Annotated in this window: 50 protein-coding genes and 1 pseudogene (2 of these 51 running past the window's edge); 23 read left to right on the top strand and 28 right to left on the bottom strand. The window is 69.3% G+C overall.

The window, feature by feature from the left end; all coding sequences use genetic code 11:
- Positions 1 to 622: the 3' portion of an endo alpha-1,4 polygalactosaminidase gene (locus tag SLUN_RS34845; protein ID WP_108153902.1), read on the top strand. It extends 173 nt beyond the left edge of the window; 622 of the gene's 795 nt are visible here — the last part of the coding sequence; its start codon lies beyond the left edge, outside the window; it ends in the stop codon at positions 620 to 622.
- 33 nt (positions 623 to 655) lie between these two features.
- Here SLUN_RS34845 and SLUN_RS34840 read toward each other — a convergent pair whose 3' ends face one another.
- The 4 genes from SLUN_RS34840 to SLUN_RS34825 all read right to left on the bottom strand — a co-directional run bounded on the left by SLUN_RS34840 (position 656) and on the right by SLUN_RS34825 (position 4,534).
- The gene (locus SLUN_RS34840; protein ID WP_108153901.1) at positions 656 to 1,072 is read right to left on the bottom strand and encodes an ATP-binding protein; all 417 of its coding nucleotides are present in this window, start codon (positions 1,070 to 1,072) and stop codon (positions 656 to 658) included.
- Positions 1,073 to 1,250: 178 nt separating this feature from the next.
- Complete coding sequence (glgC, locus tag SLUN_RS34835) at positions 1,251 to 2,468, bottom strand: glucose-1-phosphate adenylyltransferase (protein ID WP_108153900.1); 1,218 nt, start codon at positions 2,466 to 2,468, stop codon at positions 1,251 to 1,253.
- 35 nt (positions 2,469 to 2,503) lie between these two features.
- Positions 2,504 to 3,667: a glycogen synthase gene (glgA, locus tag SLUN_RS34830; protein WP_108153899.1), complete on the bottom strand. Its 1,164-nt coding sequence runs from the start codon at positions 3,665 to 3,667 to the stop codon at positions 2,504 to 2,506.
- Between the two features lie 159 nt (positions 3,668 to 3,826).
- Positions 3,827 to 4,534, bottom strand: coding sequence for a (2Fe-2S)-binding protein (locus SLUN_RS34825; RefSeq protein ID WP_108153898.1), 708 nt, complete (start codon positions 4,532 to 4,534; stop codon positions 3,827 to 3,829).
- Positions 4,535 to 4,844: 310 nt separating this feature from the next.
- Here SLUN_RS34825 and SLUN_RS34820 point away from each other — a divergent pair, with 310 nt between their 5' ends.
- Positions 4,845 to 5,978 carry a DMT family transporter gene (locus SLUN_RS34820; RefSeq protein ID WP_159100398.1) on the top strand — a complete coding sequence of 378 codons (1,134 nt, stop codon included), beginning with the start codon at positions 4,845 to 4,847 and terminating at the stop codon, positions 5,976 to 5,978.
- Here SLUN_RS34820 and SLUN_RS34815 read toward each other — a convergent pair.
- Together SLUN_RS34815 and SLUN_RS34810 are read right to left on the bottom strand one after the other, a co-directional pair.
- Positions 5,859 to 7,151, bottom strand: coding sequence for a transglycosylase family protein (locus SLUN_RS34815; protein ID WP_108153897.1), 1,293 nt, complete (start codon positions 7,149 to 7,151; stop codon positions 5,859 to 5,861). The genes SLUN_RS34820 and SLUN_RS34815 overlap by 120 nt on opposite strands.
- A gap of 78 nt (positions 7,152 to 7,229) precedes the next feature.
- Positions 7,230 to 8,504 (bottom strand): ROK family transcriptional regulator, encoded by a 1,275-nt coding sequence (locus tag SLUN_RS34810; RefSeq protein ID WP_108153896.1) that lies wholly within the window; start codon positions 8,502 to 8,504, stop codon positions 7,230 to 7,232.
- Positions 8,505 to 8,646: 142 nt separating this feature from the next.
- Here SLUN_RS34810 and SLUN_RS34805 point away from each other — a divergent pair, with 142 nt between their 5' ends.
- The 7 genes from SLUN_RS34805 (at position 8,647) to SLUN_RS39715 (ending at position 15,863) form a co-directional block, all read left to right on the top strand.
- Positions 8,647 to 9,960, top strand: a complete 1,314-nt coding sequence (locus tag SLUN_RS34805) for an extracellular solute-binding protein (RefSeq protein ID WP_108153895.1) — start codon at positions 8,647 to 8,649, stop codon at positions 9,958 to 9,960.
- 10 nt (positions 9,961 to 9,970) lie between these two features.
- Positions 9,971 to 10,978 carry a carbohydrate ABC transporter permease gene (locus SLUN_RS34800; RefSeq protein ID WP_108153894.1) on the top strand — a complete coding sequence of 336 codons (1,008 nt, stop codon included), beginning with the start codon at positions 9,971 to 9,973 and terminating at the stop codon, positions 10,976 to 10,978.
- A complete protein-coding gene (locus SLUN_RS34795; RefSeq protein ID WP_108153893.1) occupies positions 10,971 to 11,894 on the top strand; it encodes a carbohydrate ABC transporter permease in 924 nt (307 codons plus the stop codon). The genes SLUN_RS34800 and SLUN_RS34795 overlap by 8 nt, the downstream gene beginning before the upstream one ends.
- 29 nt (positions 11,895 to 11,923) lie before the next feature.
- On the top strand, positions 11,924 to 13,279 hold the full coding sequence (locus SLUN_RS34790) for a GH1 family beta-glucosidase (protein WP_108153892.1): 1,356 nt from the start codon (positions 11,924 to 11,926) through the stop codon (positions 13,277 to 13,279).
- Between the two features lie 329 nt (positions 13,280 to 13,608).
- Positions 13,609 to 14,142: a hypothetical protein gene (locus tag SLUN_RS34780; protein ID WP_159100397.1), complete on the top strand. Its 534-nt coding sequence runs from the start codon at positions 13,609 to 13,611 to the stop codon at positions 14,140 to 14,142.
- A gap of 13 nt (positions 14,143 to 14,155) precedes the next feature.
- Positions 14,156 to 15,175 carry a COG1361 family protein gene (locus tag SLUN_RS34775; RefSeq protein ID WP_371413928.1) on the top strand — a complete coding sequence of 340 codons (1,020 nt, stop codon included), beginning with the start codon at positions 14,156 to 14,158 and terminating at the stop codon, positions 15,173 to 15,175.
- A gap of 229 nt (positions 15,176 to 15,404) precedes the next feature.
- Positions 15,405 to 15,863 carry a hypothetical protein gene (locus tag SLUN_RS39715; RefSeq protein ID WP_159100396.1) on the top strand — a complete coding sequence of 153 codons (459 nt, stop codon included), beginning with the start codon at positions 15,405 to 15,407 and terminating at the stop codon, positions 15,861 to 15,863.
- A gap of 29 nt (positions 15,864 to 15,892) precedes the next feature.
- Here the strand turns inward: SLUN_RS39715 and SLUN_RS34765 are convergent, their stop codons facing one another.
- The 8 genes and pseudogenes from SLUN_RS34765 to SLUN_RS34730 form a co-directional block, all read right to left on the bottom strand.
- Complete coding sequence (locus tag SLUN_RS34765) at positions 15,893 to 16,984, bottom strand: FG-GAP repeat domain-containing protein (protein ID WP_159100395.1); 1,092 nt, start codon at positions 16,982 to 16,984, stop codon at positions 15,893 to 15,895.
- 625 nt (positions 16,985 to 17,609) lie between these two features.
- Positions 17,610 to 17,732: pseudogene (locus SLUN_RS41755) on the bottom strand (AraC family transcriptional regulator); the annotation flags it as partial.
- 141 nt (positions 17,733 to 17,873) lie between these two features.
- Complete coding sequence (locus SLUN_RS34755) at positions 17,874 to 18,788, bottom strand: PfkB family carbohydrate kinase (RefSeq protein WP_108153887.1); 915 nt, start codon at positions 18,786 to 18,788, stop codon at positions 17,874 to 17,876.
- Positions 18,785 to 19,777: a zinc-dependent alcohol dehydrogenase family protein gene (locus tag SLUN_RS34750; protein WP_108153886.1), complete on the bottom strand. Its 993-nt coding sequence runs from the start codon at positions 19,775 to 19,777 to the stop codon at positions 18,785 to 18,787. The genes SLUN_RS34755 and SLUN_RS34750 overlap by 4 nt, the downstream gene beginning before the upstream one ends.
- On the bottom strand, positions 19,774 to 20,670 hold the full coding sequence (locus tag SLUN_RS34745) for a carbohydrate ABC transporter permease (protein ID WP_108153885.1): 897 nt from the start codon (positions 20,668 to 20,670) through the stop codon (positions 19,774 to 19,776). The genes SLUN_RS34750 and SLUN_RS34745 overlap by 4 nt, the downstream gene beginning before the upstream one ends.
- Positions 20,667 to 21,578, bottom strand: a complete 912-nt coding sequence (locus SLUN_RS34740) for a carbohydrate ABC transporter permease (RefSeq protein WP_108155104.1) — start codon at positions 21,576 to 21,578, stop codon at positions 20,667 to 20,669. The genes SLUN_RS34745 and SLUN_RS34740 overlap by 4 nt, the downstream gene beginning before the upstream one ends.
- Positions 21,579 to 21,643: 65 nt before the next feature.
- Positions 21,644 to 23,005 (bottom strand): ABC transporter substrate-binding protein, encoded by a 1,362-nt coding sequence (locus SLUN_RS34735; RefSeq protein WP_108153884.1) that lies wholly within the window; start codon positions 23,003 to 23,005, stop codon positions 21,644 to 21,646.
- A 104-nt stretch (positions 23,006 to 23,109) separates the two neighbouring features.
- Entirely contained in the window at positions 23,110 to 23,871 is a 762-nt protein-coding gene (locus SLUN_RS34730; RefSeq protein WP_108153883.1) for a DeoR/GlpR family DNA-binding transcription regulator, read from the bottom strand.
- 391 nt (positions 23,872 to 24,262) lie between these two features.
- Here SLUN_RS34730 and gnd point away from each other — a divergent pair, with 391 nt between their 5' ends.
- Positions 24,263 to 25,705, top strand: a complete 1,443-nt coding sequence (gene gnd / locus SLUN_RS34725; protein ID WP_108153882.1) for an NADP-dependent phosphogluconate dehydrogenase — start codon at positions 24,263 to 24,265, stop codon at positions 25,703 to 25,705.
- Between the two features lie 286 nt (positions 25,706 to 25,991).
- On the opposite strand, the gene SLUN_RS34715 is transcribed toward gnd, so the two are convergent.
- From SLUN_RS34715 to SLUN_RS34685, 7 genes are all read right to left on the bottom strand, one after another.
- Entirely contained in the window at positions 25,992 to 26,624 is a 633-nt protein-coding gene (locus SLUN_RS34715) for an aspartate/glutamate racemase family protein (protein WP_108153881.1), read from the bottom strand.
- 74 nt (positions 26,625 to 26,698) lie between these two features.
- Positions 26,699 to 27,043, bottom strand: a complete 345-nt coding sequence (locus tag SLUN_RS34710) for a GNAT family N-acetyltransferase (protein WP_108153880.1) — start codon at positions 27,041 to 27,043, stop codon at positions 26,699 to 26,701.
- A gap of 31 nt (positions 27,044 to 27,074) precedes the next feature.
- Positions 27,075 to 27,491 (bottom strand): aspartate 1-decarboxylase, encoded by a 417-nt coding sequence (gene panD, locus SLUN_RS34705; RefSeq protein WP_108153879.1) that lies wholly within the window; start codon positions 27,489 to 27,491, stop codon positions 27,075 to 27,077.
- 363 nt (positions 27,492 to 27,854) lie between these two features.
- A complete protein-coding gene (locus SLUN_RS34700) occupies positions 27,855 to 28,268 on the bottom strand; it encodes a hypothetical protein (protein ID WP_108153878.1) in 414 nt (137 codons plus the stop codon).
- A gap of 46 nt (positions 28,269 to 28,314) precedes the next feature.
- Positions 28,315 to 28,845, bottom strand: coding sequence for a protease inhibitor I42 family protein (locus SLUN_RS34695; RefSeq protein WP_108153877.1), 531 nt, complete (start codon positions 28,843 to 28,845; stop codon positions 28,315 to 28,317).
- On the bottom strand, positions 28,817 to 30,400 hold the full coding sequence (locus SLUN_RS34690; RefSeq protein ID WP_108153876.1) for a peptidoglycan-binding protein: 1,584 nt from the start codon (positions 30,398 to 30,400) through the stop codon (positions 28,817 to 28,819). The genes SLUN_RS34695 and SLUN_RS34690 overlap by 29 nt, the downstream gene beginning before the upstream one ends.
- 11 nt (positions 30,401 to 30,411) lie before the next feature.
- Positions 30,412 to 30,783 (bottom strand): hypothetical protein, encoded by a 372-nt coding sequence (locus SLUN_RS34685; protein WP_108153875.1) that lies wholly within the window; start codon positions 30,781 to 30,783, stop codon positions 30,412 to 30,414.
- Between the two features lie 656 nt (positions 30,784 to 31,439).
- On the opposite strand from SLUN_RS34685, the gene folE reads away from it, so the two are divergent.
- The 4 genes from folE to SLUN_RS34665 all read left to right on the top strand — a co-directional run bounded on the left by folE (position 31,440) and on the right by SLUN_RS34665 (position 34,392).
- A complete protein-coding gene (gene folE / locus SLUN_RS34680; protein WP_108153874.1) occupies positions 31,440 to 31,973 on the top strand; it encodes a GTP cyclohydrolase I in 534 nt (177 codons plus the stop codon).
- Between the two features lie 119 nt (positions 31,974 to 32,092).
- The gene (locus SLUN_RS34675) at positions 32,093 to 33,397 is read left to right on the top strand and encodes an MFS transporter (RefSeq protein ID WP_306610730.1); all 1,305 of its coding nucleotides are present in this window, start codon (positions 32,093 to 32,095) and stop codon (positions 33,395 to 33,397) included.
- A 71-nt stretch (positions 33,398 to 33,468) separates the two neighbouring features.
- Complete coding sequence (locus SLUN_RS34670) at positions 33,469 to 34,137, top strand: NUDIX hydrolase (RefSeq protein WP_108153873.1); 669 nt, start codon at positions 33,469 to 33,471, stop codon at positions 34,135 to 34,137.
- Positions 34,138 to 34,176: 39 nt separating this feature from the next.
- A complete protein-coding gene (locus SLUN_RS34665; protein ID WP_159100394.1) occupies positions 34,177 to 34,392 on the top strand; it encodes a hypothetical protein in 216 nt (71 codons plus the stop codon).
- 63 nt (positions 34,393 to 34,455) lie between these two features.
- Here SLUN_RS34665 and SLUN_RS34660 read toward each other — a convergent pair whose 3' ends face one another.
- The 7 genes from SLUN_RS34660 to SLUN_RS34635 form a co-directional block, all read right to left on the bottom strand.
- Positions 34,456 to 35,706, bottom strand: a complete 1,251-nt coding sequence (locus SLUN_RS34660; protein WP_217505933.1) for an MFS transporter — start codon at positions 35,704 to 35,706, stop codon at positions 34,456 to 34,458.
- Positions 35,707 to 35,756: 50 nt separating this feature from the next.
- A complete protein-coding gene (locus SLUN_RS34655) occupies positions 35,757 to 36,908 on the bottom strand; it encodes a PLP-dependent cysteine synthase family protein (RefSeq protein WP_108153870.1) in 1,152 nt (383 codons plus the stop codon).
- A 131-nt stretch (positions 36,909 to 37,039) separates the two neighbouring features.
- Complete coding sequence (locus SLUN_RS39710; protein WP_159100393.1) at positions 37,040 to 37,408, bottom strand: hypothetical protein; 369 nt, start codon at positions 37,406 to 37,408, stop codon at positions 37,040 to 37,042.
- Between the two features lie 271 nt (positions 37,409 to 37,679).
- On the bottom strand, positions 37,680 to 38,105 hold the full coding sequence (locus SLUN_RS34650; RefSeq protein ID WP_108153869.1) for a hypothetical protein: 426 nt from the start codon (positions 38,103 to 38,105) through the stop codon (positions 37,680 to 37,682).
- Between the two features lie 294 nt (positions 38,106 to 38,399).
- A complete protein-coding gene (locus tag SLUN_RS34645) occupies positions 38,400 to 39,917 on the bottom strand; it encodes a fatty acid desaturase (RefSeq protein ID WP_108153868.1) in 1,518 nt (505 codons plus the stop codon).
- 42 nt (positions 39,918 to 39,959) lie between these two features.
- Positions 39,960 to 40,499: a hypothetical protein gene (locus SLUN_RS34640; protein ID WP_108153867.1), complete on the bottom strand. Its 540-nt coding sequence runs from the start codon at positions 40,497 to 40,499 to the stop codon at positions 39,960 to 39,962.
- Between the two features lie 32 nt (positions 40,500 to 40,531).
- Entirely contained in the window at positions 40,532 to 42,703 is a 2,172-nt protein-coding gene (locus tag SLUN_RS34635; protein WP_159100392.1) for an ATP-grasp domain-containing protein, read from the bottom strand.
- 1,106 nt (positions 42,704 to 43,809) lie between these two features.
- Here SLUN_RS34635 and SLUN_RS34630 point away from each other — a divergent pair.
- The 9 genes from SLUN_RS34630 to SLUN_RS34590 all read left to right on the top strand — a co-directional run.
- A complete protein-coding gene (locus SLUN_RS34630) occupies positions 43,810 to 45,288 on the top strand; it encodes a sugar transferase (protein ID WP_108153865.1) in 1,479 nt (492 codons plus the stop codon).
- An 82-nt stretch (positions 45,289 to 45,370) separates the two neighbouring features.
- Complete coding sequence (locus SLUN_RS34625) at positions 45,371 to 46,687, top strand: nucleotide sugar dehydrogenase (protein WP_108153864.1); 1,317 nt, start codon at positions 45,371 to 45,373, stop codon at positions 46,685 to 46,687.
- Positions 46,677 to 47,942, top strand: a complete 1,266-nt coding sequence (locus SLUN_RS34620) for a glycosyltransferase family 4 protein (RefSeq protein WP_108153863.1) — start codon at positions 46,677 to 46,679, stop codon at positions 47,940 to 47,942. Before SLUN_RS34625 ends, SLUN_RS34620 begins: the two co-directional genes overlap by 11 nt.
- Positions 47,939 to 49,306, top strand: coding sequence for a Wzz/FepE/Etk N-terminal domain-containing protein (locus tag SLUN_RS34615; protein WP_108153862.1), 1,368 nt, complete (start codon positions 47,939 to 47,941; stop codon positions 49,304 to 49,306). The genes SLUN_RS34620 and SLUN_RS34615 overlap by 4 nt, the downstream gene beginning before the upstream one ends.
- Entirely contained in the window at positions 49,303 to 50,832 is a 1,530-nt protein-coding gene (locus SLUN_RS34610; protein WP_108153861.1) for a Wzz/FepE/Etk N-terminal domain-containing protein, read from the top strand. The genes SLUN_RS34615 and SLUN_RS34610 overlap by 4 nt, the downstream gene beginning before the upstream one ends.
- A 3-nt stretch (positions 50,833 to 50,835) precedes the next feature.
- A complete protein-coding gene (gene asnB, locus SLUN_RS34605; RefSeq protein ID WP_108153860.1) occupies positions 50,836 to 52,764 on the top strand; it encodes an asparagine synthase (glutamine-hydrolyzing) in 1,929 nt (642 codons plus the stop codon).
- A 25-nt stretch (positions 52,765 to 52,789) separates the two neighbouring features.
- Positions 52,790 to 54,985 carry a bi-domain-containing oxidoreductase gene (locus SLUN_RS34600; protein WP_108153859.1) on the top strand — a complete coding sequence of 732 codons (2,196 nt, stop codon included), beginning with the start codon at positions 52,790 to 52,792 and terminating at the stop codon, positions 54,983 to 54,985.
- Positions 54,982 to 56,958 carry an alginate lyase family protein gene (locus SLUN_RS34595; protein ID WP_108153858.1) on the top strand — a complete coding sequence of 659 codons (1,977 nt, stop codon included), beginning with the start codon at positions 54,982 to 54,984 and terminating at the stop codon, positions 56,956 to 56,958. Before SLUN_RS34600 ends, SLUN_RS34595 begins: the two co-directional genes overlap by 4 nt.
- Positions 56,959 to 56,966: 8 nt before the next feature.
- A protein-coding gene (locus SLUN_RS34590) for a right-handed parallel beta-helix repeat-containing protein (RefSeq protein ID WP_108153857.1) crosses the window boundary here: on the top strand, positions 56,967 to 57,671 show its start. It continues 816 nt past the right edge of the window; only the first 705 of its 1,521 coding nucleotides appear in the window; it begins with the start codon at positions 56,967 to 56,969; its stop codon lies beyond the right edge, outside the window.

Here is a 57,671-nt window from a genome sequence, read left to right as displayed (position 1 = left end):
GGTCTATGACATCGACGGCTTCGAGAACGACGCGGCCACCGTCCGCCGGCTCCACCGCAGCGGCCGCAAGGTCATCTGCTACATCAACGCGGGTGCGTGGGAGTCCTTCCGCCCCGACCACAGGAAGTTCCCCGCCGCAGTCCTGGGCGGCGAGAACGGATGGGCGGGCGAGCGCTGGCTGGACATCCGCCGTCTCGACATCCTGCGCCCGCTGATGGCGAAGCGCATCGACATCTGCCGGGCGCGCGGCTTCGACGCGGTGGAGCCGGATCTGCTGGACGCCTATCTCAACGAGACCGGCTTTCCGCTGACCGCGGCACACCAGCTCGCGTACAACCGCATGATCGCGCGCCTCGCGCACGACCGCGGCCTGTCGGTGGGGCTGAAGAACGATCTCCCTCAAGTGCCGCAGCTGGTGGGGGACTTCGACTTCGCCGTGAACGAGGAGTGCGCACAGTACGGCGACTGCGCGGCGCTGACGCCCTTCGTCGAGGCCGGCAAGGCGGTCTTCCATGTCGAGTACGCGCTGCCGGTCGACACGTTCTGCAAGCGGGCACGGCAGTTGGGGTTCAGCTCCATGCGCAAGAAGCTCGATCTGGGGGTGTGGCGCCAGCCCTGCTGAGCCGCCCGGCCTGAGGGTCCTACGCGCGGTCCATCAGGACGCGGCGAGCACGGCCTGTACGGTCTTGCCGCCGCCGGGACCGCCGCGTACGGCGAAGTGCTGCGCGAGCTCACGCACCATCGCGATGCCCCGTCCGCCCTCGTCCGTCTCCTGCGCCGAACAGAGCCGCGGAGGTATCGGACTGCTGTCCTCCACCTCGACGGTGACCAGACCGGTGCCGACGCGCAGCCGCAGCCGGCAGGCACTGCGGCCGTGCCGGGTGGCGTTGGTGACCAGCTCGGACACGACGAGCGTCGCATCCTCCACCTGGCCCCCGGACACCTCCTCGCCGCACCCGCTGGTGAGGAACGCGGTCGTCAGATGCCGCGCCCAGCGGGCGGAAGTCTCCGCCTGCGGCAGGGTGTACGTCGCGCGTGCGGCCCGCCGGGGGACGTGCCTCTGCGCACGCATGGAATCACTCCACTCCTTCATTCTGCGGCCACATCTCTGTGCCGCGGAATCCGGCCAGGAAAACCGAGTGGGGCAGCCTTTGGCGGCGTCCGCGCAACGACAGGCGCCTCACCCCTGTGATGCCCGATGGGCACGATCGGTAATCAGCCGCCCGCCCCTTTTCGTTGCTCCGGGAGCCTCAGAGCACCGGCTGTCCCTTGCCCAGCGCGATGACCCCGTTCTTCGAAACGGTGTAAAGCTCCTGGTCGCGCTCGGGGTTGACGCCGATCGTCGCCCCGGGCGGGACGTCCACGTTCTTGTCCAGGATCGAGCCGCGCACGACCGCGCCCCGACCGATACGCACGTTGTCGTGGAGCACCGAGCCCTGCACCACCGCTCCCTCGCCCACCATGACACCGGGCGAGAGCACGGAACGGGTGACCTGGCCGCGGACGACACAGCCGGGGCTGATGATCGACTCGCTCGCGATGCCCGCGCCGATGAAGCGGGCGGGCGGCAGCTGGCCGGGGTGGGTGTAGATGGGCCAGCGGCGGTTGTCGAGGTCGAAGACGGGACGGTCCGGGATCAGATCCATATGGGCTTCGTAGTACGTGTCGATGGTGCCCACATCACGCCAATAGCCGTGCTGCCGCGCGCTCTCGCCGGGCACATGGTTCTCATCGAAGTCGTAGAGCTGGGCCACACCACGCTCGGTGAGCATGGGCAGTATCGAGCCGCCCATGTCATGGACCGAGCGCTCGTCCTCCGCGTCCCGGTAGAGCGCGTCGACGAGGACCTTGGTGGAGAAGAGGTAGTTGCCCATCGAGGCGAAGACCCGGCCGGGGTCGCCGGGCAGTCCCGGCGGGTCGGTGGGCTTCTCCAGGAAGCGCTCCACCCGCGCTCCGTCGGAGGCGGGCGTGATGATCCCGAAGGAGGACGCTTCGGCACGCGGCACCTTGATCCCGGCGACGGTGACGCCCGCGCCGCTCTCGATGTGCCGCTGCAGCATCTGCCGCGGATCCATCCGGTAGACGTGGTCCGCGCCGAACACCGCGATGTAGTCCGGCTGTTCGTCATTGACGAGGTTGAGGGACTGCAGGATGGCGTCCGCGCTGCCCAGATACCAGCGCCGGCCGAGCCGCTGCTGAGCAGGCACGGGCGTGACGTAGTTGCCGAGCAGGCTCGACATCCGCCAGGTGGTGGTCACATGGCGGTCCAGCGAGTGCGATTTGTACTGGGTGAGCACACAGATACGCAGGATGTCGCCGTTCACGAGGCTGGAGAGCACGAAGTCGACGAGGCGGTACATACCGCCGAAGGTCACCGCCGGTTTGGCGCGGTCGGCGGTGAGCGGCATCAGCCGCTTGCCCTCCCCGCCTGCCAGTACGATCCCGAGCACCGAAGGTCCACCGCGCATCGCGCCCCCTCTCTGCGTGCCAGGCCTGCTGCGGCCTATGGCTGCTTGAGCAACTCCTCGTACAACTCGTACGTGCGCCGGGCCACTTGGTCCCAGCCGAACTCCCGCACGGCACGCTCCCGTCCGGCTGCGCCCATCCTTGCGGCCTCTCCGGCGTCGTCGAGGACCCGGTTGACCGACTGGGTGAGACCCGACTCGAAGTCCTCGGGGTGATCCGCGTCGTAGGGCACGAGCAGGCCCGTGCGTCCGTCGTCCACCACCTCTGGGATGCCGCCGACCGCCGAGGCGACGACGGCCGTGCCGCAGGCCATGGCCTCCAGATTGACAATGCCCAGCGGCTCGTACACCGAGGGGCAGACGAACACCGCGGCGTGGCTGAGGAGCTGGATGACCTGGGGCCGCGGCAGCATCTCGGGGATCCAGTGCACCCCGTCCCGGTCCCGCTCCAACTCCTCGACCAGCTCCTGGAATTCACGCCCGATCTCCGGGGTGTCGGGCGCGCCCGCGCAGAGCACCAGCTGGGCTTCGGGGTCGAAGGAGCGGGCCGCGCGCAGCAGATGGGGGACGCCCTTCTGGCGGGTGACGCGGCCCACGAACAGGACGAAGGGACGGTCGGGGTCGAGACCGATCCGTTCCAGTGCGGACGTCTCGTGGTCGGGGCGGTACATACGGGTGTCGATGCCGTTGTGGATGACATGCACCCGGTCCGGATCGAGGGCGGGATAGCAGGCGAGGATGTCGGCGCGCATTCGGCGGGAGACGGCGATCACCGCGTCGGCGGCCTCGATGGCCGTGCGCTCGGCCCAGCTGGAGAGAGCGTAGCCGCCGCCCAGCTGCTCGGCCTTCCAGGGGCGCAGCGGCTCCAGGGAGTGGGCGGTCATCACATGCGGGACGCCATAGAGGAGTTTGGCGAGATGGCCCGCGAGACTGGCGTACCAGGTGTGGGAGTGGACGAGTTCGCGGCCCTCGAGCTCGGCCGCCATCGCGAGGTCCACGGAGAAGGTGCGCAGCGCGTCGTTCGCGCCCTCGAGTCCGGCGAGCGCCTGGTGCCGCAGTACGCCTTCGGCAGCGCCCTCGCCCCAGCAGTGCACCTCGAGTTCGGCCAGCGCCCTTAACTCCCGGGCGAGGAACTCGACGTGGACCCCGGCGCCCCCGTAGACGTCCGGGGGGTACTCGCGCGTGAGCAGTCCCACCTTCACCGAGATTCACCTCGCCAAGGCGGTCGGTTCAGCCCCAATGGCCTGTTTTCTGGCCAGGGGTCCGGCCCGCGGCGGAGCCGCAGTTGGGGACAGCGTCCCCCGGGAAGACACAGCACCCCATGATGGTCACCTACATCCGGCGTGCGGGGAAGACCACGGTCAGGACCGCTGTGCGGAGATCCCAGGCGGACGGTCGAAGACGCAGTCGCCGCACAGCCCGCCGCCCGGGGCGCGGTAGTACAGACAGCAGCTGCGGCGCCGCATCGCCGGGCCGTGGACCGTGCCGGACAGATCCGGGTGCTCAAAAAGTTCGGCAGCGAGCGCCGAGGTCCGCTCGCCCACCTCTGGCCGGCCGCTCCGCACCGCCCAGGCGTGGAGTGCGCGTACGGCACCGGCGAGAGCCGAGCCCGCATTGCCCCACAGCAGCTGCGGGGAGATCCGTACCTCGCTCCGCAGAGCGTCCGCCAGCGGTACGAGATGGCCGTACTGGACCGTCTCGCGGAGCGAGTCGGCGGTGGCGGGCAGCGTGCGCCCGGCGGTCAGCCGCAGATCGTCGGGCGAGGAGCGGTCCGGGTCCCAGTGCAGCCGCTCCGGGTCGAGGTCGGGGAGCTGCCCATGGAGCGCGGCGGCGCCGAGCGCGACCGACCAGAGCCTGGCGGCGAGCCCGAGGTGGGCGATGGAGGCGGCGACCCGGCGCTCGGGGGTGCCTGGGCCCTGTCCGAGGCGGGATGCGACCGTGTCGATACGTGCCGTGAGCGGCGCCGTACCGCCCGCGTACAGCCGCGCCAGCGGGAGCTGCCCCTCGCCCGGCGTCCCGGTCCGCAGGGCGAAGAAGCCGCCGACGGAGCCCAGCTCCTCCAGATCCATGCCCGCGTTCCCGCTTCCTGTCGTCACCCTTGAGAGGTGTTTCGCCCGCCGTGCGGCCGGCCCCGCACCGGGCCACCGTAGCCACGGCTCGCGGGAGGCGGCGCCGCCGGGGACACTGGGTGCAGAACGCCGTATGCGTCCATACGGTTGATTACGGCCCGAACCTGGACCGGTCGGCTCCACCCCTGCCGACTTGGCGCGCCCGCCGAGAGGGGGACTACGGACCTACGCCCGTACTACGTCGGCAGTACGTCCAAGTGCCTGCTCAAGGACGACGACGTGACCGCCGGAGAGGGACAGTGTGGTGTCTATGAGTTCCCTCGCGCTGGCCGTGGTTCTGTCACTGGTCTCCGCGGTCGCCTACGCGGCCGGGGCGATCATGCAGGAGCACGTCGCGGCTTCCACCCCCGACCGCCCCTACGCCCCGCTCCATCACGGCCTGTGGTGGGCCGCCGTCGCGCTCAACAGCGTCGGCGCCGTGCTGCATGTGCTGGCGCTCGCGTTCGGCCCGCTGAGCCTGGTCCAGCCGCTCGGCGCGCTGACGATCGTCTTCGCGCTGCCGATGGCGGCGCTGTTCGTACGGCGCAGGGTCGGCACCATGGCCTGGCGCGGCGCGATCATGGCGACGGCCGGTCTTGCGGGGCTTCTGGCACTGACCGGAACCGCCGACTCCCACTCGCTGAACGGCGGGGAGCGCAGCGTGCTCGCGGCGGCGACCCTCGGCGGTGTGGCGCTGGTCTTCCTGGTCGCCCAGACCGTGAACCGGCCGATCATCCGGAGCGTGCTGCTGGCCGCCGCGGCGGGAGTGGCCTTCGGTATCGCGTCGGTGTTCACCAAGACCGTCGCGGTGGACTGGACGTGGAGCGCGCCGGTCGCGCAGTGGCCGAGCCTGCTGGTGATCGCCACGCTCGCGATCGGTGGTCTGCTGCTCTCGCAGGCTTCCTACCGCGGCGCGGGCCTGGCGGCACCGCTGGCCACGGTCACGGTCATCAACCCGGTGGTCGCGGCGGCCGTCGGTCTCTCGCTGTTCGGCGAGACCTTCCGGTACGGCGTGACGGGCACCGTGCTGGCGCTGGGCTTCGGGATCGTGGCGGCGGGCGGCCTGATCCTGCTGACGACGGAGCGGCTGGCCGCGGCCCGTGGCGGGCCGGAGGTCCGTGACTCAGAAGCATCAGAAGCAGCGGCAGAGGGCCGGCGACCCGAACCGCATGTGCGCCGCTCGGATTCCCCGGTCGCCGGCTCGGATGCCGCGGCCCACAGCGCAGATGCCCCCGAGCGCGGCTCAGATCTCCCGGAGCGCGGCTCAGATCTCCTGGTCCGCGGCTCAGACCGAGACGCCGCCCGACCTGAGGTAGCGGAGCGGGTCGACATCGGACCCGTACCCCGGACCCGTACGAATCTCGAAGTGGAGATGCGGTCCCGATGTGTTGCCGGTGGACCCTGAGCGGGCGATCCGCTGACCGCTGCCGACCTGCTGGCCCGAGCGCACGGTGAGCGCCGACAGATGCGCGTACTGGCTGTACATGCCGTCGGCGTGCCGGATGACGACCTGATAGCCGTACGCCCCGGCCCAGCCGGCCGAGACGACCCGGCCCGAGGCCACGGCCTTCACTGAGGTACCGGTGGCCACGGGGAAGTCGACGCCGGTGTGGTAGCCGCTGGCCCAGGAGGAACCGGCCTTGCCGTAGGCGGTGCCGGGGCTCGCTTCGACGGGGGCGCCGAGTCCGCTCCTGTGCGCGGGCTTGGCTGCCCCGGCCTGCTTGGGTGCCTGCTTCTTGGGCGCCTTGGGGGCTTGCTTGGGCGTTTGCTTCGGCGCCGGCCTGGGCGTCGGCGTGGGTGCTTGCTCGGGAGCCCGCTGTTTCGGCTGGGCCTTCGGCTTCTGCTTGGCAGGCGCGGCGGAGCCCGGCGGGTCGGGCCTCGGGTCGGGCTTGGGAGCCTCGACGCGCAGAATCAGCCGCTGGCCCGGATGGATGAGGTCGGGGTCGGTGCCGACGACGGTGCGGTTCTGCGCGTACAGCCGCTGCCAGCCGCCCGTGACCTGCTCGGAATCCGCGATCTTCGAGAGCGAGTCACCTCCGGCGACCGTGTAGCCCTCGCGGTGCGTGGGCACCGTGGTCGGCGTGGCCTTCTGGGGAGCCGACTTCTTGGGAGCGGCCTTCTTCGGCGTGGCCTGCATTTCGCTCTTGCGCTCGCTCTGCGGCTCTAATCGCCTGACCGGCGCGATCTCGGGGGCGTCACCGCCGCGGGTGAGACCGGCCTTGCCGGAGCAGACGGGCCAGGCCTGCGGGCCCTGTCCCTTCAGTACCTTCTCGGCGATGGCTATCTGCTGGTCCTTGCTCGCCAGATCGGCGCGCGGGGCGTAGTGCCTGCCGCCGTACGCCTCCCAGGTGGACTGGCTGAACTGGAGACCGCCGTAATAACCGTTGCCGGTGTTGATCCGCCAGTTGTTGGTGGACTCGCAGGCCGCGACCTTCTCCCAGACGTCGACGGCGGCCGCGTGCGCGGTGCCCGCGCCGACGAGCGGCAGAGCCATACCGGCGCCGCCCGCGGTCACGGTGAGAGAGGCGCGGTTGATGCGGCTCGGCTGGTATCGGCGGTGTCGCCCCGTTGCGGCCATGCTCTGACTCCCCCACTGTCATCCAGGTCACATCACAAGCGGTCAACCTAGGCGCACAGCACGGACGATGACAAGGGTTCAGCTCCGGCGCACCGGCGCACGGACCGTTGCCCGGGGTTTGCTGCCGCCGCGTGCCAGGAAGTCGGCTAGGGGCAGTGTCGCCGCGCCGAGGGTGACCGCGTCCGGGCCCAGCCGGCCCAGTTCGATGGTGGTGCGGGCGGCGGCGTGGCGCAGCGCGTACTCCTCCGCGTACCGGCGCACTTCGGGGAGCAGATGGGGGCCGAGCAGCAGCCCGGCCCAGCCGCCGAGCAGGATCCGTTCCGGCCGGAACAGGTTGATCAGATCGGCGACCGCCGCCCCCAGGTACTCGGCGGTGTCGTCGAGAAGGGAGAGCGCCACCGGGTCGGGCCCGGGCCCGTCCGGGCCGGGGAAGGCCGCGGCCAGCAGGGCGGCCAGCGCGGTCTCGTCGTCGGCGTCGGCTGGGAGCGGTCCTCCCGCCTCCTGCCAGCGCTCGCGCAGCGCTTCCGCACCCGCGTACGCCTCCAGGCAGCCGAGGGAGCCGCAGCGGCAGCGGCGCCCCCTGATCCGTACGGTGGTGTGTCCCCATTCGAGTGCGCTGCTGCGGGCCTCCTCGTCGGCCGTGGCGCCGTGGACGACGCAGGCGCCGACGCCCGAGCCGATGAGCGCGACGGCGGCCTCGCGGGCACCGCGGCCGCCGCCGAACCACATCTCGGCCTGGCCGAGGGTCTTGGCGCCGTTGTCGATGAACAGCGGTACCTCGGGGGGCAGTTCGACGGCGTCCCGGAGCAGTTTCTCGAAGGGTACGGCGGTCCAGCCGATGGTCTGGCCGTGCACGATCGCGCCGTCGGGGCCGCCCTGTTCGATGATTCCGGGGACGCCGATACCGATGCCGAGCAGGCTCGTCGCGTCGGCGTCCGCGTCCCGCAGGACGTCGGCGACGCCGGTACGGACATGGGCGACGACGCGCTCGACGTCGTAGCCGTGCTGGGCCAGCAGGTGTTCGGTGCGGGCGAGTTCGGTGAGCGAGAGGTCGAAGAGCTCGACGCGTACGCGGGTCTCGCCGATGTCGATGCCGATCAGCAGTCCGCAGCCGGGGGTGACGCGCAGCAGGGTGCGCGGCCGGCCGCCGTCGGAGTCGACCACGCCGGCTTCCTCGAGGGCTCCTTCGCCGACCAGTTCGCTCACGACGTTGCTGATAGAACCTGAACTCAGCCCGGTGGCCGGCCCGAGCTCCTGACGGCTCAAAGGGCCGTCGAAATACAACCGTTGCAGTACCCGGGCGCGGTTACCGCGCCGCAGGTCACGCACTGTCCGTCTGCCGCGCTCCGCCATGGTGCTCCTTCCGTGAACGCAACATACCCCGGCCGCAGACCTTGACGCGACCTTCCCTCACCTCTTAAATCACGGCATGAATTAAGCCAGGGAGACCGTTCGGGAACCGAACGCAGCCACCCCCGGGAAGGGGCCACCTCTCATGCGCACCATCAGAGCCGCAGCAGCCGTCACCGTCGTCACCGCACTCGCCGCCGTCACCGGCTGCGGCGGTGGCACCTCCAGCGATGGAGGCGGCAGCAACGAATCACCCAAAACGCTCACGTACTGGGCCTCCAACCAGGGCCCCAGCATCGAGGCCGACAAGAAGATCCTCACCCCCGAACTGAAGAAGTTCGAGAAGCAGACCGGCATCAAGGTCAAGCTCGAGGTCATCCCCTGGTCCGATCTGCTCAACCGCATTCTGGCCGCCACCACGTCCGGCCAGGGCCCCGATGTCCTCAACATAGGAAACACCTGGTCGGCCTCCCTCCAGGCGACCGGCGCGCTGCTGCCCTGGGACCAGAAGAACTTCGACGCGATCGGCGGCCGCGACCGCTTCGTGGACTCGGCGGTCGCCTCGGCCGGGGCCGAGGGCAAGGACCCCGCGGCCGTACCGCTGTACTCCCTCGCGTACGCCCTCTACTACAACAAGCAGATGTTCGCCGATGCGGGCATCACGCAGCCTCCGGCCACCTGGGACCAACTGGTCGCGGACGGCAAGAAGATCTCCAAGAACGGCAAGTGGGCGCTCGGCGCCGAGGGCGGCAACCTCGCCAACAACATCCACCAGGTCTTCGTCCTCGGAAAGCAGCACGGCGCGGACTTCTTCGACTCCGCCGGCAAGCCGACCTTCACCTCCGCCGGCGCCGTCGCCGCGGTGAAGCAGTACGTCCACTTCATGGCCAAGGACAAGATCGTCGCTCCGGGCAACGCGGAGTACGCCCAGAACCAGTCCCTCCAGGACTTCGCCAACGGCAGGACGGCCATGGTGCTGTGGCAGGCCGCCGCCTCGACGTTCGCCGCGCAGGGCATGAAGCCCGCGGACTGGGGCGTGGCCCCCGTACCGGTCCCGGCCGGCGCTCCCGGTACCGGCCAGAACACCAACTCCATGGTCGCCGGCATCAACATGGCCGTCTTCAAGAACACCAGGAACAGCGACGGCGCCAAGGAGTTCGTGAAGTTCATGACGAGCGACGCGGAGCAGAAGCTGCTCAACAAGACGTACGGATCGATCCCGCCCGTCAAGGCCGCGCAGCAGGACCCGGCGTTCTCCGCCCCCGATCTGAAGGTCCTGCGCGACACGCTCGCCACCAGCGCCGCGCCCCTCCCCCAGGTGCCGACGGAGTCGCAGTTCGAGACGACTGTGGGCACCGCCGTCAAGGACCTGTGGGCGGACGCCGCGGCCGGACGCCCGGTGACGACCGAGTCCGTCAGGGCACACCTGGCCAAGGCCCAGCAACTGATGCAGCAGTGAGGCACTCCGGATGACCGCCACCGTGACTCCCGGCCGGACGGACCGGGCGGACAGCGGCGAGATGCTGGGCAAGGGGGATGCGCGCAGGCGACTGCCGCGCATCCCGGACCGGACCCGCCGCGGCGGCCTGCCCTATCTCCTGCTCCTGCCGGCCGTCGTACTCGAACTGCTCATCCATCTCATCCCGATGGTCATCGGGATCGTGATGAGCTTCCGCCGGCTGACCCAGTTCTACATCCGCAACTGGGGCGAGGCCCCCTGGACGGCGCTCGACAACTACAAGGTCGCCGTCGACTTCGACGCGCCGATCGGTCAGGCGCTGCTCCACTCCTTCTTCGTCACCTGCCTGTTCACCGTCCTCACCGTCGGCCTGTGCTGGCTGTTCGGTGTCTCCGCGGCGATCATGATGCAGGACAGCTTCCGCGGCCGAGGCTTCCTGCGGGCGGTGTTCCTCACCCCGTACGCACTGCCCGTGTACGCCGCCGTCATTACCTGGGCCTTCATGTTCCAGAGGGACAACGGCCTGATCAATCACGTGCTGCACGACCAGCTCGGCCTGACCGACCAGCCGTCCTTCTGGCTGATCGGCGACAACAGCTTCATCGCACTGGTCGTCGTGGCGGTCTGGAAGTCCTGGCCCTTCGCCTTCCTCATCGTGATGGCGGGGCTCCAGAACATCCCGCGCGAGCTGTACGAGGCGGCGTCGATCGACGGCGCCGGTGTCTGGCAGCAGATCCGCAAGATCACCCTGCCGTCGCTGCGCCCGGTCAACCAGGTGCTGGTGCTGGTGCTGTTCCTGTGGACGTTCAACGACTTCAACACGCCGTATGTGCTGTTCGGCAGGGCCGCACCCGAGGCCGCCGACCTGATCTCGATCCATATCTACCAGTCGTCGTTCGTCACCTGGAACTTCGGCTCGGGATCCGCGATGTCCGTCCTGCTGCTGCTGTTCCTGCTCGTGGTGACGGCCGTCTATCTGCTGCTCACGACCCGTGGAAGGAGGGGCGCCGATGCGTAGGGCCTCTCGTTTGGATCTTGCCGCCCTGATCCAAACGAAAGACCCTAGGTCAGGGCCCAGGCCGCCCAGGTCCCCGAGCGCGCCGCCGCAGTCCTTCCTCTGGACGCGCCGCGTCGTCCTGTCCTTCCTCGCGGCCTTCGCGCTGCTGCCCGTGTATGTGATGGTCAGCAGCTCGCTCAAGCCGCTCCAGGACGTGTCGGGGAAGTTCCAGTGGATCCCGTCGGGGCTCACCATCCGCCCGTACTTCGACATCTGGGACACCGTCCCGCTCGCCCGCTACTTCCTCAACTCGCTGATCGTGGCGGGGGCGGCGACCGTCCTGTCGGTGGTGATCGCGGTGTTCGCCGCGTACGCCGTGAGCCGCTACCGGTTCCGGGGCAAGCGGGTCTTCACCGTCACCGTGCTGTCGACGCAGATGTTCCCCGGCATCCTCTTCCTGCTCCCGCTGTTCCTGATCTTCGTCAATATCGGGAACAGCACCGGCATCGCCCTGTACGGCTCGCGCGGCGGACTGATCCTCACCTATCTGACGTTCTCGCTCCCCTTCTCGATCTGGATGCTGATCGGCTACTTCGACTCCATCCCGCGGGATCTGGACGAGGCCGCCATGGTGGACGGCTGCGGACCGCTCGGCGCGCTCTTCCGGGTCGTCGTGCCGGCCGCGGTGCCCGGCATCGTCGCGGTGGCCGTCTACGCCTTCATGACGGCGTGGGGAGAGGTGCTCTTCGCCTCCGTGATGACGAACGACACCACCCGCACGCTCGCCGTCGGGCTCCAGGGCTACGCCACCCAGAACGACGTCTACTGGAACCAGGTCATGGCCGCCTCGCTCGTCGTCAGCGTGCCCGTGGTCGCCGGGTTCCTCCTGCTCCAGCGCTATCTCGTCGCCGGCCTCACCGCGGGCGCAGTCAAGTGACGCATGTGTCCCCAGCAGAAAGGCTGTCCGTGAACGACCTCAACGCCCTCCCGGCCGACTTCACTTGGGGTGTCGCCACCGCCGCGTACCAGATCGAGGGAGCCGTGGCGGAGGACGGCCGCTCCCCGTCGATCTGGGACACCTTCTCCCACACCCCGGGCGCCGTGGCGGGCGGCGACACCGGCGATGTGGCCTGCGACCACTATCACCGCTGGCCCGAGGACATCGGGCTGATGAAGCAACTGGGCGTCGACGCCTACCGGTTCTCGATCGCCTGGCCGCGGATCGTGCCCGGCGGTGACGGCCCGGCGAACAGGGCGGGCCTCGACTTCTACGACCGGCTGGTCGACGGTCTCCTCACCGCGGGCATCACCCCTTATCCGACGCTCTACCACTGGGACCTGCCGCAGGCGCTCCAGGACCGGGGCGGCTGGCCGGCCCGCGAGACCGCCGAGCACTTCGCCACGTACGCCTCCGTCGTCGCCGAGCGGCTCGGCGACCGGGTCAAGGACTGGGCGACCCTCAACGAGCCACTGTGCTCGGCGTGGATCGGCCACCTGGAAGGGAAGATGGCGCCTGGCCTGACCGATCTGCGGGCCGCGGTGCACGCCTCGTACCATCTGCACCTCGGTCACGGTCTCGCGGTGCAGGCGATCCGCGCGGCCTCACCGGACGCGCGCGTAGGGATCGTCAACAACCTCAGCCCGATCGAGGCGGCGAGCGAGCGCGAGGAGGACCGGGCCGCCGCGGTACGGGCGGACGGCCACACCAACCGCTGGTGGCTGGACCCGATCCACGGCCGCGGCTATCCGCAGGACATGCTGGAGCTGTACGGCGTCGAACTGCCCGAACACGCAGGTGACTTGGCGACGATCGCGGCGCCGCTGGACTGGCTGGGCCTGAACTACTACTTCCGCCAGATCGTCACCGCCGACCCGACGGGCTCCGTCCCGTACGCCAAGCAGATCTATCTGCCGGGCGCCCGGCACACCGCCATGGACTGGGAGGTGCACGCGGAGGGCCTGGAGAAGCTGCTGCTGCGGCTGACCGGGGAGTACGGCGCGCAGCGCATCCACGTCACCGAGAACGGCTCGGCCTACCCGGACGTCGTACGGGCCGACGGCACAGTCGACGACCCCGAGCGCGTCCGGTACCTGGAGGAGCATCTGGCAGCCTGCGGACGGGCGGCGCGCCAGGGTGCGCCGGTCGCCGGCTACTTCGCGTGGTCGCTGCTGGACAACTTCGAGTGGGCGTACGGCTACGACAAGCGGTTCGGCCTGGTGCATGTGGACTACGCGACGCAGCGCCGCACGATCAAGGGCAGCGGGCACCGGTACGCGGACATCATCCGCTCGGCATCACGCAGGGCACGCAGGGCGGCGTGATCTGGCGCCTGCGCACTTGTAATGCGTAGTTCTCGGGTGCGAATCCCGAAGACGGCTCAGTGAAGGCTCAGGTCAGCTGCGCGCTGACCTGGCCTTTCCACTGCGCGCGGTCCGGCACCGATGCATCCATCCTCTGCGCGGGGCATCCGAGCGGACACGTCCTCGCGGACCCGTGCGCCGACGTGCCCAAGGTCGGCCAGGAGCATCACCACGAGCGGCACGCCCCTTTCCGTTACTCCTGTGTGGTGAAGTTGATGTTCCCTCAGTTTAATTCTCGCATGGGTGCATATAAATCCGGATGATTGTCTACGGATTCGAGGAGTGGGGAAATGCGCGTTCGAAATACGGTGATCGCCGCTGCGGCGGCGATCACTGTTGTCGCAGTGACGCTGACGCCCGCAACCGCGGCCGACACCAGCACCACCTTCACAGTCACTGCCACGGCAGGTTTGGCAGTCAGCGCGCCGGAAAATGCGGCCCTCTCCTCGGCGGCTCCCGGCGGCCAAGCTGTCGGCGCCCTGGGCAACATGTCGGTGAACGACCAACGTTCCGAAACGGGCACTACCTGGATTGCCAGGGTGACTCTGAGTACCGCTTTCACCACGGGCGCCGGCGCACCTTCCCAGACGATTTCAGCTGCCAATGTCGTGTATGACCCTCGGACGGCGATCAACCCGGTCAATGGCCCGTTCACCCCCGGAACTCCGGGAGACCTTGATTCGACGCCGGCCCTTGTGGCGTTCTCCCGGGACAGCGGTGACGGCGCCAACTCCGTCACCTGGAATCCCGAGGTGACCGTCAATGTGCCGGCGGGCAATGTGTCCGGTGATTACACCGGCACCATCAGACATTCGGTGGCATGAGCATTTGACCGACGTGCGCACGAGAAGAATCAGATCAGTCTGGATCGCGAGCACGGCACTGACCGTGCTGGTGAGCACATTCACGGGCACGCCGACGCATGCCTCGGCTTCCTCCTCTGAGCCACCCGATCCTGGATACCTCGGTTTCCGTCTCCTCGAAGCCCCAGTCGCCCGGGTCGATGACCCGCGTGCGCTGAAGTACATCGTCGACCACCTGAGGCCGGGAACCACCATCGAGCGCCGGTTCGAGGTTGCCAACAAGACCTCGGCACCGCACGAAGTGAAGCTGTACGCGGCTGCAGCGAGCATCGAAGGAAACAGATTCACCTTCGGGGACGGGCACAAGCCCAACGAACTGACCGAATGGACCAGCGTCGAACCCGCCAAGCTGACGCTTGATCCGCAGGAGAAGGTCAATGCGAAGGTCATGATCAAGGTACCCGAGGCAGCGGCGCCGGGAGAGCGGTACTCGGTCGTCTGGGCCGAAAGCGCAACTCCGCCGGATGCCACACACAACATCGGCAGTGTCACGCGCGTCGGAGTGCGTGTGTATCTGGACATCAGCAACAGCGGAGAATACGCCAGCTTTGACATCGAAAAACTCATCGCCGTCCGCAGCAAGAAGGGCCGGCCGAGCGTCATCGCGCGCGTTCGCAATACCGGGAAGCGGGCACTGGATCTGAGGGGGAAGCTCGACCTCTCCGATGGCCCCGGAGGGTTGAGCGCGGGCGCGTACCCCGTCACTGAGGGCACGACGCTGCCCCCAGGCGGAACGGGTACGGTCAGCGTCGACTTGGACCGGCGTCTGCCCGCGGGTCCGTGGACGGCGCGGCTTCGCCTGGAAAGCGGAACGGTGACGCGCAGCCTCGCTGCACCGCTGACATTTCCCGAACCGGGCAACGCGGTCATCGCGTGGATTGCCGATCCGTCAGGCCACAAATTCTGGTACAGCCTGGCGGGCGGGCTGGCTCTCTGCGGCGCTACGGCGGCTCTCGTCACGTATCGGCGCCGCCGGGGCGCCGCCGATCGGTGACACCCTCGGGGGAAAGGGCGAGTCGGCTGGTCCGGGCGCCGCGCAGCAGATATGAATCCCCCAGGTCTCCAGGTTCTCGTCAACAGCCATGGACGTCCAGGCGTAGAGAGGAGTGTCGGTGGGATTCCAATCCCGCTCATGGCCCCGACTCGGCGTGCGGGTCTGGGCCGCGGTGGTGTGCGTGAGCCTTTTGGCTTTGCCCCCTGTGGAGTCGGCTCGGGCGCAACCCATGACGGCTGCCGTCGTATTCGCGATTCCCCGAGCCGTTCTGGCCCCTGCGGTCACCGCTCCGGGGTCGGCCAATATGGGGGCGGTGCAGCCCGGACAAACGACGAGTGTGCAACTCGGGCAGGTGAGAGTCACCAACGGTGGTGCTCGTAACTGGACCGCGACGGTGTCGGCGAGCGACTTCACCACCGGAGGGGGCACGGGCGGCGAGACGATTTCGAAAGACAGGCTGTCGTACTGGTCCGGTCCGATGGTCTCGAAAACGGGCCAAGGCACCTGGCCCCCCGGTCAGCCCACCTCAGCCAACGCGCAGAGCCTGAACGTAGCGCGCGTGGCTTTCTCCTACACGGGCTCCATGGGCAACACTTCGGTGATCTTTCAGCCGACGCTGGTGATGTCGGTGCCTGCCTCCGCGGTGGTAGGCACCTACACCGGTACGGTGACGCACTCGGTCGCCTGACGGCTGGACTGCCGGGGCGCCGTCCGGTCCTACGGCGTCGTGGTGTTGAGCAGGACCGACACCGAATCTCCGCCCAGGTTGGCGGTCGTCACGTCAGGGCGTGTGTCCTCGTTGAACTCCCCTACCGCCACGCCGAAGGGTGTGGAGTCGACATCGAAGTCCGCCTTGGTGTCGAACGTGCCGTCCCCGTTTCCCGGCAGCACCGAGACTGTGTCGTACTGACCGGAGGCATTCCCCGTCACGAGGTCGAGGGCCGAATCGCCGTCAAGGTCCGCGACCGCCAGCGAGAACGGTGCAATCCCCGTCGTGTAATCGACTTTGGTGTCCAATGTCCCGTCACCATTGCCCAGCAACACCGACACCGAGGCGGCATCCAGATTGGCAACCGCCACGTCTACGTTGCCATCCTCATCGAAGTCGCCCACCACAGCCTGGTTGGGCACGGCTCCTGTTCCGTAGTCGACTTTGGTGTCGAAGGTGCCGTCACCGTTGCCCAGCAACACCGACACGGTGTCCGCACCGAAGTTGGACACGACCAGGTCGATGTTGTCGTCCTCGTCGAAGTCGGTTGCCGCAACGCCGTACGGATAGAGGCCCGTTCCGTAGTCGACTTTGGTGTCGAAGGTGCCGTCTCCATTGCCCAGCAGCACCGACACCGCTTCCGAGTCGAGATTGGTGACGGCCAGGTCGGCGTTGCCGTCCTCGTCGAAGTCGTCCGTCGCGACCTTGTAGGGCCATGTGGCGGTGCCGAAGTCGACTTTGGTGTCGAAGGTGCCGTCACCATTGCCCAGCAGCACCGACACCGTGTTGTCGAGCGTGTTCGCCGACACCAGGTCGATGTCGCCGTCCTCGTTGAAGTCACCGAGCTGGATCCCGTCCGGGTAGTCCCCGACGGCGTAGGCGACTTTGGTGTCGAAGGTGCCGTCCCCGTTGCCCAGCAGCACCGACAGCGTGTCGTCGTCCGAATCGACCGTCGCCTGATCGTCGAAGCCGTCTTCGTTGAAGTCGGCTACCAGCAGGTCCGTGGGAGTAGCCCCGGTCGCATAGTCGACATGGGTGGCGAAGTCCGGTGCGGCCGCCCATGCGGTGCCCTGCACAATGAACAGCGCCATCACCGCCATCAGGACGGTTACCGCGAGTCTCGCGCTCCCCCGAGCCATGGTGTTCGGACGTTTCTTTGGCATGATGCCTCCTCGGCGTCATAGATCGGTTTTCTCTCTGACGGCCTGGGGGGAATGTTTGCGGCGGCGTTCCGGCGCAGGCAATTCGCGCTCAGGTCAGAGCTCATGTGTTTCGGCCGCTGATGGTCATTCAGCCGGCGCAGCAGAAGTCGGGGCGCGAGGAGATCGCCGGCGGACAGCGGTGCCGACGGTAGCTCATCAATCCCGCTTTCTGGGGACAGCACCGGGGCAGCTGCGCAGGGTCACTCAAAGGCATCAGCGACAGTGAATGGAACCACTCATACGGTCCTGCCTCATTGGCGGACCGTCAATGGGCAAGTGGCTGAAGCGGAGCCTATTTTGAAGCAGAGTCATTCCGCGAGGGTTGCGAAACTCCCTCCGGCGCGCGCCGGAGCCGCCGCTCCGCTGGCGAAGAGAGTGACCGTGGGACGGCTTGACCAGCCCTCCACGGTAGGTCATATATGAGCGACAGAACGACTATGCGAATAGGTTCGCCGTGGATGACGGGAAAGGGAACAAACCAGAGGGAGTTACAGCATTGCCTGCCCAACGTTCCTGGTATGCACGGAAGTTCACTCCGCCTACGGGGACGGGAGCCTGAGGCGGCGGCGATGCGCTGGTCCAGGAGCCGACGCAGCGGCGTCGTGCCGGTGGCCGCCGCGAAGTGGCGGGCGAAGGAACGCACGGCGGAGGCTTCGCGACGGTGGTGACGACCAAGGAGGTCGTGGCCGCCGTGGCCTGAGCCCGTCGGGCATCGGGGAGCCCGGGACGCCACCCGCACCGTCACGCGCGCCCGTCCCGCCGGACGGATCCGGCAGGACGGGCGCGGTCAGGCGTGGGCCGGTGCCGAGGGCTCCGTGCCGGTCTGGGTGACCACGGACGCGGCCACCTGGGAGGCGTAGGCCAGCATGCGCTCGGCCCGGTCCGGGGCGAGTGCGCGCTCCCAGGCTCCGGTGGTGGAGAGCCAGGCGAGGACGCCCGACATGAAGGCGTCTCCGGCGCCGATCGTGTTGACCACATCGGCCGGTACGGCCGCGACGGACACAGGCGGGGCGTCGGGGGTGTAGGCCGTACTGCCCCGGGCTCCGCGTGTCATGACGACGAGCCGTCCCTCCGCCGCCAGGCTCCGGCAGCTCTCGTCCGGGTCCCTGTCCGGCCAGAGGAGGGCCAGGTCCTCGTCGCTGGCCTTGATCACATGGGCGAGCGCGCACAGTTCACGCAGGAGTCCGAGGCCGCGGCCGGGGTCGATCGTGCGGTCCTCGCGCACATTGGGGTCGACCACGAGGAGGGAGGTGCTGGCGGCGGCCTGAGCGGTCGCCGCGACGGACTGCGCCGCCGGTTCGACGACCGCCGCCAGGCCTCCCGCGTACACCGCGCCGAAGCGGCCGACGTCGGCCGACCTGTCCGGGAGCCGGAAGGTCGCGGTGGACTGGAGATGGAAGTGGTAGCCGGTCCCCTCGGTACCGGGATCGGCCACCGCCAGCGCCGTGGGGAGTTCGGACCGCGCACAGAGGCCGATATCCACCCCCGCTGCCACCAGCCGCGCCTCGATGCTCCGCGCGAAGCCGTCGCCGCCGAGCGCTCCGGCGAAGGCGACCGGCCTGCCGAGGCGGGCCAGGCCGACCGCGACGTTGGCGGGCGCGCCGCCGGGCTGCGCGCGCCTGACCTCCGGATCCCCCGGCACGGGGACGAGGTCGACGAGCGCCTCGCCGAGCACCAGGATCCCGTCGTGTCCGCTGCTCACGGCTGCACCACGATCTTGCGGCCGATGCCCGCCTTGAACCGGTCGATGGCCTCGGGGTACTGCTCCAGCGGCAGCCGGTCGCTGATGAACACGGACGGATCGAGCACCCCGCTCGCGAAGAGCGCGGCGGCCCTCTCGTAGCTGTGCAGCACCGCCATGGAGCCGGTGATGGTGATCTCCTGGTTGTAGATGCGGTACGGCTCGATCACCGCCGTGGTCGCGTAGTCGGCGACCCCGAACTGCAGGAACGTGCCTCCCTTCGCGACCCGGCCGAGACCGTCCTGGATGGCCGCGGCGTTTCCGGTCGCGTCGATGACGAAGTCCCAGCCGCGCTGCTGGTCCAGTTCATCCGCGCCGGCTGCCGAGCGGGAGCAGCCGAGCAGAGAAGCGGTAGCGAGGCGGGCCGGGTTGACGTCGAGTACGTCCACGCTCGCGGCGCCGGTGCGCTTCGCGAGCTCCAGCATCATCAGGCCCATCGTGCCGGAGCCGTAGATCAGCACCTGGGCGCCGAGGGTGCTGCTGTTCAGCACGTCGTATCCGCGGACCGCGCAGGACAGCGGCTCGATCAGAGCCGCGTCCTTGACGTCGATGTGGTCGGGCAGGCGCACGCAGTTGGCGACGGGCGCGACGGCGAACTCCGCCGCGCCGCCGGGGACGGTGACGCCTATGGCCGCCCACCGGTCGCAGAGGTTGCCGCGTCCGGACCGGCAGTAGCGGCATTCGTGGCAGTGCAGGGACGGATCGACGGCGACCTTGTCGCCCACGGCGAGCTCGGTGACCTCGCTGCCGATGCCGACGACCTCCCCCGCGAACTCGTGACCGGGAAGGATCGGCAGGGTGGGCGCGAACTCGCCCTGCAGAATGTGCAGATCGGTGCCGCACAGACCGCACGAGGCCACGGCGACGACGACGTCGCGAGGTCCCGGAGTGGGGTCGGGGACCGTCGTCACGGAGACTTTGCCGGGGGCTTCGACGATCGCTGCCCTCATTTAACAGCTCCAAGGGAGAGGCCCTGGACGAGCTTGTCCTGGGCGGCGTAGCCGGCGGCGAGCACCGGCAGGGACACGACGACGGACGCTGCGCACAGCTGGGCGAGGAACAGGCCCTGGCTGGTGACGACGCCGATCAGGTAGACGGGTGCGGTCTGGGCGACGACGCCGGTGAGCACGCGGGCGAAGAGCAGCTCGTTCCAGCTGAAGATGAAGCAGATCAGGGCGGTGGCCGCGATCCCGGGAGCGGCGATGGGCGCCACCACACGGGCCAGGACGGTGTGCAGCCGCGCGCCGTCCACCTGGGCAGCCTCGATGATCGAGACCGGCACGTCCGCGAGGAAGGACTGCATCATCCACACCGCGATCGGCAGATTCATCGAGGTGTAGAGGAGGACGAGGAGCCAGATGTTGTCCAGCATCCCGGTGTTCTTCGCGAACAGGTAGATGGGCAGCAGACCGGCGACGACCGGGAGCATCTTGGTGGACAGGAAGAAGAACATCACGTCCGTCCACTTGCGAACGCGCCGGATGGAGAGCGCGTACGCGGCCGGCAGTGCCAGCACGAGCACCAGCAGCGTCGAGAAGACGGAAGCGGAGAGGGAGTTGATCAGGGAGGGCCACGGGGTGGGCCCGCCGCCCGCGCCGAAGAACTCGCGGTAGCTGTCGAGGGTCAGCGACGCGGCGAGGGAGGGCGGATTGGTCGCCGCGTCCGGCTCCGCGTGCAGCGAGGTGAGGAGCATCCACATGGCGGGCAGACAGAAACCGAGCCCTGCCACCCAGGCCACGAGACCCAGTGCGGCGGAGCGTCGCCTGGCCTTGCGTGCCGCGGGCGGCAGCACCGGCCGGGGGGTGGCCTTCGGCGGGGGTGCGGTGACGGTGGGAGCGCTCATGCGCGGTTCGCCTCCTCACGGAAGAGGGACGAGACCACCCGGAGTGCGAACGTCGCGATGATCATGGTGCCGATCACGACGACAACACCCACGGCGGACGCCAGTCCGTACTCGTGAGCCTGGTAGAAGGTCTGGTAGATCGTGTACGGGAGGTTGGCGGTACCCAGTCCTCCGCCGGTGATCGTGAACACCGCGTCGAAGTTCTGCACGATGTACACGGAGCCGAGCAGTACGCCCAGTTCGAGGTACCGGCGCAGATGCGGGAGGGTCAGATAGCGGAACGTCTGCCAGCTGCTCGCACCGTCGAGGCGCGCGGCCTCCATCATCTCCGCGGGCCGGCTCTGCAGTCCCGCGAGCAGGATGAGCATCATGAACGGCGTCCACTGCCACACCAGGGAGGCCTCGACGGCGAGCAGCGGCATGTCGGAGATCCAGTCCGGCTGCACCGGGCTCGTATCGCCGAACAGCTCGCCCACCCAGGTCAGGGCCCCGTTGAGGAGCCCGTACTCCGGGTTGTAGAGCGCGTGCTTCCACAGCAGCGCGGCCGAGACCGGGACGATCAGGAAGGGAGTGATCAGCAGGGTGCGCACCATGCCGCGGCCGAAGAAGGTGCGGTCGAGGAGCAGGGCGAGCACCAGGCCGAGCACCACGCTGGCGATGACGACGCTCGCGGTGAGCAGGACCGTGGTGAAGACCGATTCACGCAGTTCCGGGTCGGTGACCACGGAGCTGTAGTTGGACAGCCCGGCGAAGCTGCGCGCGTCGGGGTCGAGGGAGTTCCAGTCGAAGAGCGAGATCACCAGGGTTGCGACGAACGGCAGTTGGGTGACCGCGATCAGGAAGACCAGGGCCGGCAGGAGCGGAGCCCGGGTGGCCCAGGCCCGCACTCCCCCCTTCCGCTGCTTGATCTGCGGCGTACGCTTCGACCGGACCTGTGGGGGCGGGGGCGGCGGCTGTGTCGTGACGGATGTGCTCACTGGTACTCCTTGCCGACCTTCTCGGCCAGCTTCTGGGACTTGGCCAGGGCCTGGTCGACGGTCTGGTGGCCGGCGATGGCCGCGCTGATCTCCTGCGAGACCTTGGTGCCCAGGTCGGTGAACTCGGGGATGCCGACGAACTGGATCCCGGCCGCGGGGCGCGGCTGGGTGCCGGGGTTCTCCGGGTTGGCGCTTGCGATGGCCTTCTCGGTGATGTCGGCGAAGGCACCTGCGGCCTTGCGGTACTCCGGGTTGGCGTAGAGGGAGGCCCGCTTGCCCGCGGGCACATTGGCCCAGCCGCTCGTCCTGCCGACCAGCGACTCGTACTCCTTGCTCGACGCCCAGGAGATGAACTTCCACGCGCTGTCGGTCTTCTTGGAGGCCTTCTGCATGCCCCACGCCCAGGTGTAGAGCCAGCCGGAGCTCTGGGTCTTGTCGACGGGCGCCGGTACGTATCCGATCTTGCCCTTCACCGGGGATCCCGAGGCCTCCAGAGAGCCCGCTCCGGCGGTGGCGTCGTACCACATCGCGGTCTTGCCCTGGGTCATGTTGTTGAGGCACTCGGCGTACCCGGACTGGGGCGCGCCCAACTCACCGTGCTTGCGCACGAGATCGACATAGAACTGGGTGGCCTTCTTGAACTCCGGCGAGGTGAGCTTCGCCTCCCAGTCCTGGGTGAACCAGGTGCCGCCCATGGTGTTGACGACGGTGGTGAGCGGGGCGATGACCTCGCCCCAGCCGGGCAGCCCGCGCAGGCAGATGCCCTTCATCCCCTTCTCGGCGCCGTCCGCCTTGGCCGCGAGATCGGCCACCTGCTGCCAGGTGGGCTGGGCCGGCATCGTCAGCCCCTTGCCGGCCAGCACGTCCTTGCGGTACATCAGGAAGGACGACTCGCCGTAGAAGGGCTCGGCGTAGAGCTTGCCGTCCTTGGCGGTGAGCGAATCCCGCAGCGGCTTGAGAATGTCGTCCTGGTCGAAGGCGGTGTCCTTCTTCGCGTACTCGTCGAGCCCGTGCAGCCAGCCGTTCTTGGCGTAGAACGGCACTTCGAAGTTGCTGATGGTGGCGACGTCGTACTGGCCCGCCTGGTTGGAGAAGTCCTGACTGATCTTGTCGCGGACGTCGTTCTCCGGGAGCACGGTGAAGTTGACCTTGATGCCGGTCTCCTTGGTGAAGTTGGCCGCGGTCAGCTTCTGCAGCTCGACCATCTGCGGGTTGTTCACCATGAGTACATTCACCGCCTCACCCCCTCCGGAGGAGGAGGATGCGCCGGCTCCGCTGCACCCCGCGAGAAGTGCCATGGCGGCCGTGCCCGCGCCCGCGCTGAGGCGGATTCCACGTCGTCGTCGCTGGAGGGACATGATTTCTCCTGATCAGTTGTAGCGGCTCAGTTGTAGCGGCTCGGTGTTCGGGGCATGGCCGGCCTGCCCCGGGCCATGAGCGGGGGGTGCTGGAGCGGGCGCGGTCAGACGCGGATGACGTGGGGGCCGAGGAGGGAGTAGCGCTGGGCTTCGGCCGAGGGGAGTCCGGAGTCGGTGACGATGGCCTCGAAGTCGGCGACATCGGCGAACCGGCAGAAGCTCACCGCGCCGAACTTCGTATGGACGCCGGCGAACACCCGGCGGCGTGCGCTGCGCATGGCCCGCGCCTTGACCTCGCTGACCGCCGGGTCCGGCGTGGTCAGTCCGTACTCGCGGGAGATGCCGTTCGCGCCGACGTACGCCAGATCGATGACGAAGTCGGCGAGCATCCGGGTGGCCCAGTGGTCGACCGTGGCCATGGTGGCGCCTCGGACGCGGCCGCCGAGCAGCAGCACGGAGATCTTCTCGGCGTCCGCGAGCACGGTCGCCACCGCCAGGGACGCGGTGACCACGGTCAGCGGCCGGTCCTGCGGCAGTGCTTCCGCGACGAGCTGCGGGGTGAAGCCCTCGTCGACGAAGACGGTCTCGGCGTCACCGAGCAGATCGGCGGCGGCCGCCGCGATCCGCGACTTCTCCGGCACATGGCGCGTGGTCCGCACGGCGAGTGTGGTCTCGAAGCCGGCGCTCTCGACGGGGTACGCCCCGCCGTGCGTACGCCGCACCAGGCCGTGCTCCTCCAGCGCGTGCAGATCGCGCCTGATGGTCTCCTTGGCCACCTGGAACCGGTCGGCCAGCCCGTTGACGTCGACCGAACCGTCCCGTCGGGCCGTCTCGAGAATTCCGCGTCGGCGTTCCTCGGTGTCCACGACACACTTCCCTGCTTCTGCTCTGTGCTCCGTCTGTGCGGCGAGCCCGGCGTCCGTTCGGGCTCATGCGTCGTTTGTACAAGCAAGCAAGCCCGCTTGACCAGGCTCTTCGCGACATCCGCTGCGCCCGTATGTGCCCGTTTCACCGATGCCGTTGGTGCTGGTGGTGCTGCCGTACGGGCTCGTCGTGGCGTACGGCACTGCCCGCTTGGCGCATATGCGGCGTCCGAACTCCGCCCGCGGACGGACACGAGGTGCGTGAGGCGCAATGCTGGAGGCCAGGAATGCGGAAGACTCCGGAGGGCTTGAAGATCAATGAATGGCTTGATCCGCCCGTACGTATCCGTAGGGGCGGACATGGATTTTCCGACGGACATCCAGGAGCACACGTATGAGTGGAACAGCCCAGATCGGCGTCACCGGGCTCGCGGTGATGGGCCGCAACCTCGCCCGTAACTTCGCCCGTAACGGCTTCACGGTCGCGGTGCACAACCGCACCGCGGCCAGGACGCGTGCGCTGGTCGAGGAGTTCGGCGACGAAGGTACGTTCGTCGCGGCCGAGTCGGCGGAGGAGTTCGTCGCGGCCCTGGAGCGTCCCCGCCGCCTGGTCATCATGGTGAAGGCGGGCGAGCCCACGGACGCCGTGATCGAGGAGTTCGCGCCGCTGCTGGAGGAGGGCGACGTCATCATCGACGGCGGCAACGCCCACTTCGCCGACACCCGGCGGCGCGAGAAGGAGCTGCGGGAGCGCGGCATCCACTTCGTCGGCAGCGGCATCTCCGGTGGCGAGGAGGGCGCGCTGCACGGGCCGAGCATCATGCCGGGCGGTTCCGCGGAGTCGTACGAGTCACTCGGACCGCTGCTGGAGCGGATCGCCGCGAAGGCGCCCGACGGCGCGCCCACCGTCGCGCACATCGGCCCCGACGGCGCGGGCCACTTCGTGAAGATGGTGCACAACGGCATCGAGTACGCGGACATGCAGCTGATCGCCGAGGCGTACCACCTGCTGCGCGCGGTCGCCGGCTACTCCCCCGCCAAGATCGCCGAGACCTTCCGCACCTGGAACACCGGACGGCTCGACTCGTATCTGATCGAGATCACGGCGGAGGTGCTCGCTCATACGGACGCGGCGACCGGAAAGCCCTTTGTCGACATCGTGACCGATCAGGCCGAGCAGAAGGGCACGGGCCGCTGGACCGTGCAGATCGCGCTCGATCTGGGCGTACCGGTCTCGGGTATCGCGGAGGCGGTCTTCGCCCGCTCGCTGTCGGGGCACGCGGCGCTGCGCGACGCCTCGCGCGCTCTGCCGGGTCCCAAGGCCGAGCCGCTGGGCGAGCAGGAGGCAGCGCGCTTCGCCGAGCAGGTCGAGCAGGCGCTCTACGCGTCCAAGATCGTGTCGTACACCCAGGGTTTCCACCAGATCCAGGCGGGCAGCGACGAGTACGACTGGGACATCGACCTCGGCTCGGTGGCCGCGATCTGGCGGGCCGGGTGCATCATCCGGGCGGCGTTCCTGAACCGGATCCGCGGGGCCTACGACGCGCAGGGCGATCTGCCGAGTCTGCTGTCGGACAAGCAGTTCGCCGAGGAGATCGGCGCGGCCCAGGACGACTGGCGCGAGGTCGTCGCGACAGCCGCACGTCAGGGCGTCCCGACACCGGGCTTCTCCGCGGCGCTCGCGTACTACGACGCGCTGCGTGCGGAGCGGCTGCCCGCGGCGCTGACCCAGGGCCAGCGCGACTTCTTCGGGGCGCACACCTACCGGCGGACCGACCGGGAGGGTTCGTTCCACACCCTCTGGGGCGGTGACCGCTCGGAGGTGAGCACCGACTGATCCGCGTTACGGGGGGCTGCTCAGCCCGCCGGTCCCGGCGCGGGCTCCGGCTCCGGTACGGGGTCGGGGCCCGGCGGCCTCGGGATGGGGTCGGGGCGGGTCCCGGCGGGGCGACGGAGTAGGCACCGGGCCGGGCAGCGGTCCCGGACCGGGTCCGGGCGGGCCCGGTGTCGGGATGGGCGAAGGCGGTACGGGCGGCTGGGTCATGCCGGACCTCCAGAGGTACGCCAGTCGTGCGTTCCCAATGTCTCCCGATGCGCGTGCCCACGCGCGCCGGGTCCACGCGTCATGATCCGGACGCGGTGGCCGCGGCGGCCGCCCGAAGACCGGACCGCGGGCTGGAAAGGACGGGGACGGCGGTGGCAGTACGTGCTGCCGCGTCCGCCATCGACGCCTGGGCCAGAACGATGACGTCCGCCTCGCGCACCTCGTCGACGGCGGCGGCCACCGCGTCCAGATAGCCGTCGCGGTCGCCCGCCTCGAAGCGCTCCCAGGCGCCCTCGACGAGCAGCGTGCGCAGCTCGACGATGCGGTCCACGGCCTCTTCGCGGATCAGCGCGGCCGTCGGTTCCAGGGTGCTGTGCACGGCGGCGACCACCACGATGCGGCGCCGCTCGGCCGCCGCCGCGGCCATGGGACGGTCGACCCGCAGTACGGGTACTCCGAGGTCCGCCGCGCTCGCCTCCGCGACGGCGCCGATGGTCGAGCAGGTGCACAGCACCACGGTCGCGCCCTGGGCGACGGCACCTGCGAGTACGGCCGCGACCGAGGGGGCGACGGCCTCGGGGCCGTCCTCCCCGGCCCGGGCGAGCAGGTCCTCGTGGACGAGGTGGCGCAGCGTGAGACCGGGGTGGTCCTCGTCGCGCAGGGCGTCGAAGACCGGGACATGGACCGGTGAGGTGTGCAGCAGCGCCAGCATGCCGGGATGCTATCGACGCCGCGCGGTCAGCCGCGCGGTCAGCCGCGCGGTCAGCCGCGCGGTCAGCCGCGCGGTCACCAGAGTTCCGGCTTCGCCTTCAGCTGTTCCTCCGCCGCCCGCACCAGTTCGGCCGGGGCCGCAGGGGCCTCGTCGGGGTGGCGCTCGGCCCACTTGGCCGCGTACGGGCACAGCGGTACGACGGGGACGCCCTCACGTGCCGCCATCGTGTAGAACTCCCGCACCAGCGCGCCGGCGATGCCCTTGCCCGCGTGCGCCGGCTCCACCACGGTGTGCACGGCCACCAGGGCGGCCGGGGTGGCGTCGAGCGTGAAGTAGACGATGCGGCCCACGACTTGGCCGTCCTCGTACGCCTCAAGGAGTCCTGCGGGACGGTTGTCGCGGATGTCGTGCTCTGCCATGGCGGCTGCTCCTTCGGACGGCGAGGACGGGTCAGACGACGGCATGCGGGCTGCGCTCCGTGCGGCTGCCGGGCACGGGTGCGGAGGCGTCGGCGCCGAGCTCCACGATGCGGTTGTCCGCGTCGACATGGACGACGCTGGGCACCAGAGCACGGGCCTCGGCGTCGTCCACCTGCGCGTAGCTGATCAGGATCACCAGGTCACCGGGGTGTACGAGGTGGGCGGCGGCGCCGTTGATGCCGATGACACCGGAGCCGCGCTCGCCCTCGATGACGTACGTCTCCAGCCGGGCGCCGTTGGTGATGTCGACGATGTGCACGAGTTCGCCGGGCAGCAGATCGGCGGCTTCCATCAGCGCGGCATCCACGGTGACCGACCCGACGTAGTGGAGGTCGGCCTGGGTCACGGTGGCCCGGTGGATCTTGGACTTGAACATGGTGCGCAGCATGAAGAAGCTCCCAGTTTATCTGCTCCCTGCCCGCTTATTGCAGGTCAAGGGCGGTCTCCGGAGCGTACAACGGTTCGCGTGTTCGGTCAGCTGCCCTCAGGTGTTTCAGGGCTCACACTGACCCGTTGCTGACCTTTCTGAGGCCGCGCCAGTCACTGACACACACGTGTCACAGACCGCTTCGCGAAGGCGCCGGTGAGCAGGAGCAGGACCGCGAGGGCGGCCGGCCCCACCCACTCGGCGGGGGTGCGCTCGTGGCCGGCGGCGGGTTCGGGGGCGGGACGGGTCTTCTCCGTAAAGCCCGCGGTGGGCAGCCGCCCGGTGGCCCCACACCCGCCGCCGTACTCGGATCGGCTACTCAGATCACGTACTCCGGCCCCGCGCCCGGGTCAGCTGCTTCAGTTCGATGATGGTCGCGACGGCGCGCAGCCAGGTGGCCGCGGTGTCGTCGGCGGCGATCCCGCCCACGAGTTCGGTGCCGGCCCGCAGCCACTCCCGTACGAGGACGGCCGCCTCCCGGCGGGGCAGGGGCTCGGGCAGCTCCGCAGCGCGGGCGAGTCCGCCGGCACGCACGGTGTCGGCGAGGAAGGCGACCGAGCGCGGCTCGGTGCCGAGGCGGTCGAGGATGACTGCTGCGGCCGCGGCGCCGTCGCCGAACAGGGCGGTGCGCCGGGTGCCGGGCGCGGCGGTGAGGCCGTAACGCAGCAGGACGGTGATGTCGAGCCGGGCCAGCTCGTCGTCCGTGCGGTCCGGCGGGTACGGGGCGTCGTCGTTCATGGCGGGGCCTCGGGTGTCTCGTCTCATCTGACTGGTCCGCTGCGGCTCAGTTGACGGTGACGGTGTAGGTGATGCGCTCGGGGGCCTGGGAGGGGGTGGCCGCCCCCGTGGTCGGGGTGGCGGAGGGTCCGGTCGTCTCGGGGGGCCGGCTGGAGGTGTTGCCCTGGCAGGTGGTGAACGTGCAGTGCAGCAGCGTGAACCGCGTGGTCCCGTTGCCCTTGGCCTCGAAGGTGAAGGTGAGCCGGCCGCCGGCACCGGGCACCGGCGTGTCGCCGGAGTCCGACGCGTAGTCCTGGCCGCGGCTGACCAGCACCGAGCTGTCGGGCTCGGGATCGACCAGGTACCAGTACTCGCGGGTGGAGGCGTTCTGGTCGACGGTGAGCGTGAAGCGCTCGCCCGGCTCGGCAGTGATGCTGGTGTCCTTCACCGGGTGGCTCGTCGGGCGGCCCACGGTGCTCGTGGAGCCGCCGGCCGGTTCGTCGGTGCCCGAGCCGCAGCCCGTGGCGAGAGCGAGGAGCGCGGCCGCCGCGATCGCGGCACCGCCCCTGCTACCGCGGAAGATAGACGCTGTACGCATTGGGGAGTTCACCTTTGGAAGCCTTGCCCATGTGACCGTTGATGAAGTCGTCCTCGCTGACCCAGGTGGTCGAGCCCCAGGGGTTGTACACCTGGAGCATGTCACCCTCCTGGGCGATGATGGTCATCGCGTGGGCGCCGTCCTTGCCCGAGACGTCGACAGGCACCGGCCGCCCCTCCGCCACCGACTTCTCGACTTCGGTGAGGACCGCCCTGCGGTCGTCGGCGCTGTTCAGGTCCTGGCGCTGGTAGTCACTGCCGGTGGCACTGCCGACGGCGGTGTCGTTGATCCGTTCCTGCCCCTCCTGCCCCATGCCGCCCCAGTTCTTGCCGCCGTCGCCTTCGGTGTGCAGCCGGTGCTGTTCGGCCACCAGGCGCTGCTTGAAGGCGTTGGGGTCGTCCTGCTGCCCGTCGGGGCCGCCGGTGAGGTCGAGCGCGTACATCGGGTCGACCATGGCGCGGGAGGTGACGGTGGACGAGGCCACGCAGGTGCCCTCGGAGCCGTCGCCGCCCTGGACCCACCGCTGGCCGTCGAACGTGGCGTAGTCCTTGTTGTTGTTCGACCCGTCCGGCGCCAGGCCCTCGTCGTTCATGCTGTCCGTGGCGGTGACCACCGGAGTGAGGTGCCGGCGCATCCAGTCGGGGTCCTTGCCGTGGATCTTGTCCTGGAACGTCTCGATCTCGGCGACGCTGTGGCCGGCGGCCAGGGCCTTCATCAGGTAGGCCCGCTCCTGCGGGGTGTCCGACTTCGCCAGCATCCGCTCCATGGCCGTCTCGTCGTCGAGACTCAGCAGGTCCATACGCGTCGACGCGCGCGCCAGGTCGCCGGCCGTGAGGATCTCGTTCAGCTCGGTGTCGGCGCCCGCGACGCCGGTGTCGGCGAGCATCAGCTTGTCGACGGCGGTGAGTTCGCTGGTCTCCATCTTCCCGGCCCGTGCCTCGGCGGCCCACTTGTTCAGGTCCCGGGCCGCGACGCGGGTGGCCTCCTGCGCGTCGGAGACGGCGGCGTGCATCAGGTCGACCGCGTAGGAGCCGAAGTGGGCGGCGTTCTTACGGTCCCACTCCTCCTCGTCGTTCTCGCGCAGGTCGTCGAAGAAACCGTCCTTGCCGCCGAGCGTCTTCTTCTGCTCCAGCAGCTGTCCGCGGCCCTGCTCGTCCTTGCGCTGCGCGGCGCCGATCGCGTCGGCCAGCGTCAGCAGCACCGTCGCGCAACCCTGGAACGCCTCGCTCATCTGGGTCGCGGACCGCCCGGCGGCGTTCACCACGTCGGAGGCGAGGACGCTCGTGTCGCCGACCCACACCTCCGGAAGACCCTTGCGGCCCACCCGGTCGACCTGGTCGAAGACGCTGCTGACCTGGCCGACCTGGCCGCGGTAGAGCCTTGCCAGGCCCTCCAGCACGGCCTGGTCGCCGCCCGGTTCGGGCACCGAGAGGGCGTTGTCGATCAGGTCGAGGAGCTCGTTCTTGCTCCCGGCACTGAGCACTTTTTTGGACAGCCCGGCGAGCCACGCAAGGCGGAAGGAAGGGGAGTCGAGGGGAGAGGAGAAGAACGACACCGGCCCGTTCCTCAGTAGCTCGACAGGGCCGAGGCGCGCCCGCCCTGCGTCGATGTGTCGGTGAGGCTGCTCGTGCCGGCGACGGAGACGCTGTCCGCGTGCGTCTTCACCAGGCCGTCGGTGCCGCGGTAGGTCTTCTTGGCCAACTGCACCTTGCCACCGAGCTCGTGCAACGCCGACGCCAGTGTCTTGGCCTCCGCCTCCCAGGCCTTGACGAACGCGTTCAACGCCGACGCGGCGTCGTCGCCGCCGACATCGCCGTACGAGTAACTCGTGCGGGACTTGACGGCCGAGCTGACGCCGTCCATGTCCGTACCGGCGTCGTCGAGTTGCAGGGCCTGCCCGGTCATGCCTGCCTTGACCTGGTAGCCGTCCGAGCCCACCGTGCCTCCCCCGTACGCATTCGATCATGGCCGCAGGCAGGCTAACACGCAGTGTATATACGAAGATCACACGTCGTCCGCCGCACACACCTCCTCCACATCACCCGCCCCACGGCACGCCTGGGCGCTCATCCCGGCCCAGACGATCGGCTGCAACTCGCCGTATCGCGCAGCGCGTACGAGCCGACGCCGCGGCCCACCCCGCTCCTTATGGCGTTGTTCACCGCGGTGGAGCCTGCGCAGTCCTGCACATTGGACTCGAACAGCTCCAGCCGTAACACCTCGTCGTGTTGACGCGTTCCGAGAACTCATTATGTCCGCCGGCTCCGCTCCCCGAGTGCCGGACCGCCCTGGGGCGCAGTGTTGAGGCATGGCACGACGGGCAGAATGAGCGGGCCGCGCTCCGGCGCTCAACAGGTGTTTTATTCTTTGCCATTCGGGCGCTGGGTTCCCGCCACCCACCTGGTTCAAGCATCGGAGAAACGTTAATTTTCTCCGCGGCTTTGAATACTTAGGTATCAGCATATGACCCGCGCATTGGTCTGATTGAGTGTCAGCCATGCGGGCGATGTTCTCAACGAATGCAACTGGGTGGATAGTGAAATAACTCCACCGGGTTTCCGAGCCCGTGGTGGAAGTGGGAATGGAGGCTGCAGGTGACCATTGAAGACTGGCTCAAAACCAATGTAACCACCGACACGAGGGCACTCGGCTGGTACAGCGGCCCGGAGTGCGAGGACCGCATCGTCCGGGCCTATCGCGAGCTGCTGAGCGGCTACGAGATCGACACCTCAAAGATCCTCAAGACCACCTGCCTGGTGAACGGCGAGCACACCGGCGTGGTGCGTGTCCAGGAGAACAACTTCTTCTCGATCTGCGCCCACCACTTCCTGCCGTTCTTCGGGAAGGTCGACATCTCCTACGTCCCCGGTGACCGCATTCTCGGACTCGGGAAATTCCCTCGCCTGGTCCAGGCGTTCAGCCGGCGCTTCCAGATCCAGGAGTACCTCGTCAAGGAGATCGCTGAAGAGATCATGTCCTCCGGCGGCGCAAAAGCCGTGCGAGTCACCTCCCGTAGCCGCCACCTGTGCATGTGCAGCCGCGGTCCTTCCGACCAGACCGTGGTCACCGACACCTCATATGTGGCGGGTCATCAGGAGTTGATGGCCAAGTTCGGCCTGGACGACTGATCCGGACTCGCGTGGCGGGAGGTGCTCAAGGGATCGACCCTCCCGCCACGCGGCACCGGTCACCCGGCCCTGGACGACCGCCGTGCGGGACAACACGCAAGCCAGCACAAGGAGAACCCGTGCGCCACAGGACGAGAGGCAGTCACCGCCGCGTGCCGGCGTCACCCTGGAAGTACATTGTGGCGACATGGCTCGCCGGCGTGGTGGCGGCAGTCGGCCTGGGTGCCGTCTCACCGGCGGGATCAGCCCTGCGTTCGTCACTGGGGTTGTCGGCCGGTGAGCTCGCCTGGGCCACATCGAGCATTACGGCCGTGAGCGCCGTCCTCGGCGTCCCGGCGGGATGGTGGATCCGCCGTCTCGGCGCCCACCGGGCCCTCTCCTGGGGCCTGTTCGTCATGTCGGTTGCAACCGTCACGAGCGCGACCGCCGGATCCTGGGGTCTGTTGCTGGGGTCGCGTGTCGCGGAAGGAGTCGGCTACCTGCTGGTGTTCGTGGCGGGTCCGGTCGTTCTCACCCGCATGACGCAGGGCGGCATCCGATCGGCAGCGCTCGCGTTGTGGGGGACGTGCGTTCCGATGGGTCTGGCCATCGCCGCGGCCACGGGCGGACTCCTGGCATCCCAGTGGACGTGGAACCGATGGCTGGCCCTCACCGCGCTCGGTCCGTTGATCATGGCCGGAGTGCTCACCGCCGTCCTGCCTCGGCTGCCGAGGACGCCCGTGCAGAACCCTCATCGCGGGGCCGGCACCTGGAACGGGGCACTGAGGCTGGGCGCGGCGTACGGAAGCCTGTCGCTGGTCGGCGTCGGTGCGGTGATGGTCCTCCCGCTCTTCCTCATCGAGCGCCGAGAGGTAACGCCGACGGTGGCCGGCACCGTGGTGGCACTCGTCTGCCTGGGGAGTGCGGTCGGGGGGCTTGCCGCCAGCTGGCTGCTGCGGCGCGGCTGGGCCCTCTCCTCGCTCGTCCCGCTGGGCGTACTGATGCCGGTAGCCTGCCTCCCCGCCTTCTCGGCCGAATTCCCACTCGCGGTCAGCGGCGGCGCCGCCACGCTTGTTCTCCTCATCGACGGACTGCTGATCTCCGCAGTCTTCGCTGCCGTCCCCGCCGCGGTGAGCCGTGCTGAGCATGTCGATGTCGCCAATGGCATCCTCAACCAACTCGGCAGTGTGGGAATCCTGATGGGACCACCGGTCTTCGGCCTGGCCATCGCTGCGGCGGGATGGGGCGCCGTCGCTGCCGCGACCCTCGTCTTCGGCGGACTCGGCACGGTCCTTCTGCTGACGGGCGCCCGCACGTCCGCGACCGGCACTGCAGACGGCGTGTCCCGGTCGCTCGACGCACAGGACGGTGTGGACGTGGGGGAGGGATCGGAGCCCTTACGGAAGGCGCCGGACGTCAGGAAGCCCAACCGCAACAGAATCTGACCGAGCCACGGCTGTGGGGGTTCCCGAATGCCGTACGCCTGACGGCGGCCTTCTCCTTGAAAGGGGGCAGGATGAAAATCGACTTCCTCCCGCTGCGGGACGACACCTGTGGCGAGTACTGCCTGTACTGCCACGCCGAGACCGTCGAATGGATCGTCGTGGACGGACGGAAACGGTGCACCTGCGGTTCGTGCGGCCGCGAGGCCGAAAGAGCCGTCGTCGTCGATCCCCGCATCTGCTGGTGGACCGATTCGGACGGCGAATACTGGCATGAGAGTGCCGGCGTATTCGTACGGGACCCGGGAGGGAGATTTCTCTTCTTCCAGAGAACTGCCTTTCCCTACCGTCTGACCGTTCCCGCAGGCCATGTCGAACGCGGAGAGGACCCCCAGCGCGCGGCAGCGCGGGAGCTGTGGGAGGAAGTAGGAATCCGCGACGCGCACGGGGAGCTCCGGCTCGTTGTGGACGAGCATCTCAACGGAGACATGTGCAGGAGGGGCTCCGACGCCCATCGTTGGCACGCCTATCTGCTGGACGTCGACGACCACCGGGCAGCCGGAGCTCAGGGGGAATTGACCGTGAACGAGGAAGGTGAGGCGCCCCTCTGGCTCACTCTTGACCAAGCACTCTCCTCCCAGCCGACGTTTGCCGTGGGACACATCATCGATCGGTATTCCAGCAGACTCCTGCACGCCGTCGGGCGCACTCCCGGGGAGGGGAAAGTGAAGCGAACGGTGTAACTCCTGATCATGGAAGATGCGCCGGTGACCAGTAACAACATGCCTGAACCTGAGCCCGTCGAGGTGGCAGCTGAGCCGCCGTCGGGGGCGGCCCTGCCTTCCCGCGGCGCTACCGTCGACGGATACACCGTCACCCTGAACGGCGGCCTTCGCCCCGGCACGGCCGAAGAACTCACCCAGGCCGGAACCTCCACGGGCGCCCGGCAGTCCGCCGAGTCGGCCACCGGACACGAGGCGGACAGCCACCAGCACTGAGGCGGCCGGCCGGGGCGAGCAGCGTATGGCCACCCGCCCCTTTGCTGTGGTGGGCCGGTCGCGTCAGGCTGTGGCGGGCTCGGGCCGGGCGGCGGGAGCCGGGGATGCGAGGCAGCCGGTGCGGTCGATCCCGTACAAGGCGGCGGCGCATGCGAGGCCCAGCAGGAGCAGGGCGATCCACGGCAGCGCGGCCACTCCGCCGTTGCGCGCGGCATCGAGTGCGACCCCGGTGAGGAGGTTGCCCAGAGTGATACCGATGCCGCAGATGGTGTTGTACAGGCCGTAGTGCGTGGCGACGAGGCGGCCACCGGAGAGACGGACGATGGTGTCCATCTCGAACGGATACGCGATCATCGTGCCCACGGCGAGCAACAGCGCGGACAGCGCGGGCGGCACCGCCGCGAGCAGCCACAGTCCGATCCCACCGTCCGGTACCGGCATCGCCGTGGCGAGCAGCAGCGGTACGAACGCGACCCCCATGGTGAGCAGGCCCCAGGTGAGCGCACGGCCTGGCGCCATTCGCGCCTTGCACCACGCGGTCACCCTCGTCTGACCGAGAATCGTGCTCAGTCCGGACACGGCGAACAGCACCGCCACTGCGGCCGTGCCGAACTTCCCCTCGCCGCCCAGGCGCCGTACCTCCAGCGGCAGCGCGAGATAGACCTGGAAGGACATCACGTACGAGCCGATCATGGCGAGCGAGAACAGCCGGAACGGCCGGTTGGCCAGAATGCTCCGCCACTGCGACAGCACACTCTCCCGACGGCCGTCCGCCTGGACCTTGGTGTCGTCGGCCCGGCGCGCGGGCAAGGCCCGGATCTGCACGACGCTCAACACTGCGAAGATGCCGGCCGCCGTCAGGCACGTGACGCGGAAGTCGACGCCGGTCAGCACCATGCCCACCAGCGGGCCGAGCAGGATCCCGGCCTGGTAGAAGACGTTGAACAACGCGAACGCCTCCACCCGGCACTCCCCCGCATCCGCTGCCAGGTAGGCGCGGGAGGCCGGGTTGAACAACGCGCCGGCCAGTCCCGTCGCGGCCGAGGCGGCAATCAGAGCAGGCACCGAGTCGACGAGACCGAGGGTCGCGAAGCCGACAGTACGCAGCACAAGCCCAGCGATGATCAGCGGCTTGTAGCCGAGCCGGTCGGCCAGCGTGCCGCCGACCAGGAACATGCCCTGCTGGCTGAAGTTGCGCACCCCGAGGATCAGTCCGACGAGCCACCCGGCAAGGCCGAGGGGCCCGGCCAGGTGTGTGGCCAGATACGGCATCAGCATGTAGAAGCCGAGGTTGATGGTGAACTGGTTGACCATCAACAGCTGGACACTGCGCGGGTAGCCGCGAACCTGCGCGACGGTGCTCTTCACCGGCCCTCCTCCGCGTCAGCCTCGGGGCGCAGTTCATCGGCGGCCGGATCGTCCGTGCCCGCGGCTCGGTCGAGGGCGAGCGGGTCGACCACACTCGTGCACCGGGTCCAGCGAGCGACTTCCTTCTCGTCCAGGCAGCCGATCACGTCCGGCTCGGATGCGGGCGGCGAGTCGAGGAGGCCGTGGGCGGCGCAGTAGTCGTCGTCGTAGACCGTGCCCAGGTAGCGTTGCGGCCCATCAGGGAAGATCGCGGCGATCCGGATGTCCTCGGGCATCGTGCGGGCGAGCCATCCGGCGACCAGGGCGACCGCGCCGACGCTCCACCCGCCGGTGGCGTAGTGCGAGGCAGCCAGCTGCCGGCAGGCCCACACCGCCTCGCCCGGGGCGACCCAGTGCACCTCGGAGAAGTTGTCGTAGGCGACGTTACGGGGATAGATGCTCGACCCGAGTCCGCGCATCAGGCGGGGGCGGGCGGGCTGGCCGAAGATCGTGGAGCCGATGGTGTCCACGCCCACGAGCCGCAGGTCGGGGTAGAGCTGCTGAAGAACGCGGGAGACGCCTGCGGAGTGACCACCGGTGCCGACACTGCACACCAGCACGTCGATGTGGCCCAGTTCCGTCGCGAGTTCGAGGGCGAGCGGGGTGTACGCGGCGGTGTTGTCGGGGTTGTTGTACTGGTCCGGGCACCAGGATCCGGGGTGCTGTCCCAGCAACTGGGTGACACGGTCACGTCGGGCCTGCTGCCAGCCACCGGTGGGGTGCGGCTCGGAGACGACGTTGACCTGGGCACCGTAGGCGGTCAGCAGCCGGGTCATGGACAGCTCCAGACCCGGGTCGGTGACCAGGGTGACCGGATGGCCGTGGACCATGCCCGCAAGGGCCAGGCCGAGCCCGAGCGTGCCGCTGGTGGACTCGATGATCCTGCCTCCGGGCCTCAGATCCCCCCGGGCCCGGGCGCGTTCGACCATGTGCAGGCCGGGGCGGTCCTTGATGCCGCCGGGATTGAAGCCTTCCAGCTTCGCCCAGAAGCCCTGTCCCGCGGGCGCGAAGGGTTCGCCGACGTGCAGGAGGGGCGTGTTGCCGACCAGGCCGCTCAGGGCGGCGTGGCCGAGCGTGGTGAGATGACGTTCGGTGTTCGGAGAGTGCATCGGTCGGCTCTCATCTTTCGGTGAATGGCGCGTCGGGTGCTGATCTCTCGCACTCCGCCCGTTCCCGACCGGTGATCCGGTCTCAGGGGCTGGGCGGATGCCGCGGCATGCCGCGGCTCGAGGGGCATGGCCTACGTCCGCCACCGGCACAGCGCGCACAGCGTGAAGCGGCCGGACATGGCTCTTCGGGCCTCACCCGCCGCCGGCCGGACACCCCCATCGGTTGCCCCCGCACATGCCGTTCTCGCGTCGGGCGGCGCCGCCGCGGCGGACACCGGCGTACGCACCTGCTGCCGTACGGCTTGCTCCACGTCCGAACCGGTCGACGAGCAGGAGGAGTCGGCAGGGGCCGCAGCATGCGGCACCTGCTCGATCCCCTGTGAGGTGCCGGAGACCGCACGGGCCGAGCCGTGAGCATGGCCGGACCCGTGCAGCAGCGCACAATCGAGCACGGTCATGAGCAGCGCGCTCAGGAGCAGGGCGAGCAGTCGGCGCTGCACGGCAGTAGCCGGGAGCGGGCGAATACGCGATGACGGGAGCACAGTTCCTCCGCAAGGGCCGTCATGCACCACGGGGTGCATCAAAACGGCGGGCGGGGCGGGCAGTGTCAGGACATCGCCGCAGAGATCTGCCTCGCCATGCGCGGTGGCGCGTCGAGCGAGGCAGGGAGCGGCGAACTGGCCGGCCGCATCGCGCCCACAGCCGCAGTGGGCTGTCCCGGAGCTGTGTCAGACGGGAAGGCGTCGAGGGCCGGCGAGCAGTCGCCGCATCCTAGACCTGCAGAACTGTGGCTCTTATCGACGTGCTCGGCAATTGCTTGGCCGACGCCACGTCACCGAAAGCGACCGCAGCAGGTGGCCCCGACGGGGAAATGCGTTCCTCGACGAGGGCACAGGCGCTGGGGGCATCCAGAGCAGGGGTCTGCTGCGGCTGGCCGGGCACGCACTCCTGAGCCGGATGGGACGGGCCATGACCACCACCGTGGTGATCCACCGGCACATCCTCAACCGCGTGGCCGTCAATGGCAGCAGCCGTATGCACGGTCGCACTTGCGTCGAGATGGCCGATGACGCCTTCGGCGCTCACGCCGTGCGCGTACACGAAGGCGAACAGCATCATGGCCACCCACAGCATGCGCAACGGGCCCGCCGATGAGCGGGCCCGCGACATGCGGGAAGACGACCAGGCCGTAACCATGCCGTGATCCTAACGGCTCGCCCTGGCAATCCCCGCCGCTCCGGTCGCAAAGATCACGCCAACATCTGGCTGCACATGGCGCACGCAATCGACATGGCGCAGGTGGCTGCCACACCGGGGATCGTCACGAAGTGCCGTGACCGTGGCTGTGGCCGAGGGTGCTGTGCGGTAGCGGCCGGGGTCGGCGCCGAAGGCCGCCGCGCAGTGCGCGGAGCCGATCCGGTCGCGGTCGAAGGTGTGGGTACGGAGAATCGAGCCTTCCCCGGCCTTCGGAGAAAGCGGGTCGGAGAAGGCTCAATGAATCTGCACGACGAGGCGCAGGCCCCGCACCAACGCCGAATTGGCCGCTTGGCCGAACCGCCCTTCACAGAGGCTGGCGCTGTAACTGCGGTGGCCGGGCAGAGGCGCCATTCTTTCGCGAATGAAGGACAGGCGCAGGTCGTCGCCCATCGGGGTGACCAGTCCTTGGGCTATGCGCTCAAAGTTGCCGGTCCAGCAGTCGAAGACAAAGGTTTCGTACACGTTCAGCCTCATGACCACACAGCCCCAGTCGAGCAGTCCGGGAACCGTCCGCCGAAGGAGTTCGGGATACGCAGTGAAATGGGCGCGCGGATACAGATGGTGAATCAGGTGGTAGTTGTCGTAGAAGGCCCAGTCCGTTCCGAGTACGGGCACTTCGGTGACGTGCGCCGCGCCTTTGGTTCCCGTGGGCTCGCGATCCAGGGCGGCAACAAGGTGCTCCTGCGGCAGCCACAGAATGGTGCTGGCCTTGGGGTGACGGGGGTTTCGCAAATCGCTCAAGCCATGCCACACGTACTGGGCTTTTGCGGTGTTCACGGCTCTGTACAGCGCCGCTCCGACCAGCCAGTAGCCGAGGAACCGGTCTGTGGCGATCAAATACGCGGTGCCGGCCCAGAACGCGGCGACACCCAGGACGAGCAGGGCACGCCTGGAGCCACGGCAGCGCCGATGGAACGCCAAATTGCCCGAGGTCAATAGTATGAAGCAAGTCTTCAAACCGAATATGCAGAATTCCAGGACCCGTGAGCGGTCGTAGGGCAAGGGCGAGTGGATGTCGTCGGGCCCGGCGTTCTCCGGATGGTGGATCATGAGGTGTTCGGTCGCGTAGAACCTCGGCAGCGAGCCGATCATCGGTCCCATGACCCAGTCCGACAGCAACCGCCAGACCGACGACAGCCACTGGCGGCCACGGAGGCCGAGAACCTGACAGTGCATGTCCCAGTGGAAGTAGGCTTCGAAGTCGACCCACGCCGGAGCAAGGTATTTGACGAGGAACAGAAGAATCACGGCGGAGCTCAGCAACCCGGTGCGCGGACCAACGACACACGCGGTGGAGATGAGCGGCACACAGTAAAGAAGCTGGACTCGGGCAAGGTGCTGCAGCCGGCGGTCGGCGAAACGCTGCGGCTGGGCCCCGAGCGGAGCATAGTCCGCAGGGAGCGACCAGGGCTCGAAAGCGGCAATGTACGCCTCCCGGTGCAGGCAAACGGAGTAGACCTCCGCGAGACCGAGAGCCGTTACCACCAGCAACGCCGACACGAGCCCCCGGAGTACCTCACCACCCGGCCAACTGGCCGCATGGTGGGCAACGTACGGCGGCAACAGAGCGAACAGCGGGAGCAGAGGAGCGAGATAGGTGGCGGTGCGCCAAGGGACCACCTTCCTGATCAACGGCGCGTGCCTGCCGTAGGAGAAGCGGTCGTACCGGCCGATCAGTTCGATGAGGATCAACAGGGGAAACGAGACGAGCACTCCGGCACAGACCGCCGTGAACCCTGCCGTCTTCTTCACGCCATGCCCCTCTCCCCGCCCAAGCACAGGCCCGGCCTTGCGTCAGTCCGCCTCACTCAACTGCCAGTCCGCCCCCTCCACTCGGACGGCGGCCACACAGCCGGCGAGGACGTGGGCACCCGGTCCGGCGAACCAACGCGCCTCCGTCGGGTCCCACCAGCGCTCGCCTATGCGAAGCACCTCGTGGTGCACCACGTCGTCGCCGATCCAGACGTCGTTCGCGTCGGACGCCGACCACGTCGACCTCCAGTGCGGCACGGCGTAGGCGGGCGGCTTGATCGCTGCCCGCCCCCGCGCATACGGCACACCGGCCAGCGTGAGCAGTTCGCCCGCCAGATCCGCATGCACTCCGCAGTCGCCGACCCACTTGTCCGGCTCCGCCAACCGGCACCAGCTCACCGGCCACCGGGTGGGTCCCCAGCTGACGAGCAGCGGTATCGCGGCCAGCCGGGAGCCCGTGTCGACCCAGCGCTCGAAACGCCGCAGAACGAAACGTCGTGCTTCCCTACAGCAAAGGTCGCCGTGGTGCGAGATGCGTGACAGCCCGATGGAGTCGATGCGTTGACGGTCCTGCTCACTCAACGCGCATCCTGGTCGACGCCGGTGGTCGCTGGTCATGCGAGGGCTTCCGCTGCCAGGCCGCGTCCGAAGGGATAGGACATGGACAGGTCGTAGGCGCCGCACATGCCGAACGCCAGGAAGTCCCCCTCTGCCAAGGAACTCACATCCAGCTCCTCCGCGAGGATGTCGCTTTCCATGCAGGACCGCCCGAGGATGCGTCCCGCTCCACGGCTCACCGGCCGCCACTCCCCATGGATGAACTGGGCGACGGGATGAGCCCGGTATCGGGCTTCGGGAATGTCACCGAGGGCCGCGTCCACGATGACCTCCCGGCCGATGCCGTGGCCTTTGGCAAGCAGGACCCGGGTGACGACGGCTGCCGCCGACTGGGTCAGCAACTTGCCCGGTTCCAGCACGATCTCGAGCTGCCGCGTCCGCAGGCAATCTCCGCCGGTTGCGAGGACCCGGTCGAGCGACGAACGCAGGACGGACAGGTCGTCCACGTGCCACCCGCCGCCGAAATCGACGACCGCCGGCGGATCACCCAGCCGGTCGGCGAGCGGGTCGGCGAAACCGAGAGCCGAGGTCGCCTCGTGCCGCCATCGGTCCGGACCCAGCACGCTCTCCGCCTGATGAAAGTGAATTCCCCACCGGGCACCGAGTCGTACCCGCAACTCGGTGAGCAGCGCGGCGGTTTCCGCCAAGTCGGCGCTCCGCTCGAAGGAGAGCCCGAAGCGGCTGGCCACTCCGGGTGCCGCCACACGTATACCGACGATGTCCGCCGTGAGCCGGAACCCCGCGTCCAACGAGCGCACCAGTTGCGCAAGCTCCTCGACCGAATCGGCAAAGAAGGCGCCGCAGCGTACGCTGGAACGGGAAGGCCACCACTTCGCCGGGCCGTTCAGAATGGCGCAACCGGGATCGAAGCCGTGGGTGATCGCGACATCCAATTCGTCCAGGGTGATTGCTTCGGCGACCAATCCGAGTCCGGCGGCCCGGGACAGCAGCTCCGGATGCGGGCAGGTCTTGATGCTGTGCGCCAGAACAGTGTGAGGAAGACCGTCCAGCTGTGCGCGCAGCTCTGCGACCCGCTCGTCGAGGAGTGTCACCAGTATCTGTCGGGACGGGGTTGCCCACGACTCGGACGGTGTGTCCAGCAGAGTCTCGTATCCCGTGAGGGATTCAGTGCTCTCCGAAGGCTGTGGGTGCGTGCGGTTCGAAGGGATGGCCGACGCCGGCCCGTGTACGGCGGTCGGCTCGGAGAGCAGTTCCCTGCGGCCAAGCGTGCGCATGCCCGACGGGTGCTTGGTGGCCGGATTGATCCCGTCGCTGGGCCCCCAGGGATAGGAGGAGATTCCGAGTACGGGGGAGACAGCGATCTCTTCGACCACTCTGGTGAACCCGGATGTGAGGCGGCGGCGTTCGGGCCGGACCTGCTCCGCGAGCAGAGCCGCCGGCAGGTTCGCGCCGCAGGTGCTTGCACCGTGAATCCAGGCGGGAAAGCGGGGATTGACCTCCATCAATTTCAGGTCACCGTCCCACGTTCGAATCATCTCGATCTCGCCCCCGCCGTTCCACCCGACGTCGGCTGCGTAGTGGCGCAGTTTCTCCCACAACACGTCCGGCAGTTCGGCGACCTCCCCCGACCAGGTCTTCCCCTCGGGGGTAAGGATCACCTTCGTCATCAGGACGGCGTCGAGCAGTGCGCCGTTGCGGGCGACGAAGGCTATGCCGCACTCCTGACCGGGGACATGCGCCTCAAGATGCCAGTCTCCGCCCCACTCGCGCTTGATGAAGCGCCCCGCGGCGAGTGCCTCCTCCACGCTCCGTACCCGGAACGCCTCGTAGTGCTGACCCTTGGCCCAGGCGCCGTAAGGCGAGTGACGGATGAATCGTTCAGCCGCGCCCCAGTCCGTGTCGGTGGAGAATTCCGGCAGGGGCAGTCCCAGCGCGTCTGCTACCGTGACCGGCGGTTTTGCCACAGTGTCGAGCACTCGCTTGTTCGGTGCCAGTACGCGTTCATGCACACCGAAAAACTCGGCGAGTACTCGGACCTCGAGGTCCAGGGTCGGAATGAGGAAGGTGTTCGGGTCGGCGATCAGATCCGCCACTTGTTCCATCCACGTACCCGGGTGTATCTCGTCCCACCCGGGAAGCAACACGACATCGTCGAGAATTGATGTGTGCAGGGCCGAACTGGCAGCAGAGTAGTCCAGCCCGACCACCCGGACTTCCGGATCCGCTAGCTTCAGGGACCGTGCGATCCCTAACCCCGGTGAGGGGTTGGGTCCGCTGTGCATCCCGCTGACAACAACCGTGGCTGCATGAATGATTGCCCCCCAAGACTCATGGCCAATCCGCCTCGTTCGGGCTCGACGAGCGTGGCAGCCCCTTGAGAGTTTCCTACATCTCGCGGCGCTTGTCCCAGAAATCCAGCGCGAAGCCACGGTGCTTCGTACCGGCCGCCCGTGTCGCGACGTACCGAGGCGCAAATACATCGCCACCGCCGGCCCGTTGCCCGCCTGCCGCTCAGCCAGGAACAGCGTCAGGCGCGGGTTCGGCTGAAAAGGCACTCTCACAGGTACCTGATTTGCCATCAGCTGGAGCGTCGGGTGAGCGTCGAGACTTCCGTGCGCCGCTGCAAGAGGGCGGGGCCTAACGCTCGCCCACCCATGCACAGGCCGCAACCGCAGGCCAGAGACGTCCGTCCGTCCGACCCGCGGCGCACTTCACGTCGTGCGCCCACGGAAACATGTCGACGCGACCTGCGCGAGCATGCCGCCGAACACCGACACGCTCAAGTCGTGCGCCTCTGGAGCGCGCGATGGCGTCAAGGCACCCGTAGGCACCGGTCGGTGGGTCCAGCCTCAAAGCTTGAGCACAAGTTGCACACATCCCCTCTACAGACCGGCCCCGTTGGTCTAGATTGACCGTGCTTCAACTGCTCGGGCACGAGGCGACCAATAATGATCTATAAGTCCGGCACTACCGAAAGCCAGCAGTCGCGTCCCCGGTGCCAGACGTGGGGGTGATCAATTCTTGGAGCCCGAGAGGGGGCTTCGGGTGCGGGGAGCACCCGAGGTTTCGACGGTTCCCGCGCACCTCGAGGGTCTGGCAGGACGTGCGAGTCCGCTGCCGCCAGGGCGGGTTGTTCAAGTAGCGCTGAAGTAGCCGGGATGTCATGCGCGGGGGGCGGGGGCCTACCGCAAAGAGGAACAGCGCGGCGCGGGGCGATGGGCCTCCCGAGGGGTGGAAGCGTGCGGGGCGGGGCCTCCCGGGAGGAACAGTGTTAGGCGAACACGTCGAACCACTGGGGACCCGGGGGGGTTCTGTGCGGCAGGGGGGATCAGTCGTCCCTTTTCCGTCGACGCGCGGGCGTCTGGCGAATGGGGCAATCAGCCAGCCCGTGAACGACTGGGAGCAGCGGTACCGCCGTACCGTGATCACCAGCGATACCGTGGCCACCGCCTTGGTGGTGGCGGCGATCGGCAACTTCTTCGGGGCCCGGGACGCGGCCAACTGGCACGAGAAGTGGGGAATTCTCGCATTCGGCACCGAGCTGCTGGTGCTGGGAGCGCTTGCGGTGAGCCGGTCATGGGCTCCGGCCGTGCTCGGCCAGGGCGCCGAGGAATTCCGCCGGCTCGGACGCTCACTGTTCACGGCGACCGTCGTACTGGCGCTCGGCGGGATCGCCCTCACCTCGCGCAACATCAAGCTCTGGATCTTCGTCGCGATCCCCGCGATCGCGCTCGTCACCATGACCGCGCGGTATCTGCTCCGCCTCGGGCTGCACAAACAGCGGAACGAAGGACGGTGCCTGAGACCGGTGGTCGCTGCCGGGAGCCTGGCCACCGTGCGCGACCTGATCACCCGAACCCGCAAGTTCCCGCACCTCGGCTGGCGGGTGGATGCGGTGTGCACGACGGACGGTCTCGGGCTCGACGGTGACCAACTGGACGGAGTGCCGGTCGTCGGCCGACTGACGGACGTCGCGGGCCACGTCCGCCGCGACGGCTACCGTGTCGTCGCGGTCACACCGGACCCGCACTGGTCACCGGAGCGGCTGCAGCGGCTGGCCTGGAACCTCGAAGGCAGCGATGCCGAGATGGTCGTGGCCCCCGTGCTGATGGAGGTGGCCGGCCCGCGGCTGCACGTCGACGCGGTGCTCGGGATACCGCTACTGCGGGTCAGTATGCCGACCTTCACCGGGGGTCACCGGGCCATCAAAGAGGTCGTCGATCGGATGGGCGCGGCGATCCTGCTGATGCTGTTCGCGCCGCTGATGGTGCTCGTCGGGCTGCTCGTGCTGGTGGACAGTCGGGGTGGGACGGTCTACCGCCAGCGCAGGGTCGGCAAGGACGGCCGTGAGTTCACCATTTTCAAGTTCCGCACCATGGTCGCCGGGGCCGACGGGGCACGTGCCGAGCTGGCCGACCGCAACGAGGGCGCCGGCCTGCTGTTCAAGCTCCGCCGGGATCCGCGGGTGACCCGGGTGGGAGCAGTGCTGCGCCGGTACTCGATCGACGAGCTCCCGCAGCTCTTCAACGTACTCACCGGATCGATGTCGCTCGTCGGCCCGCGGCCTCCGTTACCGGAGGAGTCCGCTGCGTACGGCCCGGACATCCGGCGGCGGCTGCTGGTCAAGCCCGGGCTCACCGGGCTGTGGCAGATCAGCGGACGCAGCGACCTGTCGTGGGAGGAGGCGGTCCGGCTCGACCTGCGGTACGTGGAGGACTGGTCGCTCGCCCTGGACACAGTGATCTTGTGGAAGACGCTGCGTGCGGTGCTCCATGGGCAGGGGGCCTACTGATGCGCGGGGGGCTGCGGCTCAACTGGCCGGCCGGCGCGCGGACCGCAGGCCGGAAGGGCCTGCCTGGGGAGAGGGACGGGTCATGAAGGTCAGCGTTTTCGGGCTCGGCTACGTGGGCTGCGTGTCGGCCGCGTGCCTGGCCAGCATGGGTCACGAGGTCATCGGGGTGGACGTGAACCAGGTGAAGGTCGACCTGGTCAACGACGGCAAGGCCCCGGTGGTCGAGGAGCGGATCGGCGAGCTCATCGCCGAGGTCGTGCGGACCGGAGCGTTACGCGCTACCGGCGACGTCCGCGAGGCGATCATGGGCAGCGAGGTGTCGCTGGTCTGCGTGGGCACGCCGTCGGAGCCCAACGGCAGCCTGTGCACCACGTATCTGGAGCGGGTCACCGAGCAGATCGGTGCCGCGGTGGCCGAGCGGGGTGGGCGGCAGACCGTCGTGTTCCGCAGCACCATGCTCCCGGGCACCTGTCTGAACCTGCTGGTACCGATCCTGGAGAAGTACGTCGGCGGCACGGCCGGGGTGGACTTCGGGGTCGCGGTCAACCCGGAGTTCCTGCGCGAGGGCACGAGCGTGAAGGACTTCTTCGACCCGCCCAAGACCGTCATCGGCGAGCTCGACCCGACAAGCGGCGACGCGGTGACGGCGCTGTACGACGGATTGCCCGGCGAGGTGTTCCGGGTGCCGATCCCGACGGCCGAGGCCATCAAGTACGCGGACAACGCGTTCCACGGCCTCAAGATCGGCTTCGCGAACGAGCTCGGCGCGGTGTGCCACGCGCTCGGGGTGGACTCGCACCAGGTGATGGACGTGTTCCTGGCCGACCGCAAGCTGAACATCAGCCCCGCCTACCTGCGGCCCGGCTTCGCCTTCGGCGGCTCCTGCCTGCCCAAGGACTTGCGCAGCCTGGTCCACGCGGCACGGCGGGCAGACGTCTCGGTGCCCATCCTCGCCCACGTGCTGCCCTCCAACTCCGACCATCTGCAGCGCGCGGTGGAGTTGGTCGAGCGCACCGGAAAGCGTCGGGTGGGCCTGTTCGGGTTGTCCTTCAAACCCGGCACCGACGACCTCCGCGAGAGCCCGCTCGTCGAGCTGGCGGAGAGGCTCTTCGGCAAGGGTTACGACCTGCGGATCTACGACCCCAACGTGAACCTCTCCCGGCTGCTCGGCGCGAACCGCGAGTACATCGAGACCCGGCTGCCGCACCTCGCGCAGCTGCTTGCGGAGTCCGTCGACGAGGTGCTCGAGCATGCCGAGGTGTGCCTGGTCGGGACCAAGGATCCGGCCGTGCTGTCGGCGCTGCCCCATGGCGACGGCCCGGTGATCGTCGACCTCATCCACCTTCCCGACGCCGAGGCGCGCCGGGCCGAACCTGGGTACGTGGGCCTTGCTTGGTGACATAACCAGCGGCGACCGGCCGGACCGGCGCGCGCTGATTCTGGTGGAGAACCTGTCGGTGCCGTTCGACCGGCGGGTGTGGCAGGAGTGCACGACACTGCGCGACGCGGGCTGGGAGGTGCACGTCATCTGTCCCCGGGGGGAAAAGCGGGACACGGAGCCGGAGGCGGAGATCGACGGGGTGCGGATCCACCGCTATCCGTTGCGCGCGGCCACCGGAGGGCCGGCCGGCTACCTGCGGGAGTACGGATCGGCGTTGTGGCATACGGTCCGGCTGGCCCGCAAGGTCGGCCCGGTCGACGTGGTCCACGCCTGCAACCCGCCCGACCTGCTGTTCCTGCCGGCACTGTGGCTGAAGCGGCGCGGCGCGCGGTTCGTCTTCGACCAGCACGACCTGGTGCCCGAGCTGTACCTCTCCCGGTTCGACCGCGGCAAGGATCTGCTTTACCGCGCCGTGTGCGCGCTGGAACGGCGGACCTACCGGGCCGCGGACGTCGTGCTCGCCACGAACGAGAGCTACCGGGACGTCGCGCTGCGCCGTGGCGGTCGGCGGCCGGCGGACGTCTTCGTGGTGCGCAGCGCGCCCGACACCGACCGGTTCCAGCCGGTGCCGCCCGAGCCGGAGTTGAAGAGCGGCAAGCCTCATCTGCTGTGCTACCTCGGTGTCATGGGCCCGCAGGACGGTGTCGACTACGCCTTGCGGGCCCTCGCGAAGCTGCGCGACGAGTTCGGGCGTACCGACTGGCACGCGGTGTTCGTCGGCGCCGGCGACGCCTTCGACGCGATGGTGGAGCTGTCCCGGCGGCTCGGGCTCTCGGAGCAGGTGCAGTTCACCGGTCGCATCCCGGACGCCGACCTGGTGCGCTACCTGTCCACCGCGGACGTGTGCCTGTCCCCCGACCCGCGCAATCCGCTCAACGACGTGTCGACCATGAACAAGGTCCTGGAGTACATGGTGATGGGCCGGCCGATCGTCTCGTTCGACCTCCGGGAGGCGCGAGTCTCCGCCGGTGACGCCGCCGTCTACGCGCCCGCCAACGACGAGGCCGAGTTCGCCAAGCTCATCACGCTGCTCCTCGACGATCCGGAGAAGCGGGCCCGGATGGGCAAGATCGGCCAGGAGCGGATCAGCGGACAGCTCTCCTGGCGAAACTCCCAGCGATCGCTGCTCGCCGCCTACGCCGCTGCGTGCCGTGACCACACTCCGGTGTCGGCGGGCGCCCCGGTCCGCACAGGGAAGAGGGCGCGCCGTTGAGCGATGACACGATCCGCCTGGTCACGATCGGGCGGATTCTCCGTCGGCGGTGGCGGCTTCTCGCCGTCCTCACCGTCGTGGGCGCGCTCGTCGGCTACGGCACCTCGGTGCTGATCCCGCCGCGTTACACGGCGTCGGCATCGGTACTGCTGCCAGGGCAGTGGGACGAGCGCGGGCTGCTGACTCAGGTGGACATCGCGACCAGTTCGGCGGTGGTCGACCGCGCGGCTGCCACGCTCGACTGGACGGGCGTCAACGGCGGCGAGCTGCGGGATCGAGTGAGCGCCAAGGCCGCCGACGGGAACATCATCAAGATCTCGGGTACAGCCGACACCCCGGAGCGCGCGCAGCAGCTCTCCGACCAGGTGGCCCAACAATTCGTCACATTCGCCGCGCGGCTCGCAGGCGACAGCACCGACCCCGACGCGGCGGCAGGGCCCGAGGCACTGCGGCAGAAGGTGGCGCAGACCAACCGCCGCATCACCGAGCTGGCCAATGCGGCCGATCCGGGGCAGTCCGTGGAGAGCGTGCAGGCCCGCACCGAGCTCGAGCAGCTGCGCACCGCGCTGCAGGAGGCAATGAAGAAGCTGGACGAGGCCGACCCGGCGACCAACAAGGCCAACATGGTCGTCATGGGGCCGGCGGCCCGGCCGACCGGCGAGGCAGCTCCGACGAGGACGCAGCTCATCGTCGCCGGGGCGCTGCTGTTCTTCCTGCTTGCGCTCATCGGCCATCTCGCCGCCGCACGGGTGAATCGCCGACTGCGCACCGAACCGGAGATCGCCGCGGCGCTGGGCTCGGCGCTGCTGGGTACCGTCGACGTGCCTGGTGAACGGCCCGCGCACCGGCCACAAGGCCGTGACCCGCGGGCCTGGATCCGCTGGCTGCTGGACGTCGACACCCGGTGGGACATACCGACCCCGCAGCCGTCCGGCGGCGAGGCCGGCAGACAGATCCGCTACCGGCGGGTGTGCGCTCGCCTCCGGGACCAGCTGCCGGCCCCCAGGCGGCTGCTGGTTGTCGTACCGGACGGCGACGAGATCGCCCGCAGGGCCGCCGGGCAGCTCGTCGCCCAGGCCAAGAACGATCCGCTGCTCCGGGTGGTGGGGGTTTCCGTGTCCCGGCCGCTGGTGCCGGACCGCGACACCGAGTCCGGTGCCCTGGTCGTGCTCAGCGCGGGCAACTGGACCGCAGAGGAGCTCGCCGACATCGCCGAGGCGTGTGCGGACGCAGGGCATGAGGTCGTCGGCATCGTCGTCGCCGGCACGATCCGAGCCCGTCCGACGCGGACTGCCGGCCGTCCTGCGGATGAGGCCACTGTGGCGCTCGCGGTTCGCGGCCACGCGACGGGAGGTTCAGTGTGACGACGAGCAAGACTGCGGAGTCGTCGGCCGCCACTCCGCTGCTGGACCTGCAGGCGCTGGTGGTGGCGGTGCGCAGGCGCCGCCGCCTCTGGTGCGCCGTGGCGCTGCTGGGGCTGCTGGTCGGCGCGGCGGTGGCGGTCCTCATGCCGCCGCCGCCGACCGCGGTGACCAAGGTGCTGGTCGCGCATCAGGCGGACCAGCCGAACGACCCCGGAACGCTGATCCGCACCGACGTCGCGCTGCTGCAAACCACGCGGATCGCCAGTAAGGCCCTGCAGTCTCTCGAGTCCCCGGAAAAACCAGAGGACTTCATGCAGGACTACGGGGGTACCGGCTTGACCAACAACCTGCTGCAGATCAATGTGACAGGTGACAGCGACGCGGAAGCGGTGGCCCGCGCCAAGGCGCTGGCCGATGCGTTTGTCGCGGACCATGTGAGGCGAATACAGGAAGCCGCGAACGCCGAGGCCAAGACTCTGCTCGACCAGCGTGACCGCATGCGGAAGGAACTCGCCAAGGTCAACAAGGCGATCGGAGACCGATCGCCGGAGAGCGACCCGAAAGCGTCGGCGAGCATCGAGTCGCTCTTCGCCCGCCGGGCCGAACTCACCTCGCGGATAGCCGATTTCGATCAGCGCGCCGCAGAGGCGCGCACCGGCACGCCCCGGCTCATCGCCGGCACGCAGATCGTGGACGCCCCGCGCGCGGTGCAGCACTCCCTGCCCAGGGCCGCTGTCACCAACGCCACGATAGGGCTCGCCCTCGGGCTCGTCCTCGGGCTCGCGCTGGCCGCGGTCGGCGCGGTGGTGGCGGACCGCCCGGTGCTGCGCCGGGAGATCGCGGCGAACCTCGGCGCCTCGGTCATCGCGGAGCTGCGCCGCACGCCCCGCCGGTCGGCCAGGCTGTGGCAGCGCCGACGGACCCGGGCGGCACGGACAAGGCTCACCGCGTCCCTGGCCCGCACCGTGCGCGGCTCCGCCGAACCGGTGTCGCTGCTGGAACTGGGCTGTGCGCGCAGCGCGAGCGTGATCGCCCTGGACCTGGCAAGGGCACTGGCGGCGGAGGAGCCAGTGGTCATCATCGATGGTCTGCCACGCCTGCAGCTCGCCAACCGCCGCCCGAAGCCAGGAGACCCGACCGTGGTCAGCGGCGAGCGTGCCGCGGCCGTGTCGCATCAGGAGCGCCGGCTCGGCGTCGGCTCGGTGGCGCCCGGCGCGGCGTGGACCGACCTCCAGTACCTCGGCACCCAGACCGTGCTCGTCGTGCGTGCCGGGCACGGCAGCGCCGCATGGTTGCACACCGTGGCGCGGCAGCTCGCGGACCAGCGCATTCCGGTGATCGGTGTGGTGCTGATCGACCCCGATCCGCGTGACCGGACCGACGGCACGCTGTGGGACGGGCTGCACACCGCGCTGCGCGGCCGGAACGAGCGGCCGGCCCGGCAGAACGAGACGGGCCGACGGCGGACGGAGCGGCTGCCGATGTGGGCCGCACAGGTCCCGGACAACGACCAGGAAGCGCGGTAGGACATGTGTGGCATCGCAGGGACATACCGATGGCCGGACGGGAAGGTCGTGACCGACCGGCTCACCGATACCCTCGCCCACCGCGGTCCGGACGGGGCGGGCCGGTACAGCCACCCCGTCGGTGACGGCGAAGTGCAGCTCGGGCACCGCCGGCTGGCCATCATCGACCTGTCCGAGACCGGCGCCCAGCCGATGGTCTCGGGCGGCCTCGCCCTCACATACAACGGCGAGCTGTACAACGCGCCGGAGTTGCGTGCCGAGCTGGCAGCCGCTGGGGTGCGCTTCCGCGGTACCTCCGACACCGAGGTGCTGCTTGAGGCCTGGCGGCGCTGGGGCACGGACTGCCTGCCCCGGCTGCGCGGCATGTTCGCGTTCGGGATCTTCGACGAGCGAACCGGTGAACTGGTGCTCGCCCGCGACCAGCTCGGCATCAAGCCGCTGTTCCTGCTCCGGCGCGGTGAGGGCCTGGTGTTCGCCTCCGAGCTCAAGGCGCTCGCCGCCGCCACCGGCGGATCGCTGCAGGTGGACAATGCGGCGCTGGTGGCCTCGCTGCTGTACTACTGGGTGCCGGACTCACGGTGCGCGTTCCGCGAAGCGGAGAAACTGCCGCCGGGGAGCTGGCTCCGGTGCCGGCCCGACGGCCGGGTGGAGCGCGGCCGGTACTGGCACCTGAAGGACGTCGCCGCCGAGGGCCGGGAGCGGGCCCGGAGCGGCGAGCAGCCAGACCTGGCCGCCATCGTCGAGGAGTCGACTCGACGTCACCTGCTCTCCGACGTACCCGTGGCGACCTTCCTCTCCGGCGGTCTTGACTCCAGCTACCTGACCGCGCTGGCGGCCCGCGACCAACCCGGGATCTCCGCTTACACGATCGGGTTCCGCGCCGAGGACGCCAAGTTCGAGGCCATGCCGGACGACCTTCGCTATGCCCGGCAGGTGGCCGAGCGGTTCGGCGTCGACCTGCATGAGATCGAGATCGCTCCGAATGTGCTCGACCTGCTGCCACAGATGACATACCACCTGGACGAGCCGATCGGCGACCCCGCCGCGATCAACACGTTCCTCATCTGCGAGGCCGCCCGGGAAGCCGGGGTCAAGGTGATGCTCTCGGGGATGGGTGCCGACGAACTGTTCGCCGGTTACCGCAAGCACCTGGCCAACCTCCTTGCGCTGCGCTACCAGCGCGTCCCGCGGCCCCTGCGGCGCGGCCTGTCCGCGGCCGTGGACCGGCTGCCGGTCGCCACGGCCCGCCGGGGGTACCGGTCGGTGCGGTTCGCGAAACGGTTCCTCTCCTTCGCCGACCTGCCGGAGGAGACCGCGTTCCGGCGCAGCTACACCATGTACGACCAGGACGAACTGCTCGCCCTGGTCAATCCGGACCTGGCCGGAACGGTCGACGACGTGCTGACCGAGCACGCGGACATCTACCAGGACAACGAACTCGACGACTTCGTCAACCGCATGTGCCTGAGCGACGCCCGGATGTTCCTGCCTGGCCTGAACCTCGCTTACACGGACCGCTCCAGCATGGCCGCCTCGACCGAGGTGCGGGTGCCGTACGTGGACGTCGAGGTGGTCAAGGCGGCGTTCGCCGTGCCCGGCGATCGCAAGATCGTCGGACGACAGGGCAAGGCCGTCCTCAAGGAGGCGGCCACCTCGATCCTGCCCCGGGAGATCGTGTACCGGCCCAAGGGCCTGTTCAGCGCCCCGCTGCGCGCCTGGATGAGCCGGGACCTGGCACCGCTGGTGCGCGAGGTGGTCAACGACGGCGTGCTTGTCAACTCCGGGATTCTGCGCCGCGACGCGCTGGCGCGCATGGTCGCCGAGGACGCCGCCGGGCAGCGGGACTTCTCCAAGCATCTGTGGCATGTGCTGACGCTCGAGTACTGGTATCGCGACGCGACCTCTGGCTCAGGCCAGAGCCAAGCGGCTTGACAGCGTAGAAACAAGAGGAGCTCGGGTGAAACAGGTTGTTCAGAACTACAAGAGCGGCGAGCTGGCGGTGCTCGACGTGCCGGTGCCGGGGTGCAAGCCGGGCGGTGTGCTGGTCCGCACCGCCTACTCGCTGATATCCACCGGGACCGAGCTCATGAAGGTGTCCGAGGCCGGCATGTCGATGCTGGGCAAGGCCCGCTCCCGTCCGGATCAGGTGGCCAAGGTCATGCAGAGTGTGGCCACCAACGGTGTGCCCGCCACCTACCGCAAGGTGATGGGCAAGCTGGACTCCTACACGCCGCTGGGCTACTCGCTGTGCGGGGTGGTCGAGCAGGTCGGCACCGGGATCGACGATGTGGCGGTCGGTGACCTCGTGGCCTGCGCCGGCAACGAGCACGCGTTGCATGCCGAGCTGAACTGGGTACCGAAGAACCTCTACGCCCGGGTGCCGGACGGACTCGCGCCGCGGCATGCGGCCTTCGGCACCGTCGGGTCGATCGCGTTGCAGGGCGTCCGCCGGGGCGAGCCACAGCTCGGCGAGGTGGCGCTGGTCATCGGCCTCGGGCTGATCGGACAGCTGGTGGTGCAGCTCCTTGCCGCCTCGGGAGTCCGCGTCGTCGGGGTCGACCCGGACCCGGTGCGCTGCGAGTTGGCCGAGCGCCTGGGCGCCGCGGCCTGCGGCGATCCCGCGTCCGCAGCCGTCGAAGCTGCCGTCGCCGAGCTCACCGGCGGTCACGGCGTGGACCAGGTGTACCTGGCCGCCGGCGGTGGCAGCAACCAGCCCGTCGAGCTGGCCGCCCGGCTCTGCCGGGACCGCGGCCGGGTCGTCGACATCGGCAAGTGCCGCCTGGACCTGCCGTGGAACGCGTACTACGAGAAGGAGCTCGACGTCCGGTTCTCCCGCTCGTACGGCCCCGGGCGCTACGACCCGGAGTACGAGCTCGAGGGGCGGGACTACCCGATCGGCTACGTGCGCTGGACCGAGCGCCGCAACCTGGCGTGCTTCCTCGATCTCCTCGCCCGCGGCCGCGTCGACGTGGAGCCCCTGGTCTCCCACATCGCCGACTTCGATGACGCCGTCGAGACGTACCAGCGCCTGAAGGACGGCGACCTGAAGGCCGTGGCTGTGCTGTTCCGGTACCCCGAACAGAAGGAGGAAGCGGAGGCCCCGGCGGTGGCCGTGCCCGCGGTGCGACGCAGCGGCGGAGCGTCCACCCCGGCCCGGGCCGCCAAGGCGCCGGTTCGGCTGGCGTTCGCCGGCGCGGGAAACTACGCGACGTCGATGCTGCTGCCGCACCTGACACAGCGCGACGGCGTCGAGTTGTCCACGGTCGTCACCACGACGGCGCTGTCCGCGGCCAACGCGAAGCGGAAGTTCGGCTTCGCCGAGGCGACCACCGATCTCGACGCCGTGCTCGGCGACCCGTCCATCGACGCGGTGTTCGTGGTCACCCGGCACAGCTCGCACGCCGAACTGACCCGAAGGGCGCTGCTTGCCGGCAAGGCGGTGTTCGTGGAGAAGCCGTTGGCGCTCACCGAGGACGAGCTGGCCGGTGTGCTCGCGGCGGTGGAGGAGTCCGGCAACGACCGGCTGCAGGTGGGCTTCAACCGCCGGTTCGCGCCGCTGCTGCAGGAGGCCAGGAAGCGGTTCGGCACCCGGACCGGTCCGGCGAGCCTCCGCTACCTGGTCAACGCGGGCCGGCTGCAGCACGGCAGCTGGTATCTCCAACGGGGCACCGAGGGCTCGCGGTTCGCCGGCGAGGGCGGACACTTCATCGATACGGCGAGCTGGCTGCTCGAGGCCGACCCGGTATCGGTGTACGCGGTCGCCACGTCCGGCAACGAGGACCTGCAGGTCGTGCTGCGCTACCCGGACGGATCCACCGCCACCATCAGCTACGTCACCACCGGCGCGGCCGGCTTCCCCAAGGAGACGCTGGACCTTGTCGCGGACGGCAAGGTGCTGCGGCTCGACGACTTCGTCCGTGCCTCGGTGTTCTTCAATGGCACAGTCGGCCGCAAGCGGTGGGTCAGTTCGCGGCTTCCCAAGGCGCGGGACAAGGGCCAGTCCGCCGAGCTGGCCGCGTTCATCAAGGCCGTGCGGACCGGCGGGCCGATGCCGGTGCCGCTGGAGTCGCTGGTCGCCACCACGGCGGCCACCCTCGCCGTGCAGGCCGGCCTGGCGGGCGGAGCGCCGGTGACGTTGGCGAGGGCGCGATGACCCTGAGCGCGGGCTGGTACCTGCGACGCTTGTCCCGGATGGGACCGCGGGAGGTCGGCGGCCGGGCGGGCGACGCGGTGCGCAGGCGGCGGTGGCGGTCTGCGCGGCCGGACTGCCCGAGCGTGACCGGCGCCCGGTTCACCGCGGTACTGCCCGCCGGGACGATCGCCGCGGTGCCACCGGACGCCGCGAAACGTCTCATCGCCGAGGCGGACCGGCTGATGTACGGGCACGTCGAGTATTTCGGGGTGGTCCGCGACGACCTGGCCGACCCGGACTGGTGGTGCGACCCGAAGACCGGGCGCCGGGCTCCGTGGGGCTACGCCTTCGACGTGCCGTACCGGAACGAGGACGCGGTCGGGGACATCAAGCAGATCTGGGAGCTGTCCCGGCATCAGTACCTCACCGTGCTCGCCGCCGCCTACGCGGTCACCGGGAACGAGCGGTACGCCGAGCGAGTGGCCGAGCACCTGCGGTCGTGGTGGGCGGCCAACGCGCCGCTGCGCGGAGTGCACTGGATCAGCGGCATCGAGCTGGGGATCCGGCTGCTGTCCTGGGTGTGGATCCGCCGGCTGCTCGACGGCTGGCCGGGCGTGGCCGGGTTGTTCGAGGGCAACCCGGTGGCGCTGAACCAGATCTGGCACCACCAGCGCTGGCTGGCCGCCTTCCCCAGCCGGGGGTCTTCGGCGAACAACCACGTCATCGCCGAGGCCGCCGGGCAGTTCGCAGCGGCCTGCGCGTTCGGGTGGTTCCCCTCCTCGGCGCGTTGGCGAGCCGGCGCGCTGCAGTCACTGGAGCGGCATCTGCGAAGCAACACCTTCGACTCCGGCCTCAACCGCGAGCTGGCCACCGAGTATCACGGACTGGTGCTGGAACTCGGCCTGGCCGCGGTGGCCGAGGCGGATGCCGCCGGCGTGCCGGTCCCCGCGTCGATCCGGCTGGTGCTGCTGCGGATGACCGACGCGCTCGCGGCCATCGTGGACAGCCGGTTACGGCCGCCGCGCCAGGGGGACGCGGACGACGGACACGGTCTGGTCCTGGACGGCGCGGGCACCGACCGCTGGGCCTCGCTGCTGGCCACCGGGGACGCCGTGTTCGGCCGGCTCGCCTGGTGGCCGGCGGTGACCGGCACCGATGTGCGCACCCCGATGCTGGCCGCGCTCATCCGGCCGTACGCGAAAGATGGAACCGCACCGGCCGTGACCCGACCGGCAAGCCGACCAGGCCACTTCGCCGACGCGGGCATGACCATCCTGCGCGGTCCGGAAGAGATCTGGTGCCGCTGCGACGGTGGTCCGCACGGCTTCCTGTCCATCGCCGCGCATGCCCACGCGGACGCGCTGTCCCTGGAGGTCCGGCACGACGGGGTCGACGTGCTCGCCGACCCGGGAACGTACTGCTACCACGGGCAGCCCGAGTGGCGGCAATATTTCCGGTCGACCCTGGGCCACAACACCCTGCAATTGGACGGCGGTGACCAGTCCGTCTCCGGCGGCCCCTTCCTGTGGACCCGGCATACCCGCAGCCGCGTCCTGGTCCCGGACACATCCGGCACCTCCGACGGGGGGACGGCCCGCTGGTGTGCCGAGCACGACGGTTACCAACGCTCCGTGCACCGCCGCCTGGTGGAGCTGACGGCCGCAGCTAAGGAGCTGCGGGTGGTTGACGAGGTGCGCGGCCCGCGCCGGGCCGCCCGCCTGGCGTTTCACCTCGGCCCGGCGATCGCCGCGGACCTGGTGGGGAACCGGGCAGTGCTCACCTGGACCCGGGACGGCGAGGACCGCTCCGCGGTGCTCGACCTGCCCGGGCAGCTGTCCTGGCGGGCGCATCGCGGCGAGAGTGACCCGCCGCTGGGCTGGTACTCCGCCGGCTTCGGGCGCAAGGAACCCACCACAACGCTGGTCGGCACCGGCTTCGCCGACGGCACTGCGCTGTTGGGGGAGTTCACCACCGTACTCAAGTTCCGCGGCTAGGGGGGCGCGTGGGGATCAAGAGGCGGCACTGGGCATTGGCGGCGGCATCGCTGGCGCTGGCCCTGCTGGCGGCGAGCGGCTGTGAGAGCACGCCGGGCGCCCGGGCGAAGCCGACCGCTGCGCCGTCCACGCCCGTGACCCGGGTGTGCGCCAAGCCCGCGGCCGGGCCGGCGAAGGCGCCGGCAGGCGCGGTGACGGTCGACCCCGCGGTGGTCGGTGACCTGGCTGCGAAGACCAAGAGCAGCCCCCCGAACACCACGTTCTGGCTTCGACCGGGCAAGCACAGGCTCGGGCCGGACCGCTACGCCCAGGTCATCCCCAAGGAGGGGAACAGCTACCTCGGCGCGCCAGGCGCGGTGCTCGACGGCCGGAAGACCAACCAATACGCGTTCGGCGGCACCGCCCGCAACGTCACCATCCGCCACCTGACCGTGCAAGGTTTCGTCGCGCCGCATGACGAGGGCGTGGTCAACCATGACTCGGCCGACGGGTGGGTGATCGAGCACGCGACGATCCAGAACAACTCCGGCGCCGGGCTGATGGCCGGTGCCCGCCAGCGGGTCAGCGCCAGCTGCCTGCGCGGCAACGGTCAGTACGGCATGAACGCTTACAAGGCCACCGGCCGTATCAGCGGCCTGGTGGTCGAGGGCAACGAAATCGTGGGCAACAACAGGGACGACTGGGAGCGGCGGCGGCCGGGCTGCGGCTGCACC

Origin of the sequence: Streptomyces lunaelactis (assembly GCF_003054555.1) — a bacterium.
GTDB classification, from domain to species: Bacteria; Actinomycetota; Actinomycetes; order Streptomycetales; family Streptomycetaceae; genus Streptomyces; species Streptomyces lunaelactis.
The sequence above is the reverse complement of the archived record's forward strand: the minus strand, read 5'-3'. Positions and strand labels throughout refer to the sequence as shown.

What these genes read in the sequence shown, in the direction of transcription:
- panD (WP_108153879.1), bottom strand. Translation starts at nt 27,491, where the DNA reads ATGCTGCGCACCATGTTCAAGTCCAAGATCCACCGGGCCACCGTGACC.
- SLUN_RS34655 (WP_108153870.1), bottom strand. Translation starts at nt 36,908, where the DNA reads ATGCACTCTCCGAACACCGAACGTCATCTCACCACGCTCGGCCACGCC.
- SLUN_RS34700 (WP_108153878.1), bottom strand. Translation starts at nt 28,268, where the DNA reads ATGAACGACGACGCCCCGTACCCGCCGGACCGCACGGACGACGAGCTG.
- SLUN_RS34695 (WP_108153877.1), bottom strand. Translation starts at nt 28,845, where the DNA reads ATGCGTACAGCGTCTATCTTCCGCGGTAGCAGGGGCGGTGCCGCGATC.
- SLUN_RS34780 (WP_159100397.1), top strand. Translation starts at nt 13,609, where the DNA reads ATGCGCGTTCGAAATACGGTGATCGCCGCTGCGGCGGCGATCACTGTT.
- SLUN_RS34800 (WP_108153894.1), top strand. Translation starts at nt 9,971, where the DNA reads ATGACCGCCACCGTGACTCCCGGCCGGACGGACCGGGCGGACAGCGGC.
- SLUN_RS34795 (WP_108153893.1), top strand. Translation starts at nt 10,971, where the DNA reads ATGCGTAGGGCCTCTCGTTTGGATCTTGCCGCCCTGATCCAAACGAAA.
- gnd (WP_108153882.1), top strand. Translation starts at nt 24,263, where the DNA reads ATGAGTGGAACAGCCCAGATCGGCGTCACCGGGCTCGCGGTGATGGGC.
- SLUN_RS34670 (WP_108153873.1), top strand. Translation starts at nt 33,469, where the DNA reads ATGAAAATCGACTTCCTCCCGCTGCGGGACGACACCTGTGGCGAGTAC.
- asnB (WP_108153860.1), top strand. Translation starts at nt 50,836, where the DNA reads ATGTGTGGCATCGCAGGGACATACCGATGGCCGGACGGGAAGGTCGTG.
- SLUN_RS34825 (WP_108153898.1), bottom strand. Translation starts at nt 4,534, where the DNA reads ATGGATCTGGAGGAGCTGGGCTCCGTCGGCGGCTTCTTCGCCCTGCGG.
- SLUN_RS34715 (WP_108153881.1), bottom strand. Translation starts at nt 26,624, where the DNA reads ATGCTGGCGCTGCTGCACACCTCACCGGTCCATGTCCCGGTCTTCGAC.
- SLUN_RS34735 (WP_108153884.1), bottom strand. Translation starts at nt 23,005, where the DNA reads ATGTCCCTCCAGCGACGACGACGTGGAATCCGCCTCAGCGCGGGCGCG.
- SLUN_RS39715 (WP_159100396.1), top strand. Translation starts at nt 15,405, where the DNA reads ATGACGGCTGCCGTCGTATTCGCGATTCCCCGAGCCGTTCTGGCCCCT.
- SLUN_RS34665 (WP_159100394.1), top strand. Translation starts at nt 34,177, where the DNA reads ATGCCTGAACCTGAGCCCGTCGAGGTGGCAGCTGAGCCGCCGTCGGGG.
- SLUN_RS34750 (WP_108153886.1), bottom strand. Translation starts at nt 19,777, where the DNA reads ATGAGGGCAGCGATCGTCGAAGCCCCCGGCAAAGTCTCCGTGACGACG.
- SLUN_RS34840 (WP_108153901.1), bottom strand. Translation starts at nt 1,072, where the DNA reads ATGCGTGCGCAGAGGCACGTCCCCCGGCGGGCCGCACGCGCGACGTAC.
- SLUN_RS34745 (WP_108153885.1), bottom strand. Translation starts at nt 20,670, where the DNA reads ATGAGCGCTCCCACCGTCACCGCACCCCCGCCGAAGGCCACCCCCCGG.
- SLUN_RS34820 (WP_159100398.1), top strand. Translation starts at nt 4,845, where the DNA reads ATGAGTTCCCTCGCGCTGGCCGTGGTTCTGTCACTGGTCTCCGCGGTC.
- SLUN_RS34595 (WP_108153858.1), top strand. Translation starts at nt 54,982, where the DNA reads ATGACCCTGAGCGCGGGCTGGTACCTGCGACGCTTGTCCCGGATGGGA.
- SLUN_RS34660 (WP_217505933.1), bottom strand. Translation starts at nt 35,706, where the DNA reads ATGGTCAACCAGTTCACCATCAACCTCGGCTTCTACATGCTGATGCCG.
- SLUN_RS34810 (WP_108153896.1), bottom strand. Translation starts at nt 8,504, where the DNA reads ATGGCGGAGCGCGGCAGACGGACAGTGCGTGACCTGCGGCGCGGTAAC.
- glgC (WP_108153900.1), bottom strand. Translation starts at nt 2,468, where the DNA reads ATGCGCGGTGGACCTTCGGTGCTCGGGATCGTACTGGCAGGCGGGGAG.
- SLUN_RS34650 (WP_108153869.1), bottom strand. Translation starts at nt 38,105, where the DNA reads ATGGTTACGGCCTGGTCGTCTTCCCGCATGTCGCGGGCCCGCTCATCG.
- SLUN_RS34765 (WP_159100395.1), bottom strand. Translation starts at nt 16,984, where the DNA reads ATGGCGGTGATGGCGCTGTTCATTGTGCAGGGCACCGCATGGGCGGCC.
- SLUN_RS34805 (WP_108153895.1), top strand. Translation starts at nt 8,647, where the DNA reads ATGCGCACCATCAGAGCCGCAGCAGCCGTCACCGTCGTCACCGCACTC.
- SLUN_RS34710 (WP_108153880.1), bottom strand. Translation starts at nt 27,043, where the DNA reads ATGGCAGAGCACGACATCCGCGACAACCGTCCCGCAGGACTCCTTGAG.
- SLUN_RS34625 (WP_108153864.1), top strand. Translation starts at nt 45,371, where the DNA reads ATGAAGGTCAGCGTTTTCGGGCTCGGCTACGTGGGCTGCGTGTCGGCC.
- SLUN_RS34815 (WP_108153897.1), bottom strand. Translation starts at nt 7,151, where the DNA reads ATGGCCGCAACGGGGCGACACCGCCGATACCAGCCGAGCCGCATCAAC.